At 51.7% G+C, this 57,671-nt stretch carries 49 protein-coding genes and 1 pseudogene (2 of these 50 running past the window's edge); 21 read left to right on the forward strand and 29 right to left on the reverse strand.

All coding sequences use genetic code 11. The features are described from left to right. Both IEV89_RS12655 and IEV89_RS12660 read right to left on the reverse strand, forming a co-directional pair. Positions 1-936: the 5' portion of a glycosyltransferase family protein gene (locus IEV89_RS12655; RefSeq protein WP_188473877.1), read on the reverse strand. It extends 285 nt beyond the left edge of the window; the window shows 936 of its 1,221 coding nt (coding positions 1-936); it begins with the start codon at positions 934-936; its stop codon lies off the left edge, out of view. Between the two features lie 85 nt (positions 937-1,021). Continuing rightward, positions 1,022-1,822, reverse strand: coding sequence for a mannosyl-3-phosphoglycerate phosphatase-related protein (locus IEV89_RS12660; RefSeq protein ID WP_188473878.1), 801 nt, complete (start codon positions 1,820-1,822; stop codon positions 1,022-1,024). Between the two features lie 343 nt (positions 1,823-2,165). On the opposite strand from IEV89_RS12660, the gene apbE reads away from it, so the two are divergent. Beyond that, positions 2,166-3,230, forward strand: coding sequence for an FAD:protein FMN transferase ApbE (gene apbE, locus IEV89_RS12665; RefSeq protein WP_188473879.1), 1,065 nt, complete (start codon positions 2,166-2,168; stop codon positions 3,228-3,230). Between the two features lie 65 nt (positions 3,231-3,295). On the opposite strand, the gene glgX is transcribed toward apbE, so the two are convergent. After that, positions 3,296-5,581, reverse strand: a complete 2,286-nt coding sequence (glgX, locus tag IEV89_RS12670; RefSeq protein ID WP_188473880.1) for a glycogen debranching protein GlgX — start codon at positions 5,579-5,581, stop codon at positions 3,296-3,298. Between the two features lie 221 nt (positions 5,582-5,802). Here glgX and IEV89_RS12675 point away from each other — a divergent pair, with 221 nt between their 5' ends. Then, positions 5,803-6,747 carry a 2-hydroxyacid dehydrogenase gene (locus IEV89_RS12675; protein ID WP_188473881.1) on the forward strand — a complete coding sequence of 315 codons (945 nt, stop codon included), beginning with the start codon at positions 5,803-5,805 and terminating at the stop codon, positions 6,745-6,747. A 149-nt stretch (positions 6,748-6,896) separates the two neighbouring features. Then, complete coding sequence (cbl, locus tag IEV89_RS12680; RefSeq protein WP_188473882.1) at positions 6,897-7,856, forward strand: HTH-type transcriptional regulator Cbl; 960 nt, start codon at positions 6,897-6,899, stop codon at positions 7,854-7,856. 87 nt (positions 7,857-7,943) lie between these two features. On the opposite strand, the gene IEV89_RS12685 is transcribed toward cbl, so the two are convergent. Both IEV89_RS12685 and IEV89_RS12690 read right to left on the reverse strand, forming a co-directional pair. After that, on the reverse strand, positions 7,944-8,234 hold the full coding sequence (locus IEV89_RS12685; RefSeq protein WP_188473883.1) for a DUF1161 domain-containing protein: 291 nt from the start codon (positions 8,232-8,234) through the stop codon (positions 7,944-7,946). Positions 8,235-8,344: 110 nt separating this feature from the next. Continuing rightward, entirely contained in the window at positions 8,345-8,713 is a 369-nt protein-coding gene (locus tag IEV89_RS12690) for a DUF1283 family protein (protein ID WP_188473884.1), read from the reverse strand. Between the two features lie 128 nt (positions 8,714-8,841). Between IEV89_RS12690 and IEV89_RS12695 the strand changes: the two genes are divergently transcribed. Beyond that, entirely contained in the window at positions 8,842-9,168 is a 327-nt protein-coding gene (locus tag IEV89_RS12695; RefSeq protein ID WP_188473885.1) for a YnfA family protein, read from the forward strand. Positions 9,169-9,361: 193 nt separating this feature from the next. Here the strand turns inward: IEV89_RS12695 and ydfG are convergent, their stop codons facing one another. From ydfG to IEV89_RS12725, 6 genes and pseudogenes are all read right to left on the reverse strand, one after another. After that, positions 9,362-10,111, reverse strand: coding sequence for a bifunctional NADP-dependent 3-hydroxy acid dehydrogenase/3-hydroxypropionate dehydrogenase YdfG (ydfG, locus tag IEV89_RS12700; protein WP_188473886.1), 750 nt, complete (start codon positions 10,109-10,111; stop codon positions 9,362-9,364). A gap of 106 nt (positions 10,112-10,217) precedes the next feature. Continuing rightward, entirely contained in the window at positions 10,218-11,273 is a 1,056-nt protein-coding gene (locus IEV89_RS12705) for an aldo/keto reductase (RefSeq protein ID WP_188473887.1), read from the reverse strand. A 144-nt stretch (positions 11,274-11,417) separates the two neighbouring features. Beyond that, positions 11,418-12,278: a pirin family protein gene (locus tag IEV89_RS12710; protein WP_188473888.1), complete on the reverse strand. Its 861-nt coding sequence runs from the start codon at positions 12,276-12,278 to the stop codon at positions 11,418-11,420. Positions 12,279-12,426: 148 nt separating this feature from the next. Beyond that, positions 12,427-12,654: a hypothetical protein gene (locus IEV89_RS12715; protein ID WP_188473889.1), complete on the reverse strand. Its 228-nt coding sequence runs from the start codon at positions 12,652-12,654 to the stop codon at positions 12,427-12,429. Positions 12,655-13,668: 1,014 nt separating this feature from the next. Continuing rightward, on the reverse strand, positions 13,669-13,848 hold the full coding sequence (locus tag IEV89_RS12720; protein ID WP_188473890.1) for a hypothetical protein: 180 nt from the start codon (positions 13,846-13,848) through the stop codon (positions 13,669-13,671). A 161-nt stretch (positions 13,849-14,009) separates the two neighbouring features. Further along, positions 14,010-14,225 (reverse strand): annotated as a pseudogene (locus IEV89_RS12725) (LysR family transcriptional regulator); the annotation flags it as partial. A gap of 197 nt (positions 14,226-14,422) precedes the next feature. Between IEV89_RS12725 and yqfB the strand changes: the two are divergent. Beyond that, complete coding sequence (gene yqfB / locus IEV89_RS12730) at positions 14,423-14,728, forward strand: N(4)-acetylcytidine aminohydrolase (RefSeq protein WP_188473892.1); 306 nt, start codon at positions 14,423-14,425, stop codon at positions 14,726-14,728. A 78-nt stretch (positions 14,729-14,806) separates the two neighbouring features. Here the strand turns inward: yqfB and IEV89_RS12735 are convergent, their stop codons facing one another. From IEV89_RS12735 to bcsR, 6 genes are read right to left on the reverse strand one after another with little or no spacing between them, the layout of a single operon-like run. After that, positions 14,807-15,394: a DNA-3-methyladenine glycosylase I gene (locus IEV89_RS12735; RefSeq protein WP_188473893.1), complete on the reverse strand. Its 588-nt coding sequence runs from the start codon at positions 15,392-15,394 to the stop codon at positions 14,807-14,809. A gap of 13 nt (positions 15,395-15,407) precedes the next feature. Further along, positions 15,408-18,713, reverse strand: coding sequence for a cellulose synthase subunit BcsC-related outer membrane protein (locus IEV89_RS12740; protein ID WP_188473894.1), 3,306 nt, complete (start codon positions 18,711-18,713; stop codon positions 15,408-15,410). A gap of 4 nt (positions 18,714-18,717) precedes the next feature. Beyond that, positions 18,718-21,039: a cellulose biosynthesis cyclic di-GMP-binding regulatory protein BcsB gene (gene bcsB, locus IEV89_RS12745; RefSeq protein WP_188473895.1), complete on the reverse strand. Its 2,322-nt coding sequence runs from the start codon at positions 21,037-21,039 to the stop codon at positions 18,718-18,720. Further along, a complete protein-coding gene (gene bcsA / locus IEV89_RS12750; protein ID WP_188473896.1) occupies positions 21,039-23,645 on the reverse strand; it encodes a UDP-forming cellulose synthase catalytic subunit in 2,607 nt (868 codons plus the stop codon). The genes bcsB and bcsA overlap by 1 nt, the downstream gene beginning before the upstream one ends. Continuing rightward, positions 23,642-24,358, reverse strand: coding sequence for a cellulose biosynthesis protein BcsQ (gene bcsQ / locus IEV89_RS12755; protein WP_188473897.1), 717 nt, complete (start codon positions 24,356-24,358; stop codon positions 23,642-23,644). Before bcsQ ends, bcsA begins: the two co-directional genes overlap by 4 nt. 4 nt (positions 24,359-24,362) lie before the next feature. Then, positions 24,363-24,551: a cellulose biosynthesis protein BcsR gene (bcsR, locus tag IEV89_RS12760; RefSeq protein ID WP_188473998.1), complete on the reverse strand. Its 189-nt coding sequence runs from the start codon at positions 24,549-24,551 to the stop codon at positions 24,363-24,365. Positions 24,552-24,823: 272 nt separating this feature from the next. Between bcsR and bcsE the strand changes: the two genes are divergently transcribed. From bcsE to bcsG, 3 genes are read left to right on the forward strand one after another with little or no spacing between them, the layout of a single operon-like run. Continuing rightward, positions 24,824-26,482 carry a cellulose biosynthesis protein BcsE gene (gene bcsE / locus IEV89_RS12765; RefSeq protein WP_188473898.1) on the forward strand — a complete coding sequence of 553 codons (1,659 nt, stop codon included), beginning with the start codon at positions 24,824-24,826 and terminating at the stop codon, positions 26,480-26,482. Continuing rightward, positions 26,479-26,721: a cellulose biosynthesis protein BcsF gene (gene bcsF, locus IEV89_RS12770; protein ID WP_188473899.1), complete on the forward strand. Its 243-nt coding sequence runs from the start codon at positions 26,479-26,481 to the stop codon at positions 26,719-26,721. The genes bcsE and bcsF overlap by 4 nt, the downstream gene beginning before the upstream one ends. Then, positions 26,718-28,364, forward strand: coding sequence for a cellulose biosynthesis protein BcsG (gene bcsG, locus IEV89_RS12775; protein ID WP_188473900.1), 1,647 nt, complete (start codon positions 26,718-26,720; stop codon positions 28,362-28,364). Before bcsF ends, bcsG begins: the two co-directional genes overlap by 4 nt. A gap of 81 nt (positions 28,365-28,445) precedes the next feature. Here the strand turns inward: bcsG and IEV89_RS12780 are convergent, their stop codons facing one another. The 4 genes from IEV89_RS12780 to IEV89_RS12795 all read right to left on the reverse strand — a co-directional run bounded on the left by IEV89_RS12780 (position 28,446) and on the right by IEV89_RS12795 (position 33,464). Further along, entirely contained in the window at positions 28,446-28,931 is a 486-nt protein-coding gene (locus tag IEV89_RS12780) for a YjjA family protein (protein WP_188473901.1), read from the reverse strand. 122 nt (positions 28,932-29,053) lie between these two features. Further along, complete coding sequence (locus tag IEV89_RS12785; RefSeq protein WP_188473902.1) at positions 29,054-29,965, reverse strand: LysR family transcriptional regulator; 912 nt, start codon at positions 29,963-29,965, stop codon at positions 29,054-29,056. A 238-nt stretch (positions 29,966-30,203) separates the two neighbouring features. After that, the gene (locus IEV89_RS12790; RefSeq protein ID WP_188473903.1) at positions 30,204-31,373 is read right to left on the reverse strand and encodes a serine hydrolase; all 1,170 of its coding nucleotides are present in this window, start codon (positions 31,371-31,373) and stop codon (positions 30,204-30,206) included. A 255-nt stretch (positions 31,374-31,628) separates the two neighbouring features. Beyond that, positions 31,629-33,464: a methyl-accepting chemotaxis protein gene (locus IEV89_RS12795; protein ID WP_188473904.1), complete on the reverse strand. Its 1,836-nt coding sequence runs from the start codon at positions 33,462-33,464 to the stop codon at positions 31,629-31,631. A 334-nt stretch (positions 33,465-33,798) separates the two neighbouring features. On the opposite strand from IEV89_RS12795, the gene IEV89_RS12800 reads away from it, so the two are divergent. Further along, positions 33,799-36,105 (forward strand): FdhF/YdeP family oxidoreductase, encoded by a 2,307-nt coding sequence (locus IEV89_RS12800; RefSeq protein ID WP_188473905.1) that lies wholly within the window; start codon positions 33,799-33,801, stop codon positions 36,103-36,105. 144 nt (positions 36,106-36,249) lie between these two features. Beyond that, positions 36,250-38,193 (forward strand): exoribonuclease II, encoded by a 1,944-nt coding sequence (locus IEV89_RS12805; protein WP_188473906.1) that lies wholly within the window; start codon positions 36,250-36,252, stop codon positions 38,191-38,193. Between the two features lie 245 nt (positions 38,194-38,438). Here IEV89_RS12805 and IEV89_RS21910 read toward each other — a convergent pair whose 3' ends face one another. The 7 genes from IEV89_RS21910 to IEV89_RS12835 form a co-directional block, all read right to left on the reverse strand. Next, positions 38,439-38,573: a hypothetical protein gene (locus IEV89_RS21910; protein WP_268235662.1), complete on the reverse strand. Its 135-nt coding sequence runs from the start codon at positions 38,571-38,573 to the stop codon at positions 38,439-38,441. Between the two features lie 427 nt (positions 38,574-39,000). After that, positions 39,001-40,095 carry an ABC transporter ATP-binding protein gene (locus tag IEV89_RS12810; RefSeq protein ID WP_188473907.1) on the reverse strand — a complete coding sequence of 365 codons (1,095 nt, stop codon included), beginning with the start codon at positions 40,093-40,095 and terminating at the stop codon, positions 39,001-39,003. 4 nt (positions 40,096-40,099) lie between these two features. Further along, a complete protein-coding gene (locus IEV89_RS12815; RefSeq protein WP_188473908.1) occupies positions 40,100-40,942 on the reverse strand; it encodes a carbohydrate ABC transporter permease in 843 nt (280 codons plus the stop codon). Between the two features lie 9 nt (positions 40,943-40,951). Then, entirely contained in the window at positions 40,952-41,875 is a 924-nt protein-coding gene (locus IEV89_RS12820; protein WP_188473909.1) for a carbohydrate ABC transporter permease, read from the reverse strand. A gap of 63 nt (positions 41,876-41,938) precedes the next feature. Further along, on the reverse strand, positions 41,939-43,222 hold the full coding sequence (locus tag IEV89_RS12825; RefSeq protein WP_229746463.1) for an ABC transporter substrate-binding protein: 1,284 nt from the start codon (positions 43,220-43,222) through the stop codon (positions 41,939-41,941). 57 nt (positions 43,223-43,279) lie between these two features. Continuing rightward, positions 43,280-44,458 (reverse strand): aminotransferase class I/II-fold pyridoxal phosphate-dependent enzyme, encoded by a 1,179-nt coding sequence (locus IEV89_RS12830; RefSeq protein ID WP_188473910.1) that lies wholly within the window; start codon positions 44,456-44,458, stop codon positions 43,280-43,282. Next, complete coding sequence (locus IEV89_RS12835; protein WP_188473911.1) at positions 44,445-45,158, reverse strand: FadR/GntR family transcriptional regulator; 714 nt, start codon at positions 45,156-45,158, stop codon at positions 44,445-44,447. The genes IEV89_RS12830 and IEV89_RS12835 overlap by 14 nt, the downstream gene beginning before the upstream one ends. A 312-nt stretch (positions 45,159-45,470) precedes the next feature. Here IEV89_RS12835 and IEV89_RS12840 point away from each other — a divergent pair, with 312 nt between their 5' ends. From IEV89_RS12840 to IEV89_RS12865, 6 genes are all read left to right on the forward strand, one after another. Then, positions 45,471-46,679 carry an FAD-dependent oxidoreductase gene (locus tag IEV89_RS12840; RefSeq protein WP_188473912.1) on the forward strand — a complete coding sequence of 403 codons (1,209 nt, stop codon included), beginning with the start codon at positions 45,471-45,473 and terminating at the stop codon, positions 46,677-46,679. 129 nt (positions 46,680-46,808) lie between these two features. Further along, positions 46,809-47,480, forward strand: a complete 672-nt coding sequence (fetA, locus tag IEV89_RS12845) for an iron efflux ABC transporter ATP-binding subunit FetA (RefSeq protein ID WP_188473913.1) — start codon at positions 46,809-46,811, stop codon at positions 47,478-47,480. Next, a complete protein-coding gene (gene fetB, locus IEV89_RS12850; protein WP_188473914.1) occupies positions 47,467-48,234 on the forward strand; it encodes an iron efflux ABC transporter permease subunit FetB in 768 nt (255 codons plus the stop codon). Before fetA ends, fetB begins: the two co-directional genes overlap by 14 nt. Positions 48,235-48,488: 254 nt before the next feature. Beyond that, positions 48,489-49,238, forward strand: a complete 750-nt coding sequence (locus IEV89_RS12855) for an ABC transporter ATP-binding protein (RefSeq protein ID WP_188473915.1) — start codon at positions 48,489-48,491, stop codon at positions 49,236-49,238. 66 nt (positions 49,239-49,304) lie between these two features. Beyond that, on the forward strand, positions 49,305-50,237 hold the full coding sequence (locus IEV89_RS12860) for an ABC transporter substrate-binding protein (RefSeq protein ID WP_229746464.1): 933 nt from the start codon (positions 49,305-49,307) through the stop codon (positions 50,235-50,237). A 73-nt stretch (positions 50,238-50,310) separates the two neighbouring features. After that, positions 50,311-51,960 carry an ABC transporter permease gene (locus tag IEV89_RS12865; protein ID WP_188474000.1) on the forward strand — a complete coding sequence of 550 codons (1,650 nt, stop codon included), beginning with the start codon at positions 50,311-50,313 and terminating at the stop codon, positions 51,958-51,960. A 110-nt stretch (positions 51,961-52,070) separates the two neighbouring features. Here the strand turns inward: IEV89_RS12865 and IEV89_RS12870 are convergent, their stop codons facing one another. Beyond that, a complete protein-coding gene (locus IEV89_RS12870; RefSeq protein WP_188473917.1) occupies positions 52,071-53,243 on the reverse strand; it encodes an ROK family transcriptional regulator in 1,173 nt (390 codons plus the stop codon). A gap of 306 nt (positions 53,244-53,549) precedes the next feature. Between IEV89_RS12870 and IEV89_RS12875 the strand changes: the two genes are divergently transcribed. The 5 genes from IEV89_RS12875 to IEV89_RS12895 form a co-directional block, all read left to right on the forward strand. Beyond that, a complete protein-coding gene (locus IEV89_RS12875) occupies positions 53,550-54,797 on the forward strand; it encodes an extracellular solute-binding protein (protein ID WP_188473918.1) in 1,248 nt (415 codons plus the stop codon). Between the two features lie 74 nt (positions 54,798-54,871). Further along, entirely contained in the window at positions 54,872-55,774 is a 903-nt protein-coding gene (locus IEV89_RS12880) for a carbohydrate ABC transporter permease (protein ID WP_188473919.1), read from the forward strand. Next, a complete protein-coding gene (locus tag IEV89_RS12885) occupies positions 55,771-56,610 on the forward strand; it encodes a carbohydrate ABC transporter permease (RefSeq protein WP_188473920.1) in 840 nt (279 codons plus the stop codon). Before IEV89_RS12880 ends, IEV89_RS12885 begins: the two co-directional genes overlap by 4 nt. A gap of 70 nt (positions 56,611-56,680) precedes the next feature. Next, positions 56,681-57,634, forward strand: coding sequence for a carbohydrate kinase family protein (locus IEV89_RS12890; RefSeq protein ID WP_188473921.1), 954 nt, complete (start codon positions 56,681-56,683; stop codon positions 57,632-57,634). After that, on the forward strand, positions 57,635-57,671 hold the 5' portion of the coding sequence (locus IEV89_RS12895) for an ABC transporter ATP-binding protein (RefSeq protein WP_188473922.1). 1,052 nt of this gene lie beyond the right edge of the window; 37 of the gene's 1,089 nt are visible here — the first part of the coding sequence; its start codon is at positions 57,635-57,637; its stop codon lies beyond the right edge, outside the window.

A 57,671-nucleotide genomic window follows, 5' to 3' on the forward strand; every position in this document is an offset into this window, starting at 1 on the left:
GCTGGTGATCCCCACACCAAGGATAGCCATTTTACGGTACAGCGCTTTGGTGATATCAATGCTCATTCGCTGCAAACCGTTGCTGGCATCCTCTTCAGACATCGGCTGATGTTTGTGATCGTAGTTATTGGCAATATCAACCTGACAAATTCGTTTGGTGGCGGTATTACGGTGTAATTCCGATAGCACGCCAATCTCGAGCCCCCAGTCACTTGGAATGCGCAAGTCATTTAGCACATCAGTACGCATCGCGAACTCACCGGAAAGGGGGTAACGAAATGAGCGCAGATATTCGAGAAAGTCTGAATGCCCATAAACGATTTGCAAGGATTTCAGCAGTGGGAAGACCAACAGTCGGCCTACGCGCCCATTGAATTTACCTTCCGCAACGCGGGCGTAATACCCCTTACAAAAGTCGTAATGGAAGTTCGGATTCGCAACCGGATACATCAAACGGGCCAACATATCACGACTATAGGTGACAATGTCACAATCATGCAGGCCAACGACCGAAGTACGACGTGACGACAAGGTGTAACCCACGCAGAACCACACATTACGGCCTTTGCCGGGTTCCATCGGCGACAATCCTTTTTTTTGCAACTCCTGATCCAGCGCCGTCAGGCGTGGGCCATCGTTCCATAAAATACGGTGACGTTGTGGTAAACGGGAAAAGAATTCCCTGGCAAACAAAAACTGATCGCGGTCAGCGCGATCCAGACCAATCACAATTTCTTCGAGATAGGGGACTTTGCTCAGTTCATCGACAATGTTGCTCAGTGCCGGACCTTCAAGCTCTGAAAACAGCGAAGGCAGGATCAGTCCCATCGTTCGGCGACCGGAAAACACCTGAAGGTCATATTCCAACTCTTCTGTTTTACGGTTAGTTAAATTATGGAAATTAGTAATGACACCATCCTGATAAAAGTCGCTCATTTGCTACTCTCCAATTTTAGTTTTAGTAAAATTCCCGAAACCAAAGTGATACAACAACGGCTTATCCCTTAAGACAGCTTTATTTTCACTTAATCGCTATAAAATGATCCAACCCTTGTCGCCAACCTTCCGGACCATGTCGCGTAGTGCGGTAAACATTTCGATCTTCTTTGTTCAGCGGCATATCCTGATCGTGATGGCCTAAAATCACCACCGCAAAATCCACCGCTTCGAGCATCGAAATATCATTAGGACCATCGCCCAGACCGAGAGTGACCATCGCTTGGTCTCGCTGTTGTTGATACTGTTCAGCCAGCCAGCGGACCGCCTGGCCTTTACCTGCGTCCTGACCCATAACATGCCAAAACCTTCCACCACGAGTCAGCGCCAGTCCTTCTTCTCTCAACAACTTTTCCATGCGGGAAAAATCCAGAGTATTGCCGAACCACATAAGCGGTTCAGAAGCATCACGCTGCATCGCCAACCTCGCATTCGTCAGTGTCAGACCTGTCCAGTCAGCCACCTGCTGAGGCGTAACATCGCCGAATCCACGAAACTCAAAATCGTAACGTTTACGCAGGTCCACAAGGACATCGCGGATATGTTGATAGTCAGCCCCAATCAGGTGATGAGCGGGGTTGTCACCACCTGCCAGCTGAATTAGCGCGCCATTTTCAGCAATAAATGGCAGATGATTTAGCTTCAGAGTGTGTTGTAATGCTGAGACTTCCGCTGAGGTTTTACTGGTCGTTATGATCACCGGAATATTATGTTCTGCCAGTTGGTCAAGCCACCCTTGTGCGGGTGCCCAACTGTAATCATGGTGGTCAAGCAGTGAACCATCAAGGTCGGTAAAAACAATCAGAGGATCATCAAGATAAGGCATTATTTCTCCTCAATTCTATTAAGGAACCTAATATAACCAATGAGGATTATTTCCTGTTCCAGTCAATCAGTATATACGGAAAAATCAGATTCATGGGTTGCGACCCAGTGACACCACATGTTAGTCGAATGGTTTCAGCTCCCATTCTTGCAGCCAGTTGCTAGCGTCGCTGGCTTAAGCAGGATCCTGCCAGTGCACACATTTTCAGGTAAAATCGTGCGGTAATAGGAAGAAGATGCGGGTCAAGTCTTGTTGTTGGTCTGTGGTTTAAGTTATTTCAATTACTGTTCGTACACTTTTTTCCGGCTCTTTGCACACCGTTAGTTTTTTAAGCGAGTTATTCATGTCTGATTTACAACATCCCGGCTTTCGACAAGCGATACGTCTGGTCTGCGTCATTGTCGGTGTCACGCTGCTGGCATCTTGTGACAACGTCACGAAAAAAACACCAAATACGTTAGTCATTGAAGGCAAAACCATGGGGACGTTCTACCGCGTTAGCCTGGCGGGTGTCGATAACAGCCGAGAAGCCGCACTGCGTCAGCAAATCGAAGCACAACTCGCAGAGGACGACCATCAGCTTTCAACCTATAAAGACGATTCAGTTCTGTCTCGTTTCAACCAATATCAGGGCAGTGTGCCGCAACCCATCAGTGCTGGCATGGCAGACATTATCGTGACATCGTTGCGCATCGGGCAAAAAACCTCAGGCGCGATGGATATCACCGTCGGTCCACTGGTTAACCTGTGGGGGTTTGGTCCGCAGAAACAGCCTATCAAGACACCGACTGACGCCCAGATTGACGCAGCCCGTCAGCAAATAGGGTTACAGCATCTGCGAGTGATTCAGCAAGAAGACGGTCAGTATCTGCAAAAAGATCTGCCGAATATGTATGTTGACCTATCAACCGTGGGCGAAGGTTACGCGACGGACCACCTGGCGCGGCTAATTGAAGGCAACGGCATCAGCAATTATCTGGTATCGGTGGGCGGCGCAGTGGTTTCCCGGGGCTATAACGCCAAAGGAAATCCGTGGCAGGTGGCGATCCAGAAACCAACCGATAAAGAGTCCGCGGTGCAGGCTATTGTAGACTTGCAGGGCATGGGCATCAGCACATCGGGCAGTTACCGAAACTATTACGAACTGGATGGCAAACGCCTGTCACATATTATCGATCCGGCGACCGGCCACCCGATTACCCATAAGCTGGTTTCTGCCACAGTGATTGCGTCTACGGCGCTGGAAGCTGACGGCTGGGACACCGGACTGATGGTATTGGGCACGAAAAAGGCCATGGCTCTGGCCGAAAAAGAACACCTGGCAGTCTATCTGATCACCAAAAAAGGGGACAGTTTTGAGGTCCACATGACGCCGCAATTTAAAGCCTATCTACGTAAGCCTGAATAATCAGTTTGCGGCACGGTTTCAGAGTGTGGATACCTGAAACCGTGCCGAAGATTTGCAGCCATAAGTTACTGTTTCGTGCTGCTGATTAACTCGAACAAAACCACGGTGCGCGACGGGCAGATATATTCTCGACCAAAATCGAAATTATGCTCGTTAACGTCATCCGGCTGGAAGGTATCGAGGATATGTCGCCAGCTTTCGCCATGTGCCACCGAGGGTAGGCTAAACATGACTTCTTCATGTGATGCGTTGAACAGTAGCAATACGGTGCTTAGCGAACCATAGCGTAGCAGCCCGGTGGGCTGTGCACGGCCATCAAGAAGCATGGCGATACTTTTGGCGTGTGGATCAGCCCAAGCCTCTTCGCTCATCTCATCGCCGCGCGGCTGAAACCAGCTGACATCCTTTACGTTGAGTTTTTCATGTACCGCACCGGTAAGAAAACGACCACGGTGGAGAATGGGGAACCGCTTTCTCAGCGCAATCAGCCGGTAGGTAAACAGGAGCATCGATTTGCCTTTTGCTTCGATAGCCCAGTTCACCCAAGCGATGTCGGTATCCTGACAATAGGCATTGTTATTGCCGTTTTGGGAGCGCGCAAACTCATCGCCAGCCAGCAGCATCGGTGTGCCCTGAGAGAACAGCAATGTTGCCAGCAAGTTTCTCATCTGGCGCTGACGCAACTCGTTGATTGACGGGTCATCAGTCGGCCCTTCAGCCCCGTAGTTGGCTGAAATGTTGTTGTTGCTGCCGTCGTTTCCATCCTCACCGTTAGCTTCGTTATGCTTATTTTCATACGACACCAGATCATTAAGCGTGAAGCCATCGTGCGCGGTGATGAAGTTGACCGAAGCATAAGGCTTCCGCCCGCGATGGTTAAAGATGTCGGCTGAGCCGGAAAGGCGGGTGGCAAACTGCGCCAACTGACCTTCGTCTCCACGCCAGAATTTACGTGCTGAATCCCGGAAACGGTCATTCCATTCGGTCCAACCCGGAGGAAAACCGCCAACCTGATAACCGCCGGGACCGCAATCCCAGGGTTCGGCAATCAGTTTGCACTGACTGAGGATGGGGTCCTGGCGGCACGTGTCGAGGAAACCACAACCTTCGTCAAAACCATAGCTTTCACGTCCGAGAATCGTTGCCAAATCGAAGCGGAAACCGTCCACTTGCATTTCTGTGGCCCAGTAACGCAATGAATCGGTGACCATCTGCAATACCCTTGGGTGGCTGAGATTCAGCGTATTCCCCGTGCCGGTATCATTGATGTAATAGCGCTTATTGTCCGGCATCAGCCGGTAATAACTGGCGTTGTCGATCCCCTTAAACGACAGTGTCGGGCCGAGTTCATTGCCTTCTGCCGTATGGTTGTACACCACGTCGAGGATCACTTCGATCTCTGCGGCATGCAGCGTGGCAATCATCTGCTTAAACTCATTGACCGTATGAGTGGCCATATACTGCGGGTGAGGAGCGAAAAAGCTCAGGGTGTTGTAACCCCAAAAATTGTGCAGACCTTTATCCTGCAGATGGCGGTCGTCGGTAAATGCGTGGATCGGCATCAGCTCGATAGAGGTAATGCCCAGCGATTTTATGTAATCGACAATTTGCGGCGTACTCAACCCGGAGAAGGTCCCTCGCATAGGGTCAGGTACTGCCGGATGCCGCATGGTATAGCCACGCACATGGGTTTCGTAAATTAATGTCTCCTCCCACGGAATATGATTTTTGCGCGAACGCGCCCATGAGAAGGCGGGGTCGATCACCTTGCATTTTGGCAAAAATTCAGCGCTGTCACGGTTATCAATATGCAGATCTTTTTTATCACTTTGTAGGTCATAGGCGAACAGCGCATCATCCCATTTCAGTTCACCCACGATTTGCTTGGCATAAGGGTCAAGCAGTAGTTTGGCTGGGTTGAATCGATGTCCGTCATGCGGTGCATAAGGACCGTGGACGCGGTAGGCATAGAGTAGGCCCGGACGGGCATCCGGCAAATAACCGTGCCATACCTCATCGGTATATTCCGGCAGCTCAATCACGTCGTACTGCTCGCCTGCATCGTTAAATAGACACAGCTCAACTTTGGTGGCATTGGCAGAGAACAGTGCAAAATTGACACCCAGACCGTCCCAGGTGGCGCCGAGCGGAACCGGTAAGCCTTCACGGACGCGAGTTTGATGGTTGGAGTCAAAACCTTTGACAATTTCGCCATCGCTGTATGGATGGATGATCCGCACGCCCGAAGTATCCACAGCGACATCAACCTGAGCGTGGCTGAGCACGCGCTGTGCTGATTCGGGAAGGGCGGCGGTAGGTTTACTGGTTTTTTTGGGTGAAGTTTTTGCCATTCTTGTCGTCACTCCTGAACCTGAGAATCAGAATAAATTCTGAAGAATTATTGAGCCAAGAGCGTTCGTGGCTGAAATCGTGTCTGCACAAACCCATCAAGGAGTGTAGTCGGATTCATATACTTTTGCTTTGCATCGGCTTTTTCGTTACTTTTTTTTTCACCAAAAACTCCCAAGCTAGGCTATAAAATCACTTTGTCGTTATTAAATCAGGAGCCGCCATGAGAATTGCGCTGTTAAGCCACGTCGAACTCGACGCGGGCTATCCCGCACGCTATGAAGAAGCCGGATTCACCCTACATTACGCCACAACGGCGGCCAGTCGTGCCAATATTGACCCGCAATTAGCCGGGCAGATTCGCGCCGTACTGACTATCGGCAGTATCGGGTTGAATGCCGAAGAGATGGATAAACTGCCTAATCTGGAGATCATCTGTGCACAGGGCGTGGGCTTTGAACAAATCGACACCCATGCTGCGGCAATACGGGGGATTACCGTTACTCACGGGCCAGGCACAAATAACGCTGCCGTGGCCGACCACGCGCTAGCGCTGATGTTAGCAATCACGCGTCACATCCCGCAGATGGACGCCGCTGTCCGGCGCGGTGAGTGGACACGTTCGCGGTGGAATGTACCGGGGATGTCAGGCAAAAAAGTGGGCATCATCGGCCTTGGCAATATTGGCGAACAAATTGCCTTACGTTGTGCAGGAGGCTTTAACATGGGTGTGGGTTACCACAACCGAAATCCGCTGGCTGGCAGTCCCTGGCGCTATTTTAAAACTATTACTGAGCTTGCCGAATGGGCAGATTATCTGGTCGTCGCCACACCGGGCGGAAAGGGCACCGTAAAACTGGTGGATTCGGCCGTCTTGCAAGCACTGGGCGAAAGTGGATTCCTAATCAATATTGCACGGGGAAGTGTGGTGGACAGCGCGGCCCTAATTAGCCATCTGCAACATAAACAGATCGCCGGCGCGGCTCTGGATGTCGTGGACGGCGAACCTGCTGTGCCGGTCGACATGCTCGCGTTGACCAATTTGGTCCTCACTCCGCATATTGCCGGACGTTCACCCGAAGCGGTGGACAATATGATGTCCTTGGTGATCAAGAACCTAACTGCGCATTTCGCGGGTCAGCCGGTAGCCACGCCCGTTCCGGCCTGACATCGAGCCCATAAACCGCCAATTCGCGGCGTTTACCCGTTACGGGTGCTTTAGTCGGAAAAAGCATAAGTAACCTTTTTTTCGTATTTGTCCTGCGCTGCAACAGGCCCTAACAATAGGGCTTACGCAAAAAACAGAGGCAGAACACGGTGAATTTCCAACAGCTTAAAATCATTCGCGAATCGGCGAGATGCAACTACAACCTGACGGAAGTTTCCAACATGTTGTTCACTTCGCAATCGGGTGTCAGCCGGCATATTCGCGAACTGGAAGATGAGCTGGGCATGGAGATTTTTATCCGCCGTGGCAAACGGCTGTTGGGCCTGACCGAACCGGGGAAAGCGCTGCTGGTTGTCGCCGAGCGCATTCTTAATGAAGCACAAAATATCCGCCGCTTGGCCGATATTTTTTCCAAAGAAGATGCCGGAGTGCTGACCATAGCCACCACCCACACGCAGGCATGCTACAGTCTGCCCAACGTCATCAAGGCCTTCCGCGCCCTCTATCCCGGTGTACGTCTGGAATTGCAGCAAGGTTCACCACAAGAAGTGCTGGCCATGTTACTGGGCGGACAAGCTGATATTGGCATCGCCAGCGAGCAACTGATAAACGATCCTGCCGTGACAGCGTTTCCTTATTACCGTTGGCACCATGCTATTGTGGTCCCGATCGGACACTCGCTGGCCAATCAGCAGCCGGTGACGCTGCAAAAACTCAGTGAACAATCATTGGTGACCTACCGCCAGGGAATTACCGGCCGTTCGCGCATTGATGAAGCTTTCAGCCGGGCGGCATTAAACCCCGATATTGTACTCAGCGCGCAGGACTCTGACGTGATAAAAACCTATGTCGAATTAGGATTGGGCGTCGGTATTGTCGCTGATAAAGCCTATCACTCTGAGCGCGACAGCGGGTTGACACTGCTTAACGCTGAACATCTGTTCGAAACCAATACCGTCTGGCTTGGGCTCAAAAGGGCGCAACTGCAACGCAATTATGTCTGGCGTTTTATTGAACTCTGTAATCCAGGATTGTCAGTAAGTGAAATCAAAGAGAAGGTTTTTGCCCAACCGCAAGGGAGCGAGGTCGTCATTGATTATCAGATTTGAAGGATCATCTACGAGCGCTTGCCAGATGCCGTTAAAGATAAAGGCGCAGCACCTAGGCTGCGCCTTTATCACAACATCACTTGATCATTACTGGGCGGGTGCATCCTGACTGGTGCCGGTTTTGGCACTGTCATCCACACTATCAGACGTTTTGGTGTAGATAATTTTCTGTGTGTCGTTCTGGCAATGACCGACTACCTGACCACCGGCCTGATCGGCTTGATCGTTGGCAACAATATCCAATTTAAAATTAGACTCCGGTAAGCCATTCGCGACGATTTTCTGAGTGATATCGGCTTTAACGGTTTCACATGAAGCCTGAACCGCCAAAGGGGCAAGGGCCAGAATGGCCAGTCCTGCTAACAGTGTTTTTTTCATCATCCAATCCTTTTATGACTTTTTCGCAATGAGAAAGACCGCATTAAACAGTTTAGCAGTTAAGACCAGACAAAGAGATCCTGAAAGCATCTTTGTGCTGAAAAACCCGGTTACGGCGCTAACAGTTGGCGGCCCGTACGACGGTCGAGACAGCGCTCCGTATTGGGCTCCCAATACGCATTCAGGTTCTGGCTGGCCTGGCATTTGTCACGTAAATCAACGGCCTGATCGAACTTGTTGAAGCTCTTGGTGGCGCGCTGGTTAATGGCGTGGCGCAATTGCTGCGTATCATTCCACTGTTCTTTGCTCTGGCGTGCATTTTCATTATTCATTGCGTCATTACCTGAACCACTGAACACGCAGGTACCTCCCGCGCAATTAGTGGCAGCTTGTGCCGAAACCTGCCAACTTGCCGCCATGACCAGCAAGGCGACCGGTAACAACCGGCGAGTCATTCGGGTCATAAACATTGTATTCATTAGCTCTTCCTTATAGGTTTACACATCGCTCAAGCGAATACTTAAATTATACCATCGTCACCATGAACGTCACCCTTTGACATCCATGTGGTTGCTTTCTGATTGAGCTACGGGCGACAAATCTCACTATGATCAAAACATCTTTGCTTTTTTTCGTGACGGCGCTGGCGGAAATTATCGGTTGTTTCCTGCCTTTTTTATGGCTGCGAAAGGGTGCCAGCGCTTGGTTACTGTTTCCTGCGGCATTGAGTCTGGCGCTGTTTGTCTGGTTGCTGACATTACATCCCGCGGCAAGCGGGCGAGTATATGCGGGTTATGGCGGCGTATATGTGGTGACCGCGATGATGTGGCTGCACTTTGTTGATGGCGTTAAACTCAGCCACACCGACTGGCTGGGCGCAGGTGTAGTATTGGTCGGAATGCTCATCATTGTTTACGGCTGGAAAGCGAGTTAATGGTGATATTGCATTCTGACACTGAGTAAAAACGTTATACGACAATCACCGGGAACACTGTCGGGGATGAACCCCGACAGTGTTTATGAAGAAATGGCGAGGGCTTACCGAGACATCATCATGGTCTACTGATGATATTTCTGGGGAGCCCTCAGGACACAAGGCGCTTTTTTTAGCAAAGAAAGAAAGGCCATCAGGCGTCACGGTGAACCTGCAAACCCGCCAGAGACTGGCTTACTGGCATCATTTCAATACTGTTGATGTTGACGTGAGCGGGCAGCGTTGATACCCAGAATACCGATTCAGCGACGTCAGCCGCGGTCAGCGGATTGGTATTATCGTAGGTTTTACTGGCTTTATCGTCATCGCCCTTAAAACGCACATTGGAAAACTCAGTTCCCCCGCACAGACCCGGTTCGATATTAGTGACGCGAACGTGAGTACCGTGTAAATCTGAACGCAGGTTATAACTGAACTGACGCACAAAAGCTTTGGTTGCGCCATAAACGTTGCCGCCAGCATACGGCCAGTTCCCGGCCGTTGAGCCGATGTTGATGATGTGCCCAACGTTACGTTCAACCATGCCCGGCAGCACGGCACGAGTCATGTACACCAGGCCTTTCGCATTGGTGTCGATCATGTTTTCCCAATCATCCAGATCGGCTTTATCGGCTTTTTCCAGACCCAGTGCCAGACCGGCGTTGTTGACTAACACGTCAATATTGCGCCATTCAGCAGGCAGTGCGGCTATAGCTTTTTCAATAGAGGCGCGGTTGGTTACGTCGAGTTGCACCACGTACAGCGCATCTCCCAGCTCTTGTTTCAAATTCTCCAGACGCTCTTTACGGCGACCGCTGGCGACCACTTTATGACCTGACTTGACAAATCTACGCGCGATTTCAGCACCAAAGCCAGCGGTTGCGCCGGTTACAAAAATAATCATTCCAATATTCCTCAATAGTTTTCGCTTTAATATGTGAAGCTGCACTCAGTATTAACATAAAAAACTGAAAACCGGCAGTACTACACCGGTTTTCAGACTGGGTTATCTATTTCTTCAGATAGGGCGCAATAAGTGAGAGATCGGCCTTAGATAACCGGTCTGATGCGGTCCATGCCTGGTGCCAGTAGGGATAGATCAACGGTAATTGACTCACGTCGTCCAGACGCTGGATCTCATGCTGACTCAGGGTCAGATCGGCAGATTTCAGGTTATCTTTAAGCTGATCTTCGCTGCGCGCACCAACAATCACTGAGCTGACGACCGGACGCGAAATCAGCCAAGCCAGTGCGATTTGTGCCGCCGAGACGCCACGTGATTCAGCGATCTCAACCAGGACATCGACAATGTTATACAGCGCATCTTCATCACGGACCGGAGGTTCTCCCCAATCAGCGAGATGGCGGGTACCTTCGGGCTTAGCCTGATTACGACGATACTTCCCTGACAGCAAACCGCCAGCCAGCGGACTCCAGACCAGAACGCCTAACCCCTGATCGTGACTGACCGGCAGTAATTCGTACTCCGCTTCACGTGCCTGTAAGGTGTAGTGGATCTGTTGGCTGACTGGACGAATATAGTGGTTGGCCTGTGCCACACCGAGTGTTTTCATGATGTGCCAGGCGGAAAAATTAGACACGCCGATATAGCGCACTTTGCCACTGCTGACTAAATCATCCAGAGCACGAAGCGTTTCATCGATTGGCGTCTGACCGTCCCATTGGTGAAGTTGATAAAGATCGAGATAATCGGTGCCGAGGCGCTTAAGGCTGGCTTCACATGCGCGAATAATATGGTGGCGTGAGGAGCCGCGATCGTTCGGGCCTTCGCCCATTGGGAAGCGAGCCTTACTCGCCACCAACACGTCGTGGCGTTTTTCGCCCAATGCTTTGCCGAGAATCTCTTCCGACAGGCCGCCCGAGTAAACATCCGCGGTATCAAATAGATTGATCCCCGCATCGATACATAAACCAATCTGACGTTTGGCCGTTTCGGTGTCAGTCTGCCCTGTTTTGGCGAACTTCCCCTGACCTCCAAACGTCATCGTGCCCAGACTGAGAACGGACACTTTCAGGCCAGAGTGGCCTAGTTGGCGGTATTCCATTGCTTGTCTCCTTCACGAACGTTAATAAAGCACAGCGTCGACGACGCCAAGGCTTTTCATAAAAACGCTCCCGCCGCCTTAAAAGCAAGGTGAGGTGGCCGGGAGTGCCAGGTCATTTTCATCGTAGCAACAGTGTTAGCACTGTCATGATTTGAGTTTCACATCAAACTTACCCGCCTGATAATCAAGGATAGCTTGATTGATCTCCTCCACGCTGTTCATCACGAACGGACCGTGTGACACAACCGGCTCATTGATTTTATCGCCGTGACCAAACAAGAAAACTGCATCATCAACAGCGGTAATGGTCACGCTGTCGTCACTGTTATCAAGATCAATCAAATGCCAGGCATGTGCCTCTTCGCCATCAATGCTCAGACGACCTTTGACGGTATACAGGAAAACCTGACGCTCAGCGGGAGCAGGGAGAGTCACTTCAGCACCTGCACTGAGTTGACCGGTCATCATAACGATACCGGTTAAAGAAGAAATGGGCCCAGTCATACCGGACAAACTACCGGAAACCAGACTGATTGAACCATGTCCCTTGCTGAGAGGAATAGTCGGGATCTCATCAGATTGTAGGCCAACATAGTGGGGCGAGGTCATTTTCAGATAAGACGGCAAGTTAATCCACAGCTGCAAAATTTCCAGTTCTCCGCCACTGCGTTTGAATGATTCTGGTGAAAGTTCGGCATGAATCAGCCCGGAACCCGCCGTCATCCACTGCACACCGCCGGTGCCGATGATGCTCTCGTGACCGCCTGTATCACTGTGCGACAGCTCACCGCGCAGTATAAATGTGACGGTTTCAAAACCGCGATGTGGATGTGGACCAAAAGGGAGCCCGAGATTATCCGGAGCATAAACTTGTGGGCCATGATGGTTAAGAAACAGAAAAGGGTCCAGATTTTCGATCTGAGGACCTGGGACTGGGCGGCGGGTTTGCAGATCGCGGATATCATCGCGGTAGGCTTTATACTGTTGGGTTATTTTACGGGTCATCGGGAAGCTCCGAAAAAGAGGTCTGTTGATTCTCAATATAGTGATCAGACTACCTTTTCACGACGCATGTGTCACAGTGGAATGTTATCGAAATGTCATAAAATTCAGAGGAATCAAAGGGCGCAGAAGGTTACGCCCACATAAAAAATTAAATGACTTTTGAGGAAAAATCTTTTTTCACTTCACTTTCAATATAGGTGTTCAGTCCCCAGCCAGTAAGAGCCAGTTCTTTCATCTTTTCCAGATGTTCCGGGCCAGGATGGCGGATGTCGTAAAGGTATACATGATGGTCTTTGAAGCGAACTTTCATCGAATTACTTTCAATCTGGAAACCCGTAACAGCAGAGTCACCGCTTTTGTTGGCGTAATTTTCCATGTTCAATCCTTTTTTGATCAATAGACACTCTGACTATTAACCATTTTCAGCGACCGCATTTATGGTGAAGGCTCACATAATCAGCGATTGACTAGAAATGAGGGCAGGGAGTTCAAATAGATCAGCAGAGATCGTTGCCGATCTTGGCTTTGGTTTCCAGGCGCAATCCATTGTTGAATGACTGACTTCAGTCTTGTCGTCATCAAGCGCATGAGTTGCTAGCTTCGATAATAATGGTGTCACCATAACGTTTCTTAACCAAAATTCACGGGCCATTTTGCTTATCACATTAAAGAAAGTGCACAGGTAAGGTTATTCAATGAAGGAATGATTAATTCTCAATTAAATCAGTTAGATGAATAGAGGATGTCGGACTGATATAAACAGTTTAATCTCCGGCAACTGACAGTTGAGTGGACGGCGATGACAACGATGACATAAAGACAGAATCGTGCTGGACAAAAGAGGCGTGATTTGAGCATTTCTGGCGGGTAATGACACTGCCAGAAATTCAGATTTAACGTAGCGACGTCAACGAAGATCAGCATTATCGAAGAGCAAATAACAATCCTGGTCTGGAGATCCTCCTGATGTTTTCATCAGCAAAACCAGACGGGTAAGGGTAAGAACAGGTTGGATAGAGGCTATTTAAACAGCATTAATTCAATTTAACATAATATACATTATGCGCACCGAGATGGAGATAGGTAAAATCTGGGGTTTTGGCGCTGTCATTGTGTTGCTCGCAGATCTGCCGTTTTGCGACAGCATTTTAATCGCAGTCCGTAAGTGATTATGCAAAGCGGATTGCTATGCTGATACCTCACCCGTTGAAACGTAACAAAACATCTGGATGACACAGACTGGATGAATTTTGTTTAGCGGAGACGCCGGGCAAAAAATCCCAGCGCTCACTGAATCAGATCCCTGTTTAGCAGCAACTCTGCGATCAACATTTCACACAGACCTTCGCTGCTAAATTTCTGAATATCAAGAAAAGGCAGAATCTATAACTTATTTATCACGGTTAACATCATCAGATTTGATGCTTTCAGCGAGTTCTTTCTCCAGCGATGTAATGTATTTTTTAACCAGTTCGTAGTTCTGTCGTCCGTTGCCATTACTTTTCCAGGTGTCTCTTTCCCGGCGAGCCCGTTTTAAATCGAACTCGATGTTCTCAACTGTGCGTGTCATTTCTTACTACTCCTAAAGGACAAATACTTATGTTTCGCTGACGTTGTCAGGGAGACGATTATCACATCAATTTAATGAATCACGTAGTATTAACACAAGACATGCCAAACGGCACGTCCCTGCCCTTTACCACTTTGCCCACGAGTTCCTTGTAAAGCTGTTTATGCTTTCTTTTTTTCAATCAGTGAATCGTTACTCATCACCATATCGATGAAATTATCACGAATTAAATCCGCTATGCGTTCATCCCAGGCAATGCCCACTTTCCAACTGACAAAACTCCCCGTTAAGGGGATGCGGTTAATCGTAGTTGGAGCGATATGCACAATACTCTCCGGCAAGATTGCCACGCCAATACCGGCAATAACCAGCGCCAGGTACCACATTCTGACCGAGCGTCAAGGCTACGAACGAGACGCCATTACGGCGCGTTTTTCTGATGAGGATACGGGGGTGAAAAAAGCCTGACCGGGAGCAATGAGCCGTTTACACATCATCTCTTTGACTCTTACAATGAGCGGATTAAGCGGCTCAGTCTTCATCAAATAATCTGACCGCATCAACAGGGATCCCCATGAAAAACATCACCTTCTACTCCCGTTTCGAAACCGATATTCTGGCAGGCTGCAAAACCATCACCCTGCGTGAAGCCAGCGATGCACAATTTGTGGCGGGAGACCGCATACGCGTTTCGCGTTACGAAGATGACGTGTTTTTCTGCAATATTGAAGTGATCGCAGTAACGCCAGTGCAGTTCGCAGAGTTGAACCAGTATCATGCCGTTCAGGAAAATATGATGCTGGACGAGCTGAAACAGGTGATCTCGGAAATTTATCCCGGTCTTAATGAACTGTTTATGATTGAGTTCCGCCTGATTTGATCGGCTAATCCAGAGCGATGTGCAGAAAGCCGAACATGAGTCGCTATTAAAAGTGACACCGTCACAGTACTGTCAGTTTTATATCTCTGCAGCGACCTGAATACGGCGAAAACAGTCAGGATGATGAGTATTTATTAGCCCGGTAGCTTCCATCCAGGCATAGACAATTGTCGGGCCGACGAAGGTAAAACCGCGCTTTTTCAGGTCCTTTGAAATGCGTTCGGACAGCGCATCTTTGGTCGGCACCGGACCGACGTGCTGAATAGGTTTCCCTCCCACCTGCGACCAGATCCACTGACCAAACTCTTCACCCGCCTGTTGCATGGCAAGATACGCACGGGCATTTTTCACTACCGCATTAATCTTAGCGCGCGAGCGAATAATGTCTGCGTTGCCAACCAGTCTTTCGATATCCTCTTCGGTGAACTGCGCCACTTTCTGGGGATCGAAACCACAAAATGCCAGCCGGAAGGCTTCGCGTTTTTTCAAAATAATGCGCCATGAAAGCCCGGCCTGAAAACCGTCCAGCATCAGTTTCTCCCACAATGCCCGGCTGTCATGTACTGGCTTGCCCCACTCGGTGTCGTGGTAATGCAGCATCATCGGGTCGGAAAAACCCCATTGGCAGCGGGGCCGGGTATCCTGTGACAATATTTCATCGGACATGCGCTTTTCCCATTTACTTGAAGTCGCCGTAAGGCACCAACGGCTGTGGTGGCATATCCAGATCCCCTTGCCAGCCTGCCATTGAGTAGCGGGCATACAACAGAAAATGGCTCGGGGTGTAATCTTTTGCTTGCTGGATGTCGATACTTGCGCCGAGGGTCCAGTGCGATGTCAACCGCCGCTCAACCAGCGCCTGAGCAGTATAGCCGAAGCCAGAACTGCTGCTACCTTGAATGACCCGGTCTTTGTCCTGCAGCGTATCAGGGATCAGATTCTGTAAAGGATACTGTTTTTGATCCCGGGTCGTGGACGCCGACCATGAAACCGACCCGCCGATTTGCCATGACCAGTTATCCGTCCGCTGGCGATAATTTACGGGCACCGCCAGCGAGAAATATTGCTGCGGACTGTAATAACCGCCCTGTCCCAGTGTGTAACCACTGAGATCTTTCTGGTAGTGCCACACCATTGAGTTCAGGCCGATGGTGGCGCGGCGATCATCCTCGTTGATCATCTTGTAATAATAACCGCCCATCAAACGCTCGCGGCTATTGTCAGCCACGTTCTTACCAGTAAGTTGATGCGCGCTGATATCCCCCCACAGGCCATTGGCTTTACCCTGATCGTAGCTGAAACCAAGACTCACGCCTGTCGCACGAACACCGCCCCATGTCATGCCGGTGTTCGGATCTTTCGCCCCAGCGAAAGAGAGTAATGAGCTGGAAATGGGCCGCCGCGATACCGTTGCCGTCCAGCCGATATCGTGCCAGTCGCTGCTGTATGCCAGACCGCCGACCCAGTCGACCACTGGGAAACCCAGCGGTGTGGAGCCGAGATCGCCTTCCCATTGATTGTCTTTATACCCTGCACCGAAACTCACGCCGTCAGCATGTTGATCCTGATATCGGTTACAGACGATATCGCCACAGGTTCCGAACGATGAGCTGTAATTGCCATTGTCGTTGTTAAAGGTGCCGTTATTCATACGCACAACGTCAGAACGCAAGAAAGCGCGCCCCTGAAACCAAGGCATATCGGCCTGCAACATGGTGGTATTGGTTTGGAGATCGGATTTTCCCGGCGTGCCGCTGTTACTTGCCACGTCCTGATCGAGAGTGAAATTGATATTTTGCTGACGGTATAAGTCATGAGCATCAGAGCGGATACTGCGCTTGAGCCAGTCATCAGTGGGGTTGATGCGAGTCAGTCCGGTGTAGCTGTCGTTATCTGTTGGCATTTCAGCGGTGATTCCGCTGGCGACCATCGCCTGCTGGTCATCTTCACGAGCAACCTCTGGATGACCGGTTTGTTGCTCCAGACGGCCGGCATCGCGGTAAATCAGTGCTTTATCCTGACCGGCCGGTAACCCGGCGGCCTCTGTGGTGAGGGGGCGTAATAAATCGGCAGCTTTTGCCGTTTCGCCGACATCGTACCACGCCATTGCCACACGGCGTTGTTGGTTGAGGCTCAGTCCGCTGGCCGGAAGTTTCGCGGTTTGTAGCTGTACTCTGGCCACGTCGATGTCGCCATCTGCAGTCAGTTGGTCAACATTATTGAGCGTTTTATCAAGCATAATACGCTGCGCCATCTCGCGCATACTGTTGTTCCATTGTGCCTGCGGCAGGGTATGTAAATGGTTAAGCGCAGCGTCATCACGGTCCGTGCCGGAAAGATAAAGCGAATAGGCATAGACCTGTTGCGGATCAGCCGGACGTCTTGCAGCCAGCTGTTCAAATACCCTGTCAGCGTCACCCTGCCGGCCTATTTCTGTCAGCGCATTGGCGTAATGATAGATTGTCCACACGTCATCAGGATTGCGGTGCAATATTTTTTCATAGCTCTGTACAGCCTGAGACCACTGACGGTTGGCAGCAAAGCGCGCTGCACTGGCAGCCAGTAAATCGTTCTGAATGCCCTGTTGCTTATCGCTGAGCTTGGCGCGTTGGGCTGCCGGTAACGTGTTCAGATAATCGAGGGCTTTTTGCGGCGATTGGCGTTGATAAATATTGGCCAACCCGCGCTGGGCACTGCTGTTATCGCGTTCAAGATTAAGCGCCCGGCGGTAAGCCTGTTCGGCCTGAGCATCATTATGCCGAATCACCGCGATATCGCCGAGGCCAACTTGTGCCCACGGATCACCCGGGTTAATACGTTGCGCCCGCTGGTAATGAACACCTGCCTGATTGAGTTCGCCGGCTTTTAGGGCTTTATCGCCCAGATCGATTTCCAGCCAATAGCGATTGGACCGGATCAAGCTGGTCCATTTACTATTGTTATAACCATCCTGCTCGGCAATTTTGGCCTGTTCAAAGAGGCTGAGTGCCCGCACGCGGTTGCCTGCGCGGGAATAGGCTAAGCCCATAGCGCCAAGCACTTCGGCATCGTTGGGATACTCTTCCAGCGCTTTCTTGAGCGGAGCAATGGCTCCGGTTGATCCTCCACGGGCAATCTGCGCCAGCCCGGTCATACGGGCCTGATAATGGGGATCAGCCAACATCATCTGTTGGCGCTGTAATTCCTGCTGTGCGGCGATCGCCGCTGCCCCGGAATCAAACACGCCCATAAAACGTTGCAGATCTGCCACGCTTTGGTTGCTTACCGGCTGTGATTTAATTTGTGCCAGCCACATGTCTGCCGCCGGGCCACGCCCTTCATTGGTGTTTGCTACCTGTTTTAACAGTGTGATGGCCTGTTCTGAACGACCCTGTTCAAAGGACATCTTAGCCAGTTCCAGCCTCAGGCTGACATCGCCAGGATATTGAGTGTTGAGCGCCCACAGCTGTGCCTGCGCCTGCTCTTTCTGCCCTGGGATCCGGCCAACCAATAGCCAATATTCCATCGCCAGGTCCAGCGTCGGCGGCTGTCCGGCAAATAGCGCATCATACTGCGTGCGGGCCTCTGACAGACGCCCTGCCATTGCCAATAAGCGCGCCTGTTGTAGTTGTTGCTGAACTTCCGGCTTGGCCATTTTCAGGCTGAGTTGCGCCTGATGATAGATATCTGAATTCGGCGCAGCCTGATGGATTTTCTCCAACTGCTGTTCTGCCAGCACCTGATTACCTTCACGCAGTGCCAGCCGCAGGCGGGCAGACAAAACCTGAGGGTTCTCAGGCGCAATCAGTTCCAGGCGGTAGAGCGACTGGCGCACCAGGTCGTCTTGATGGCTGGCTTCGCCAACGCGAACCTGCTCCAGCAACCACTGCTCCGGTGCTACCTCGGTCGCATAACCCGTCGCAGGCAAAACGATTAGCCCGAAGGTCAGTGTCCACAGACTCAATTTGAGCGGCAAGATGCGCGGTGAAAACGAAAAGTTAACCATCTGATTAATCCTGATCATCAGAAGATAAACGGCGGCGGCTCAGCGCACGTAACCCGCTCCACAGCAAAATAGCCATCAGTACCACGGCGAACATTGCCATAAAGGCCAGCAGCACCGGATGGGTCGCCAGTGCGTTCCATATACGCTCCCACCATGGTAAATGACCGACGTAATAGACCTCGCCGACTTTCAAGCTGTTCACGCCAGAATCGCGGAAAATAGCGACTGAACCAAATACCTGCGCTCTCTGCTTGCTGTCCTGCAGACCTTTATTCAGCATGTCGAAACCTTGCGGGCTGTTGGCCAGCAACGCCACGATACTCCGCTGCTCGTAATAAGGTGATTGCAGTCCGACAACGGCGGAAATCGGTCCCTGTGCGGTGATTTGCGTATCGGTATCGGCAATGGCATCTCTGGCTGGAGCGTTACTTTCCGGCAGCGCAACCTGGCGTGACGGGATGTTGACCGCACTCCTTGTTGCGTCAATGAGCAGACTGGCCTTTTTCTCATCTTTCATGCTGCTATCACGCAAATCGGCAGGCAGTGCGCCAATCATTAGCAGATCGGCGTCAGTGGTTTTGGCCTTCGACCAGTCATCACTTAACGACATGCCTACTGCCGGATAACCTGTCAGCGCACCAATGTTGCCGAGCGTATCGAGCAGGGTTGTTAACTCAACCGCCTGCGGCTGAGTTTTCACCAGCACCAACGTTTGCGACAAATCGGCCAAGCGGCTGAACGGGAACCCGGCGTTGGCGAAAGCCCGCAGATCCGGCATGGCAATAAAGTGGCGGTAGCCAGAGAAGTCAATGGTCGAACTATCATCAATCACCACATGATTCGGCACGGTCGTATAAGTTTCACAGCGCCCTTCAGTACCGCTCGCCAACAGTGACGTGTAATCAAAATCGAATCGCATCTGGTTAACCGCACCGAGTTTGAGCGCAGGGATCATCAGATCTTTATGACCATCCAGCAGCCCTTGCAGCAGAGATAAATGCAGCAGTTGCGAATCCTGATCGTGGCCCGGGATTAGCGTGAAATCTTGTACAAATTGGTTATTCAGGCTAATGCTCATTCTCGAAGTATTTTTAAGCTGCGGCGAGGTATAGCGGTACTTCAGCCGCATGTCGATCCCGTTACTGTTAATGAGGAACAGGTCAGGCGGCAGATTCATGTTTAGAGTGATCGGATTCGGTTGTATCCCTTCGGCCTGCAATTGTTCAGCATACTGTTTGAGTTCACCGAAGTGCATCGGCCGGTCGGTGCGCACCCAGTTTGGCGCGTCGTAAGGCTGACGTGGGTTTAACTGTTCAACGTGATCGATATTGATCGTTTGGCCACGGAACAGAATATTGCCCTGTGCGATACCTTTGACGGCGGTCAGTAAATCTTTATCGTCCCGGCCCAGGATCAGCAGCATTTTGACATAGGGATTGTCCGGTCGGCTGACCATTTCCACCGTTGGCCCTTTGACCGGCGGCATCTCTTTGAGAAAGTCAGGACGCTTATCATTAGTGGCAAATACCACCGCGTGGCTGTCCGGCAGTTGGTTATAAAGCACCGGGAAATTCTGTCCGCGCCACTGAGCTTTGGCCCCAAACCACGATGCCAGGATGGCAGCCGCTTGCTGCTGACGGGCGTCCGGCGAAGCAGCAAATACCATCGGCAATGACAGCGGTCGCGTATCCCGCGCATCAAAGAACGGTACCGGGAAGTGCGATAACTCGTTGCTCAGCGGTAACTTCTGATACTGCAGCGACAGCGAACTGCCCTTGCCTATTGCCAGCCACAACGTGCTGTTAGCCGGATTTTCACAAATATTCTGATAATGACCAATGAACTCCAGCCGGATCCGATTGAAATCAGTGATATAGCGCGGATCGATAGGCATCTGTAGGTGGTTCTGCTTGCCAAGTTGATCCTTATCGATGACCTCCACACCCATCAACTGGTCATTGAGATAAACCTTGAGGTGTGACTGCACAGGAATCAACGACGGAGACGGCGTGAATTCGAGGTTTAGCCTGGCCTGTGTCACCACTTCATCACCGCGCACGCCAAATTCAATCTGGCCGTTCGGCTGGAACCCGCGCAGTGTCATTGCACCCGGCGCGGGTGCAATGTCCTGAAACGCTAACGTCACATCACGGACCGGCGCGCCGGGAATGATCATTGGCGCCTGTGCCGGCGGAACAACCGGCAGCGCAGGTTGCATCACAACATTACTGACAGGGGCGAGAGTGGCCGGTGCCTCAGCACTGAAAACCGGTGCTGTGATACCCAATGCTGCAGCGATCAAAGTAACCCATGGGAGTATTTTCATTATTTCATCATCATCAAGGTTGATTCTTTTGGTTGAACCGGCAGTGGTGGATTACGCGGAAGAAATGATATCACCCAGCGGCTGAGCGTATTGGTGCGGGCGAGAATAGTTCGGTAACGATGTGGCGCAATATCGAGCATACGTAAATACCCACGCAGCCCCAACCCCAAGACTTCGCGCAAACTTTCCAGCGGTTTATCTTCTGGGAAGCTGTCCTTACGCACCACCCAGCTGTCGGCACGGGCAAACGTACATTGGATAAAATCGATCTGCTGCTGAGTGTTCATTTGTTGCAACTGAATACCGACATGATGTCCAAACACTCGACTCACGCTGCAAGGAAATGCATATTCCTGTTGTCCGCGATGTAACAACAACATCACACTTTCGCCTGGCTGGAACAGCGCAGCGTTTTCGGTTTTGATCCCGGCACCACTATCTGAAAAATCCTGCAGGGTACAGGCATAAACATGCCCTTCTGTCCGCGCCAGGGCTGCAGGCATAGAAACCTCAACCCGGTGAGCCTGACGAACTTGTTTAGATTCAAAGGCCACGGCAATCGCACCGCCGAGAATAATCATGTTGTAAATCACCCAGGCCAAACTGATCAGCACGGTGTAATACTCATCGGCATGGCCATAAACCAGACGCCAGATGCCGACGACAAAACCAACTAAATTTAACAGCATCAGAATTTGATAAGGGCGGGAGATCTTCCAATCAACGAAATCATGGTGGTTTTTCCCCCCTTTGGCGGTGACATTGAAAGTTCCGGCATGAGGGTTAAACAACGCCACGGTGGTCGGCCGCGCGATATACCATGCCAACACGGTTTCGTAGATCTCGCTCCAGAACGAATGCCGATATTTTCCCTGAACTCTTGAAGTGGCAAGGCTGGCATGGATCATATGCGGAAGCACATACAGTGCGATGGCCAGCGCCGGAGCATAGATGATGTATGCATGTAGCAAGAGGAAGGCTAACGGTGCCGTAAGGAAAATTAAGCGTGGAATACCGGCCAGGAAATGCAGCATCGCATTGGCATAACACAATCGCTGGGCCAGTTTTAATCCTTTGCCAAACAGGGGATTATCGAGGCGGAAAATTTGTATCATGCCACGCGCCCAGCGGATGCGTTGGTTGACGTGTGCCGACAGGCTTTCCGTCGCCAGCCCGGCCGCCTGTGGAATACGAATATAGGCCGACGTATATCCGTGCCTATGCATACGCAGTGACGTATGGGCATCTTCAGTGACGGTTTCTACGGCAATGCCGCCTATTTCATAAAGTACGGACCGGCGTAAGACGGCGCAGGAACCGCAGAAGAAGCTGGCATCCCACAGGTCGTTACCGTCCTGCACCAGTCCATAAAACAGCTCGCCCTCGTTGGGGGTTCGACGCATACGGCCTAGGTTGCGTTCGAAAGGATCGGCGGAGAAAAAATGGTGTGGCGTCTGCAACATGCCGAGTTTTTTATCTTTAAAGAACCAGCCCACGGTCAACTGCAGAAAGGAACGGGTCGGTACGTGGTCGCAGTCGAAAATCGCGACTAACTCACTCTGACACTGTGTCAACGCATTATTGATATTGCCCGCTTTAGCGTTTTCATTCGTCGCACGCGCAATATACTTCACGCCAATTTCACGAGCAAACGCGGCGAACTCAGGCCGATTGCCGTCATCCAGCAGCCAGATAGTCAGTTTTTCTTTTGGCCAGTCAAGGCCCAGAGCAGCATACAGCGTCGGCTTCACCACGCTCAGCGCTTCATTGTATGTGGGTACCAGCAGATCAACGGTGGGCCAGATGGAAATGTCCTCCGGCATCGGTACAGGTTTCCGGTTCAGCGGCCAAATGGTTTGGAAATATCCCAACACCAACACGGTCCATGAATAAGTTTCAGCCGCCAGAAGTAATAATCCGCAGATCAGACTAACGGGGTCGTCCCAGTTAAGGGTCGAGGTATAGCGCCACCACAAATAACGGCAAGAGATGGTTAGCGACAAGACAATCAACATTAACGCCGGAAAGCGTCCCGGGATACGGCGCACCAACATGGCAATGCTCCACAACAGCATCACGAAAATGAATTGCGCCAGATAACCGAAGGGTTGAGAAATACAGAACATCGCCATCACAACCGCAACCGTCCCGCCAAGGATCATCATCAAGCGCTTGGCAATACCCGTTACTCTCCCCCTCGGCACTTTTTCCTTCAGCGGACCTGGCGGAAAACGCAGGGGAATGGCATTCAGCCAGTCATGCACTTTCTTACGAAGGCGCTGCGGCCAGTCTCTGACAACAGTACGTTCACTTACTCCCCCATTGGGAATAATCAATAGTAACCACAGGGTTTGTAACAGATAGCGTAATGGGTCGAGAGGTCGGGGGTGCATTGTCGAAAGATGTGGATACCAGCGGAATCGTTCTGCCCGGATCCGCTGCCAGACTGGAGATTCAAAACGCAGCAACAGCCATCCCATCGTTGCGCAAAATACCATCAATACCGCAGTAAAAAAGGACGTGCCGTTTTGCCGGTACAAGCGATAACGGTTTTGCAACACCGTCGCCACCGGCGGCATCAAAAATGCGCGTAACAGGCCGCTCATTGACTGGCATCCCGTAAATTAATCAGACACCAGTTAGCCAACGCGGTGACATCCTGAGCGCTTTTGCTTTGTGGGTGAAGTTGACCGACCGGTTGCTTACCGGCCAGGGATTCTGCCATCGCTTCATCGCGATGAAGAATAAATGGCAACAGTCGCGGCAAGCTCTGTTGCCATAGCAACAGCGTATCCTGCTGTAACTGGCTACCAGGCATGAATTGATTTACCAGATAATGACTATTAGCGGGTAAGGGTTGTTGATGCAAACGGACATGGGACTGTGCATCGGCCTGAAGTAGCATCAGAGTGTGGTCCGCGATCGAAAAAGCCTGTGCTGCACGTAAAGGATCCCCTGTGGGGACATCCAGCAGGATCCAGTCGTAAATGGCAGTGTTGCAGATTTTGGTCAAATTGCTTGGCCAGTCGCAGTTAACTTGTCCTTCATCTCCCATCGACAACTGGCCGAAAGGCAAAAAATCGAGACGAGAATCATAAGACATGGCTCCATGCTGCCAGCCTAACCCCGCACGCTCAGACGTGGCCCAACCGCGCGCAGCATCGTAAGGCATCGCGAAATGCAAACGCAGAAGATTAGCGGCAGAAAAGTCAATCGCCAGCACTTTTTCGCCCAATTGGGACAATGCCCAGGCTAATGCAGCCGTGACTGAGGTCGTGCCGGTTCCACCACGTATCCCTTGCAAAGCAATGACTGACATCAGATCAGACCTCTTTAGCAGATTTTGGCGTATAGAGGTGTGCTAATTCAGCCAACAAGGGCCAACGTTGCAGGATTTGTGGGATTTTCTGTTGAGTCGCAATGTCAATATAATGTAATTCCGGTAACGAAAAAATGTGACTTAATACTAATAAATCATCATTCCGTCCTTCATTGACATCATCACTAACTATTTTATTCGCTGTATACTGTTCTCGCCCCAATTACGCGTACCTCATTTGCAAGGAAAAATACCGGCTATATATCTCAATATAGCTAAAAATTTTTCGACTGATTTTTAATCAAAATTATTATTTACAGCGCTGGCTGGTTATTTAATCTGGCGATGTTAGAATTTATTATACTCACCTTTTTGAATTGTGTAACAAACAGATATTCAATAAAATCACCTGAGATTTTCTTCAGACAGATCTACCAGACAGACTTAATTCAGGCAAACCCAAAGATGACACTTTCCTTTCCTTTTGGCATGAAAAAATTTTGGAATGATTCAGCTGAAATACAAACATCAGGTCTGTACTGGGTCAACACTGCCAATCAGAGTGATGCGTATGATCTGGGTGGGCAAGTGCTGGCAGCCCAGGCCGAAGATATTGTCACCACATTTATTCTCCCTAAGGATAACCCTATTTGTGGCGGCGCTACACAGACCCTGACTCAGGATCATATCCTTATTTCCAGGCTGTTAGCCAAATCTTCTGCATGCTCTTATTACCAACTCGCCAGCGGTAAACGTGCTTTTAGAGCGTTACCTGATGATTTAAACCGCATTGGCAACACCCAGAATCAATTGATAATTTTATTATTTCCGGCAACATCCTGGCAAAGCTTCAGCGGCAACGAATTTGAGATATGGTTAAAAGCAATGTCAGCATTTGCCCAGCATCGAAACTGTGCACTGCTTATTCTCTGCTACGGCCTTACCAACAGCGCTCTCAAAGCCCAGCTTAATTCTCACCACCGCCTGATATATGGACTTTCGAACCTTCAAACCGACATAGTTCCTGCCCAGTTTGTCATTTCCTGGTGGCATAACAATTTTGGCGTTGAAGCCAATAACTCCTATTCATTACAAAAATATGCTCAGGGTTGGGGAATAATGCCCCTAACCTCCACATCTAACAGTGGTAGTAATACACTCAATGACGACCAGTGGTTGTATTTTGCGCAGCGTGACGTATTGGAAGGCGCACCGCCATTGTCAGAGAACTGGCAGTTGTTTGATGATAACGCCGTTTTGACAGAGCGAGGCATGCATGCGCGGGCCGCCACTCTCATTTTCTCCCTGCGCACTAATGACGAAGTGGAAACCCTGGCACGGCAGATTCACTCCCTGCGCATTCAGCGTGGTAATAGGCTGAAAATTGCCGTCCGAGAGATGAGTGCCTCATTGCGTTACATTGACCAGCGTCTTTTGCAGGCCTGTGGCGCAAACCTGGTGGTTCCCCATGCGGCAAGATTATCCAGCTTTCTCACCTTGCTCGATGATATCCAACAGCTGAGTTTTACCCGTTATGTTGCTGAAGACATTGATAAACTGCTGGAAGGCAGACTGCCAACGCATCATAAAGGCTTCCTGCCTCTACCGACCTTTTGTGAAGTGATGCAATCTATTTGGAGTCACACGACGTTGACCACAGAAGCGCGTGGGTTACTGATCTCTCTGCGTCCGGTGTCAGGCATTTTGCCGCAGCAGGCGATTTCATTGTGCCACCTCCGCCGTGATGGTGATGTGATCACTCTGACCGAACATCATTTGTATCTCTTCCTGTCAAACTGCCAGGTCAGTGATGTGGATAACGTATTGAATTCCCTGTTCAGCCTACCCGCCAATGATATTTTTGCCAGCCGCACGCTCTGGCACCAGGATAGCGACATTCAGTCAGAAGTTCGCCGTTTGGCAGCGAAAAAAACCTTACCGGCACAAGTCCTGCAGCCACAGCCTGTCAGTGCCTCGCCCAGCGTGTCGCCGCATCGTACCTCGGTTCATCTGCCCGAACCGCTGATCCTGACACTCAGTGATACTCCGGTCAGCCGTTCCATGGCAGAGACGACACGCCATATCAATGAACCCTCTCATGATGGGCAGGAGTCGCCGCTATGAATATTAATGATATTGTTGAAATTTTTATTTTAGCAGCGGTGATATTCATCCCTTTCGGCATGATGCTGCGCCGTCGTTTGCCGATATGGAAAAGGGATTTTTCAGCGCGCTATCTCTCTCCGCGCTATCTCACCCCGATGACAGCTAAACATCTGAAGACATCTTCCACGCATACCGCGGAAAACAGTACATCGACAAGCCGACTTTCTTCGAACGGGAAAACTAACACACGATCATGAATGACCTTAAATCCGTTTCACCGCAATTGCGGATCTGGCAATCCTGGCGTGGTTTAGGTGCCTGGAACTACTACTTCTTACTGAAATTTGTCTTGCTCTGGCAGGGGTATCTCAATTTTGATGCGCTGAATAACTTGGTGTTTGCGGCGTGCCTGCTTTTTCCCCTGCCGTCACTGCGTTTGCACCGCTGGCGTTTGTGGCTGGCGCTACCGTTTGGGCTGGCACTTTTCTATCACGATACATGGCTGCCGGGCTGGCGTTCAATCGTGAGCCAGGGTGCTGAGGTCACCGGTTTCAGTGCTGATTACCTGCTGGAACTGGCTGACCGCTTTATTAACTGGCAGTGGGTTGGCGCGGCGTTCGTCCTGCTGGTCGGTTACCTGTTTATTTCGCAGTGGATTCGTATCACTACGCTGACCGTTGCCGTGCTGTTGTGGCTTAATTTTAGCCTGTTGGTGCTGCCAGGACTGTCTCCGGCACCGGTTGCAGCTAACGCGACTACACCGGCACCAGCGACAGTGACCAAAGCCGCCGAAGCGCTGCCGAACAAGGTCAGTGGTCCGCCAACGAATGAAAATCTTAACGCTTATTTACAGCAATTTTATCAGCGTGAACATGCCCGCCAAACAAAGTTCCCGGCAGCGTTACCGGCGGATGCCCAGCCGTTCGACCTGTTGGTGATCAACATCTGCTCATTGGCATGGGCCGATCTGGACGCGGTGAATCTATCGAACTCGCCCATATGGTCGCGTTTTGACATGATATTCAGCAACTTCAACTCCGCGACAGCCTACAGCGGACCGGCATCAATTCGCTTGCTACGTGCCAGCTGTGGTCAGTCGTCTCATCACGATCTGTATCAAGCCGCAGGTCAACAATGTTACCTGTTCGATGATCTGGCTAAGCTTGGGTTTAGTTCACAACTGGCCATGGATCACACGGGCGAATTCGGTAATTACATTGGTGATTTACGGGATGATGCTGACATGAAGTCTCCGATCATGTCGCAAGTGGGCCTTGGCCATGAACTGACCTCATTTGACGGATCACCCGTATTTAATGATGGTGAATTGTTCAGTCGCTGGCTCGCCAATCAGCAAAAAGCCGGGACCGCGCGCACCGCGACCTTCTTCAACCTTATTCCGTTGCATGATGGCAACCGTTACATTGGCAGTAATAAAGGCGCGAATTACCGTACCCGTGCGCAAACCTTGCTTAATCAACTGAACACGTTTATGGATCAGTTGGAGAAGTCAGGCCGCAAAGTGATGCTGGTTGTGGTACCGGAACATGGTGCGGCGCTCGTGGGTGACAAGATGCAGATCTCCGGTCTGCGGGATATTCCAAGTCCAGGTATCACTCATATTCCTGTTGGCGTGAAGTTCTTCGGCATGCAAGCCCCGCATCCTTCGTCTCCGCTGAAAATCGATCAACCAAGCAGCTATTTAGCCATTTCAGAACTGGTGGCACGTTCGGTTGATGGCAAACTCTTCACCGCCCCGACCGTGGACTGGAAGATGCTCAGTGCAAATCTTCCGCAAACCCCGCTGGTGTCGGAGAATGAGGGCTCGGTGGTGATGGAGTATCAGGGGAAAATTTACATTCGTCTGAACGGCGGGTCGTGGGTGCCTTACCCGCAATAGAAATAAAAAGGACCCAGGAGCGACGCCTGGGTCCTTTTTATACTGACCCTGACATGGCCCAAATAGGCCACGTAGTGAGGGTTAAATTAAAGATTTCGCCTGTTTCAGTACCACGTCGCAGGCTTTTTGCTTCACTTTCTCTTTCACCTGGGTCAGGCTGCCGCCCAGATTATTCAAATCAACCGTGTTGCCTTTGCCCGTTTGCAGTAATCCCCCTAAACCGTTTTGATAATCCTGACTTTGCGCGCCGGATGCGCTCTGGATGCCTAATTTACTCAGGAGTTTATCTTTCACGCTTTCAGTGCTGGACTGAGACAACACGTTATTTTTCACACAATACTGCAATATACCGGCCGCATTGGTGGCACTTTTGGCCGTCAACGCGTTATCACCCCCGTTGAGCAGAGAAGTCAGTGACATGGTGGAATTATTGCTATTGTCAGCATTGTTCAACTCCTGATTAGCCGCCGCTTGCAATGAGCTCAACAGATTGCTGGCCTGCGCAGTGCTGGCGAATAAACAAACGCTTGCCGCGATAGCTAATGCTGCTGTTTTTAATGCTTTCATGTATTGCTCCATTAATTTCACAATCAGATCTGGCCTGATAAAAAGGCCCATAAAGTTTGGTGTCTTTTGACCCTTTCATCAATAGGACAACGCCGCTGAATAGTTTGAATGAAGCATTATTTTTACTTAATAGACGCCTGTTGCGCTATCCACAATGCCGCGGCATTAAAGAAGTGCTGGGCCAGCGGTGTTGCCCGTTCCGTTTGTGACACCACCATCGCGGCGTGCCGTTTCATCGGTGGGATATCCAACATGCAGCGCTTCAGCGCCGGATGCATTTCATCAATCAGATGACCGCGAGGCACGAGTGCGCAGCCCAGCCCGACAAAAACGCCCTGCATCAATTGAAAAATCGACGTCGTTTCCAACGTGGGGTGTAATTCAAGTCCCGCCTGGCGAAAATGACTGTCCAGATAGCGGCGAAAGTAACGACTCGGCTCAGACAGACAGAGCGGCAAGTTTGCCGCCTCTTCAGCACTGAGAGGTTTCGCTTGGTTAAGCTGAGGGAAATGGTCAGGGTGATAAACCACATCCACGCCGCCGTCATTGATGGGGACCACCTGAAAGCGCAGTTCATTCAGTGTCGAGAATTCAAAAAAACCAATGCCTATATCAACGGCATGGCTACTTAATGCCTCAATCAGCTGATCAGCGCTGACCTCCATTACGCGGTAGTCCAGCCCCGGATGTTCATCCGTGACCGCCTTAATTAGTCGGGCCAGTGAAATGCTGCACTGCGGCATGATACCAATACGCAGCGTACCGCTCAGTCCCTGCTTAAGGGATTCAACCTCCAGCTTCAGTCCTTCATACACCGCAACGATTTCCCGTGCCCAGCCCAGGACCCGCAGCCCTTCTGCGGTGAAGCCTTCGAAGTTATTACCACGGTTAATGAGGTTGAGATCTAACTCTTTCTCCAGATTTTTTAGACGCATTGACAGCGTCGGCTGGCTGACAAAGCTCGCCTCCGCCGCCCGACCAAAATGCCGCTCACGCTCGAGGTTACAGAGGTAGATCAGTTGCTTAATATCCATAGTGATGCGGCGGCGCCTGGCATAAGAATAATAGTCATGATTATAGAGGAGTGAGCGGCCCTAATGCGCTTTAAACTTCAAATTCAAGGTCGTGGGCTGCCGCCCAAACCGGCCCAAGAGGAGGCATAAACGTGCCCTCCTCTTGGAACCCCTGCGTTTTTCTATGAGACACCAACAGCTTCGCTGTTGGCAGAAAACTAGCAGGCTTGGGCCTCAGCCCCAAAAAGCATTCTAATGGTTATATTTTCAACTTCACGTAATCAACCAGACGACTGAACACGCCACCTTTAGCAACATCTTCGAGAGCGACCAGCGGGATAGTCTTGATGGTTTTGCCATTATCGACAATATTGATGGAGCCAAGCTCCTGGCCTTTTTTCAGCGGTGCGTCAATCTGCGGGTTCGTCAGTACATATTGCGCTTTCAGTTTGTCAGCATCAGATTGCGGTACGCTGATGAACACGTCGCTCAGTGACCCTACTTTTACCTGCGGACGATCGCCAAACCATACTTTTTCATCGGAAACGCTCTGCCCGGCTTTGAAAATCTTTTTACTGGTGTATTCACGGAAGCCCCAGGTCAGCAATTTTCGCGCCTGTTCCTCGCGCCCTTTTGAGCTTTTACCCCCCATAACAACAGCGATCAAGCGGCGGTCGCCTTCGGTTGCGGAAGCAATAATGTTAAAGCCAGCGCTTTCTGTATGGCCAGTTTTCAGGCCATCCACCTGGAGATCTTTGTCCCACAGAAGACCGTTACGGTTTTGCTGAGTGATATTGTCATAGGTCAGCGATTTCTCGCTATACATCCGATATTCCTCCGGCTCCCCGCCAATGATTGCTCGTGAGAGTTTAGCCAGATCATAAGACGTGGTGTATTGTCCCGGCGCATCCAGGCCGTGAACTGTTTCAAAATGGGTGTTGGTCAAACCCATGGTGGTCACGTAGTGGTTCATCAGACCGACAAAGGCGTCCTGACTTCCCGCGACGTAATTCGCCATCGCCACGCAGGCATCATTGCCTGACGTAATAATGATGCCGCGAATAAGATCCCGAACGGAGACACGGTCACCGGGTTTGAGGAACATCAACGAAGAACCTTCCAGACTTTTATTACCGGCAACCCACGCTTCTTGTGGCACGGTAACTATGTCGTTCATGGTGATTTTGTGTTTATCCAGGGCGCGGTCAATGACATAACCAGTCATAAGTTTAGTCAGGCTGGCTGGGTTACGACGCTCATCCGGGTTACCGGCCGCCAGAACATCACCACTGGCGTAATCCATCAATACGAATGAGGCCGCATCAATACTCGGTGGAACGACGGGGAAATCCAGAGGTGCAACAGCCCTTGCTGCGCCGGCTGACAACATCAGTACGCCGGTTAATACAGTTAATACACTACGTTTCACGAGTTGTTCCTTTAAAACGCCAAGATGGTCCGAAAGTCGCTCAAAAAATAAACAACAAAAGGCCACCGGCAAACACGGCTGAAAATAATTGCCGCATGGTGCACCAATAAGGCGTTGAACAAAACCCCGTTTATTTTGCCAGTCATTTCATAGTGAAACGGTTTTGTTACAACTCGGAGGAATTTCACGCAACATGCCGTTTTTGGTAGCAAAAAAGTTCACTGGTAACGCACGACCAGTGAACCCGATAGTCTTTTAGATAGACTCAGTGACAAAACGCGACACTGACGAGGTCAAATGCTGTGCCTGATCGCGTAGTGCATTCGCCGCCGCCGAAGACTCCTCTACCAGTGCGGCGTTCTGTTGCGTCACGCTGTCCATTTCAGTGATGGCTGCGCCGACCTGCGAAATACCCCGGTTCTGTTCGTCAGAAGCCTGAGCAATTTCATTGAGGATCTCAGTCACATTACCAATCGACGTGACAATGTCACTCATTGTGCTACCCGCTTGTTTAACCAGAGCCGAACCTGTACGAATACGCTCGACAGATTCATTGATCAACCCTTCTATCTCGGTCGCGGCAAGCGCACTGCGCTGCGCCAAATTGCGCACTTCGCTGGCGACCACGGCGAATCCGCGGCCCTGCTCACCGGCCCGTGCCGCTTCAACCGCTGCATTGAGCGCCAGAATATTGGTCTGGAACGCAATACTGTTGATTACCGTAGTAATATCCGCGATTTTTCCCGAGCTGGCGGTGATTTCATTCATGGTTTCCACCACCTGACTCACCAGTTCTCCCCCTTTATTGGCGGTATCTGAGGTGACACTGGCCAGTTGGCTGGTGTTATGAATATTATCGACGTTCTGCTTCACTGTGGCGGTAAGTTGCTCCATGCTGGCTGCCGTCTGTTCCAGTGCCGCCGCCTGTTCTTCGGTACGTGCAGACAAATCGTTATTGCCCGCGGCAATTTCTGCTGAAGCCTGACTGACCTGTGTCACACCACTACGGATTTCACCAATAATACGCCGCAGGTCATCATTCATATCCCCCACGGCATGCATCAGTTCGCCCAATTCGTCACGACGGGACGTGCGCAGATTGGCGCTCAAATCGCCACTGGCAATCTGTTGGGCCACCCGTAACGTGACTGATAATGGTTTGATTATCTGATGAGTGATCGCCCATGCCACAACGATACTGAGAATGATCGCCGCCACCAGGATCGCGCACATCCAGAAAATAGCCCGAGAAATATCGTCGTGCGTTGCCTGCAGTTGTTGCTCAAACAGCTGGTCACTCAACCCGGTCAATTCGCCACCGGCCACGCCCAGTAACCGTGTAGCGTCCTGCTCTGCCAGATAGGACTGGTAGTATCCCATGGCACTCTGCTGCTTGCCTGCCAGCGAGGCTGCTATCCCGGAAAGCGTGCTGGCGTCACTGGCGTTTACTTCAAGTTTTACGGAGTCAATGAGTTGAATCGATTCAGCTATAAAGTCAGTTAACACTTGCTGGGCATCAGCGCTATTTTCCATTTCCAGAAGGCGGACCCGGATGGCAATGCCACTGATATGCTTAATGATTTCCTGCAGCGTAGCAGACACGGATACCGTGGCCGGATCCTGCGTATAAGCTTGCGCCAGACGTTGAATGGTCGAAATCTCATCACTTATCACCAGGTTGCCAATAATGCGCTGCCGCTGCTGAGTTTCACTGACCGTTTCTGACCTTTTATCGCGATAAATCTTGAGTAAGACATTTAACCTGTCCAGATTGCTTTTCTGTTCCGGCCGCCATGCATAGTGTTGTAGCGATGCCAGTTGACCTTCAATCTTTTGCAATAGACGTTCGTTATCAGCGATAAACTTTTCATCATGGGTTTTAATATATTTCAGTCTTGCATCTTTGGCTTTTGCGAACAGATCGTTCACAATTTTTAATTGGCTCACTTTCTCTGCACGGCCCGAAATATCATTAAGATTTTTAATACCACAGAACGCCACTGCTACGGTGAGTAACAACGTCAATCCAAAACCCATCCCCAATTTTTTGCCAACTTTAACATTTTCAAAACAAGCTACTAACCTTCTCATTTTTGCAGGTTCCCATTATTTTGTTTAAGTTTTCTAATGTTTCGCAAAGCAAGGTCGTTATCGGCAGGATGAGAATTTACTTCAATTGGCATAGCGTTTTGATAGGACACTTGCCTTTGAATTACGCAAAAAAGGAATATTACGCAAAAAAGGAATAAGCCGTTGGCATCAGGGCTGAGTGATTAGTTTTATCTATCGCGTGATTGTGGCGTTTGATTAGACGCACTTGTTATTTTCGAACTAGACTTGTGACATAAAATTAACAATCAACTTAACAATTCATCCAAGTCGATTGCATTTCGTTCAAATATAAGACACCTGCGAAGCGTATAAAATGAAATTCAAAACCGAGATTAAACCTTACACGGCGGCAGCGGGCGGCTGGGGCTCACTAGAAGCGACCACTCGTTACGTCTTTGACAGCAAAAAAGTCCTCTCCAACTTGCGCAACCTCATGCGTGTTAATAAAGGCAGAGGTTTTGACTGCCCAGGTTGTGCATGGGGTGATGATAACCACAGCACCTTTAGCTTCTGTGAGAACGGCGCTAAAGCCGTCAGTTGGGAAGCTACGCGTAAAGCGGTAGAAGTGGATTTTTTTGCCCAAAACAGCGTCAGTAAACTGCGCGAACAAAGCGACTACTTCCTCGAATATCAGGGCCGCTTGACCCATCCACTGCGTTACAACCGGGCGACTGACCATTACGAACCGATTGACTGGGACGCGGCTTACGCATTGATTGCCAGCCATCTCAAAGGGTTAAAAAGTCCTGATGAAGCGGACTTCTATACCTCAGGCCGCGCCAGTAACGAAGCCTCCTACCTTTATCAGGTATTTGGCCGCATGTTTGGCACTAACAATTTCCCCGACTGTTCCAATATGTGCCATGAAGCCAGTGGTGTCGGTCTTAAGCAGAGCATCGGTGTGGGTAAAGGGACGATTCGTCTGGATGATTTCGAGAAAGCCGACGCCATTTTTGTTTTCGGCCAAAATCCTGGGACCAACCACCCACGAATGTTGCATAGTCTGCGCCACGCCGCCGATCGCGGTGCGAAGGTGGTCAGTTTCAACACCTTGCGCGAACGGGGTCTGGAGCGTTTTGCCGATCCACAAAAACCACTGGAAGTGGTGACCACCAAATCCGGCCGCATCAGTGCTGCCTATTACCAGCCGAACCTGGGTGGTGATATGGCCGCAGTGCGCGGTATGGTTAAAGTTTTACTGGAAGCTGATCGCGATCGCGTGGCATCGGGCCAGAGCACCATTTTTGATGCAGAATTCATCGCACAGAACACGGCAGGTGTGGAAGAGTATCTGGCGGTTGTCGATGCAACATCCTGGGAAAAAATCACCGAGCAATCCGGTCTCTCCGAGGCGGAGATCCGCGAAGCTGCGTCGATTTATGTCCAGGCTGAACGTGTGATTTGCACCTGGGCGATGGGCATTACCCAGCATAAACATTCCGTGCCAACGGTCCGTGAAATTACGAATCTGCAACTGCTGTTTGGTCAACTGGGTAAACCGGGTGCCGGTTTGTGTCCGGTTCGTGGTCACAGTAATGTGCAGGGTAACCGCACGATGGGCATCGACGAAAAAGCGCCAAAAGCGCTGCTTGATGCGATGGAGAAACACTTCAACTTCACACCGCCGCGCAATCCTGGTCATAACACCGTGGAGGCGCTGGAAGCGATGTTGACAGGTGACGCAAAAGTGCTGATCTGCCTTGGTGGTAACCTGGCGGCGGCGGCACCAGATACCCTGCGAACCCATCGCGCCCTGAGCAATCTCGACCTGTCGGTACAAATCAGTACCAAACTTAACCGCAGCCATTTAACACCAGGACGTGAAGCGTTAATTCTGCCGACGCTGGGCCGTACCGAACTTGATATGCAAGCCACCGGCTCGCAGTTCATTACCGTCGAAGACTCCTTCAGTATGGTGCATGCATCAGAGGGCGTGGGTATTCCGCTCTCACCTGAACAGCGCTCTGAAACGGCGATTGTCTGCGGTATCGCCAATGCTGTGCTGGGTGACAAATTCCTCGACTGGATGGCGTTGGCCGATGACTACAACTTGATCCGTGATCACATCGAAGCCACCATCCCAGGCTTTAGCGATTTTAATGCGCGCTGTGATATCAAGGGCGGTTTCTATTTGGGCAATGCGGCGGCGGAGTTGAATTTCAATACGCCTACCGCGAAAGCCAATTTCAGCGCGGCGGTGCTGCCGGATCAACTGATTCCGCAAGGCAATCAGGCGGCACCCTTCACTTTGCAAACCCTGCGTTCACATGACCAATACAACACCACTATTTACGGCCTTGATGATCGTTACCGTGGCGTCTACGGGCAACGCGAGGTGCTGTTTATCCATCCCCTGGATCTGGCTGAACTGGGTATGCAGGATGGCGAACTGGTGGAAATTGAAACACTGTGGACCGACGGCGTGGAGCGTAAAGTCACGGGCTTCAAACTGGTCAGCTACGATATTCCGCGCGGTAATCTGGCGGCGTACTATCCGGAAACTAATCCGCTGGTGCCGATGTCCAGTTTCGGTGATCAGACCCATACACCAACGTCCAAAGCCATTCCGGTTGCGATTCGTCGCTGCCAACCCAAAGTCGACCTGCAACGTATCGCCTGACAGGTTATGCGAGCTGTCATGAAAAAGTCCCTTTTCACTTCATGGATATGAGGTGAAAAGGGAGATGCTGCTTGCCCGCTGGGGCCATTTCGCGTAAAACTGTCTGCCGCTAATCGAGCCATTCTAACCCCACCCCTGGACGATATGTTTCAAGATAACCCGCTGCTCGCGCAGCTAAAACAGCAACTTCACTCTCAGACTCCACGCCTTGAAGGCGTTGTTAAAGGAACTGAGAAAGGCTTTGGCTTTCTTGAAGTAGACGGCCAAAAAAGTTACTTCATCCCGCCGCCGTACATGAAAAAAGTCATGCACGGCGACCGCATAATTGCCTCTTTGCAGACCGAAAAGGAACGCGAAGTGGTTCAGCCTGAAACATTGGTTGAGCCATTCCTGACCCGTTTTGTTGGTCGCGTCACCAAGAAAGATGATCGCCTTTCCATCATTCCTGATCATCCTTTATTGCGGGATTCCATTCAGTGTCGCGTCACCCGCAACATCAATCACGAAGTGAGCGATGGCGACTGGTGTGTGGCTGAAATGCGTCGCCATCCGCTGAAAGAAGGCGATAACAGCTTCCAGGCTGAGATCACCGAGTGGATCACCACCGGTGTCGACGATCTCGCACCATGGTGGGTTACGCTGGCTCGCCACAATCTTGAGCGCGAAGCGCCAAAGTCTGAAATTGCTGAGATTCTCGATCAGGGTCTGACCCGCGAAGACCTGACTGCCCTGCCGTTTGTGACCATCGACAGCGGCAGTACTCTGGATATGGATGACGCGTTGTATGTGAAAGATAACGGCGACGGTACTCTGCAACTGAACATCGCGATTGCCGATCCTACTGCCTATGTGTCTGAAGGCAGTGAGCTCGACAACATTGCCAAGAAGCGAGCTTTCACCAACTATCTGCCGGGCTTTAACATCCCGATGCTGCCGCGTGAACTCTCTGACGACATTTGCTCACTGTGGCCAGATGTTCAGCGCCCTGTCCTGGCGTGCAGCGTAACGCTGTCAGCTGACGGTGCACTGGGCAGCGATATCCGTTTCTTCGCCGCCAACATCGAATCCAAAGCCAAACTGGCTTACAACGACGTCTCCGACTGGATCGAACAGGACGAGAAAAGCGTATGGCAGCCGCAAAGTGGCGTCATCGCCGATCAAATCCGTTTGCTAAAACGTCTGTGTGACCTGCGCAGCGCATGGCGCACCGAGCACGCGCTGGTGTTTAAAGACCGTCCTGACTTCCGCTTCGTACTGGGTGAGAAAGGTAACGTGCTGGAAATCGTTGCCGAGCATCGCCGTATCGCTAACCGTATTGTGGAAGAGTCCATGATCGCTGCAAACGTGTGTGCGGCTATCGCCCTGCGCGACAGCCTCGGTTTCGGCGTATACAACGTGCATAACGGTTTCGATCCGCTGCTGGTAGAAAATGCCGTGGCGGTATTGCAGGCCAACGACGTGGAAGCCAATGGCGAAACGCTACTGACCTTGCCAGGTTTCTGCGCACTGCGCCGTAAGCTTGACGCGATGCCAACACAGTTCCTCGACAGCCGTATTCGTCGTTTCCAGACGTTTGCTGAAATCAGCACTACGCCGGGGCCGCACTTTGGTTTAGGTCTGGAAGCTTACGCAACCTGGACGTCACCAATCCGTAAATACGGCGACATGGTGAATCACCGCCTACTGAAAGCGATGATTCTGCAACAGCACGCTGAGAAGCCTCAGGATGAGATGACTGTCCAACTGGCTGAACGCCGTCGCGCCAACCGTATGGCCGAACGCGATGTGGGTGACTGGCTGTATGCCCGTTATCTTGAAGATAAAGTCGGTACTGATACCAAATTCAGCGCTGAAATTATTGACGTCACTCGCGGCGGGCTGCGCGTGCGCTTGCAGGATATCGGCGCTGTCGCCTTTATCCCGGCGCCGTTCCTGCACAGTGTGCGCGACGAACTGGTTTGCAGCTTCGACACCGGTAGCGTGCTGATTAAAGGCGAAGTCGCCTACCGTCAGAGCGATATCATCGATGTGCAGATTGCAGAAGTGCGGATGGAAAATCGTAATGTGATCGCCAAACCCGTGGTTTAGTTTTCACTGGCGTGAAATGCCTTCGCTAACGCGATAAAAACCGGTCAGGTAAATTACCTTGACCGGTTTTTTTTAATTTCAAATTTAAGGTTAAGGTCAAGACCGTGGGCTCGCCGCCCACACGGGCCCAAAGGAGGTTTAAACGAACCTCCTTTGGAATCCTGCGTTTTTTTAACTGCGCGCTATCGCTGAGTCGGGATGGCCGTGTTTCAGGTATCTCAGTGACAGCCGCAAAATGTCGCCGCTTAGGCGGTCCCTTCGCGGCGGGTTTCGAGCCTCAGGTCTCGAACCTCTTGCTCAGCGCCATTTTTGAATGCGGCCTTGGGATTGTTCAAAACCAGCACCGCGTCATTTTTAAATGCAGCCTCGCCATTTTTCAAAACCAATACCTCGCCATTTTTGAATATGGCCGAAGCTTTGTTAAATTCAAAACTGGATTAGGTGTCATCTTTTGACTTACATAGCGACTAAGGCGCAGTCAAAAATGGCACCGGATGAGTGGTTCGAGACCTGAGGCTCGAAGCCCGAAATACGGGGACGGCGCAGCCGTGACATTTTGCGCCGTGAACGGAAGTGGCTGAAACACGTGCCCTGCCAGCAGCGAAGCTGTCGGTGTCTCAGAGAAAAACGCAGGAGTTCCAAGAGGAGGCGCGTTTACGCCTCCTTTTGGGCCGGTTTGGGCGGCAGCCCAAGGTCTACGGTGTGGGCCGACGCCCACGACCTTGAAGTTGAAGTTGAAGTTGAATTAAAAAGTTTCCCTCAGCTTTCTAAAGCTGAGAAGCGCGTCTGGGCCCGCCGCCCAGAAAATCACTCATTTATTTTTAAAAGCCTCTGCTGACTACCTGCATCAAACAACTGCATTCGGCTTGTATCAATATTGACCCATAACCGGCTGCCTGGGCAACTTGCCGATCTCACCATGCTGTATACGCTGACGGGCTCGCCGGCAATGGTTCCGTGGATAAGCTCGCTCAGACCGGTGGGTTCAATCAGCGTAACGTCCAACGGTAGCGCACCGGTCTCACTGTCGACAGTGAGGACAATCGCCTCAGGACGCACGCCATAGATGACGGGTTTACCACTTTGCAGTCCGCTGATGTTCGGATCAACCGGCAACGATAAGTCTGGGCTGATGCGAACAACCGGCCCGCGGTCGCCCAGTTCCAGCGTACCGTTGATGAAGTTCATTGATGGCGAACCGATAAAACTGGCGACGAACTTGTTGGCAGGCGTGTCATACAGCTCCAGTGGCGTACCCACCTGTTGAACCAGCCCGTGGTTAAGTACCACAATGCGGTCAGCCAGCGTCATGGCTTCGACCTGATCGTGAGTCACATACACAATAGTGTTACGCATTCTCTGATGCAGGCTTTTGATCTCAATCCGCATCTGTCCGCGCAGTTGGGCGTCAAGATTAGACAGGGGTTCATCAAAGAGGAAAACCTGCGGTTCGCGCACGATCGCCCTGCCCATCGCGACGCGCTGACGCTGCCCACCCGAAAGCTCTTTTGGACGGCGGTGCAACAGTGCCGTCAGGCCGAGGATGTCGGCAGCTTTATTGACAGCGGCGTCGATTTCAGCTTTCGGGCGCTTTTGTACTTCAAGGCTGAAACCCATGTTGCGCGCCACCGTCATGTGCGGATACAACGCGTAGCTCTGAAACACCATGGAGATATCACGATCTTTGGGCGCCACCTGATTCATCAGCCGCGTACCAATGTGAATGTTCCCCGCGGTCGCCAGTTCCAGCCCGGCGATAGTCCGTAACAACGTGGACTTTCCGCAGCCGGATGGCCCGACCAACACCACAAATTCACCGTCTTGAATGGTCAGGTTGATGTGCCGCAGCACTTCGACGTTGTCATAACGTTTTTGGAGATCGGAAATCGTAATCTGAGCCATAAAATTATCCTTTTACCGCACCGGCCGTCAGCCCCTGAACCAGGTAACGCTGAATGAACGCAAAGAACAGACAGGCAGGGATCAGCGCCAGCACCGCTGCCGCCATCATGTCGCCCCAGGAAACTGCAAACTTTGATACAAAACTGAGTAATCCTACCGGGAACGTCATCACCTCGTTTTTGTTGATTAACATCAGCGAGAACAACAGTTCACTCCACGCGGCGGTAAAGACAAATCCCAACGTGGCGGCCATGCCCGGCAAGGTCAGCGGGATGATCACTTTACGCAGCGCCATAAAACGGCTGCACCCTTCGAGCATCGCTGACTCTTCTAAATCCTTCGGAATGCTGTCGAAAAATGACTGCATCAGAAAGGTCGCGAAGGGTACGTTGAAGGCGGTATAAATCAGGATCAGCCCCGGCAAGCTGTTGGTCAGCCCGAGCGGTGCCATCACTTTGTAAATCGGTGCAATGATCATCACCAGCGGGAACATCTGCGTGAACAGCAACAACGCGGCCATCACTGTTTTGCCTTTGAAGCTGAAACGGGAAAACGCAAAGCCGGCTCCAGCGGCAATGACCGTGGTCAGAAATGCCGTGCCGAACGACACAATCAGGCTGTTGAAGAAGTACAGAGGAAACTGGCTTTCGGTAAACACGCGCTGAAAATGGATCAGCGTCATCTCGCCCGGCCACATCTGCACGCCTTCGCTGTAGAGCAGCTTATCCGGCGTGATCGAGATTTTGATCAGCCAGTAAATCGGGAATAGCGCGAACAGCAGATAGAACAGGATCCCCAACCGGTGTCCGCCTTTGCGCAGCCATGCGCTGAGTGTTAATCCGTTCATAGGTTTCTCCTATTTCAATAATTGATGGCGGATGCGCAGCAACACCAGCGCGTAAAACGTCATCAGCACCAACAGGAATACCGCCATCGCAGAGGCATAGCCAAAGTCCAGCTTGCGGTAGGCTGTGGTGAAAATAAAACTCGACAGAATCGACGTCGAATTTGCCGGGCCGCCGTCAGTCATCACCACGATCAGGTCGGCGAAATTGGCGATCCAGATGGTGCGCAGCATCACCGTAATGGCGATCATTGGAGCCAGAAATGGCAAGGTGACTTTGCAGAATTGCTGCCAGCCGGACGCACCATCCATCTCCGCCGCTTCATACAAGTCTCTGGGAATCGACTGCAACGCCGCCAGTAAGGTAATCGCGAAGAATGGAATACCGAACCAGACGTTTACCACTACCGGTCCGTACAGTGCCAACTGTGGGTCAGCGAGAATGTTGTACGGCTCGGAAATGATGTGCAGATCGGTCAGCCAGTATGGCAGCACGCCGATCACCGGATTGAGCAACCATGCCCAGGTTAGGCCGGAGAGAAACGCCGGTACCGCCCATGGTAGAAAGACCAGCGCCTGCACCCAGCCGCGCCCGGCAAATTCGCGATTCAACAGCAACGCCAACCCCAGTCCCAGCACGAACTGCAACACCAGCGAGGTCAGCGTCCAGTTGACGGTGTGCCCCAGCGCAGCGTAAAAATGCCGGTCGGCGAACATGGTACGAAAATTGTCCAGCCCCACCCAACCGGCGTCGAGTGGATTGAGCAACTGAATGTTTTGGAATGCATAGGAAATGCCGATCGCCATCGGAACAAAAATAAACAGGCCGATCAGCACCAGCGTTGGGCTGAGATAAACCCAGGGTTCCAGCAGCGCCCGTAAACGGGGAAAGCGCGGCGCGGCAGCGGTGTCTGGTGGTGAAACTTCCAACATCATGACGCGTCTCCATTGATTGAGAATGGGAAACACCGGCAAAGCCAATGCCGGCGTTTTTGAAGATTATTTTTGTGTTGCCAACCACGCTTTCTGTTCTTTGGTCAGATACTTCGCCCACTCTTTCACCATGCTTTCGGTGTCGTTCTGGCCAAGCAACGTTTCCTGCGAGCTGTCTTTCACAATCACCGAGTTGAAATAACCCCAGCCTTTGAGATGCGTTGGCATGGTCAGCGGGATGTAATCCGGGCTGTTAAGCTCGGTGAACCAGCCTGCAAACTGCGGTGCGTGATAGTAAGCGTCCTGCTCCGCGCCTTTATAAATTGGCAAGGTGCCGACAAATTTCGACCACGTCAGGTTGTTTTCTTTGTTACTGAGGAAGGAAATAAGATCCCAGCTTTGATCCTGATTTTTGCCCTGCCTGAACATCGACCAACCGGTGTAACCAATGGTTGGATAAGCTTTGCCGTTTGGCCCAAGAGGCATCGGCGCGACCGAGAAATCGTTCGGATTCATGCTTTTTTTGATGGCGATTAACGCATCCGGATCCTGATCCAACATCGCACATTTACCGGAATAGAAACTGGAGACTATTTCGTTAAAGCCCCAATTCACGCTGTCTTTCGGCGCGTAACCTTTCTGGTACATATCCACCAGGAACTGCGCACCTTTGATGGCGCCTGGTTGAGTCAGTGTGCTATTGCCCTCTTTATCGAAGAAGTCCGGTGAACCATTCATGGCCGCCATAAACATCATCCACGCATTGGTGCCACCGACACCGCCACGCATGCAGTAACCGCTAATGCCGTTGCCGAGCGCACTGATTTTCTTCGCGTCTGCCATAAAATCATCCATGGTTTTTGGTGGCTCGGTCAGGCCGGCCTGCTGGAAGAGTTTCTTGTTCCAGAACATCGCCCGCAGATAAAAACCGTAAGGGATCATCGTAGCGGTACCGCCGGAAGAGCGCGCCATGGCCAGCGTTTTATCGGTAAGGTCAGGCGTGCCAGCCCAGCTTTTCAGGCGAGGTTCGAGATCTGCCAACATCCCGTTACTGGCGTACAGTCCTTGCCAGGTATCAGGCATTTCCACGACGTCAGGGTATTGTCCGCTCTGGATCATGGTGCCGAGCTTTTCAAACGCCTGTCCCCACGGCAGCGACACGACGTCGATCTCGACATCAGGGTGCTGCGCTTTGTAGGCGGTTAACATTTTTTGCAGCATTTCGGTACGCGCCGGGCTGGTGATCACTTCCACCAGTGTCAGTTTGGTGGTGGCAAAACTGGTACAGGAAAACAGGCTGGCGCTAAGCGCCAGTAGGCTGAGCAAATGACGTTTCGGGTGTCGCATCATCGTGGTTCTCCACAGAGCAAAGGGTCGGATCACAGGAACAGTCTTTGAGACACATCTTCAGGAACAGGCGCTTTCGATGGCATTTTTCAGGTCGCGCCACAAATCTTCGGTATCTTCCAGCCCGATGGAAATCCGGATCACCCGTGGTGACACGCCGAAATCAATCGCCGAATTGAATTCGCCCACCTGATTAAGTACGGAAATAGCTGGCATCACCAGGCTTTCAAACCCACCCCAACTGACGCCCATACGGAACAGTTTCAGTGCATTGCAGAAAGTCGGAATATCGATACCCTCGCTGAGTTCGAAGGAGAACAGGCCGCTGTAACCAGTCAGCGTCGAAGTTGGCAGCGGATCTAAACCGGGATGATTAACCTGCGTAATGCGTGAATAGCCTTGCAGACGATGCGCCAGTTCGAGGGCGCTTTCCTGATGCTGACGCATCCGCAGCGGCAAGGTGCGTAGGCCACGTAGCAACAGCCAGGCTTCATTAGCCGAGAGTTTTCCGCCTAAAAATGGGCTGATATGACGGTTGATAGCGTTGATATGCTCCGTACTAGACACCACCAGTCCGGCCACCACATCACTGTGACCACTGATGTACTTTGATGCGGAATGGATCACCAGATCGATGCCCGCGGCCAGCGGTTTCTGGAAAATTGGCGATGCCCAGCTGTTGTCGATCATCGTCACCACGCCGTATTTTTTCGCCAGTTCGGCAATCGCCCGCAGATTCTGTTCCCCCATCACCCAGCTGTTCGGGCTTTCGAGATACAGCAGCTTCGCGCCCTGCATCGCGTCTTCTAAAACCGCCAGCGAACTGCCGTCGACGAACTGGGATTCGATCTGAAAACGGGTGCAGAACCCGCGCAGAAAACGGTAGGTGTCGGGGTAAACGTGATTCACACACACCACTTTGTCGCCGGGACCGGCTACGCTGAGAATCGCGTTGCTGATTGCTGCCATGCCGCTGCCGAATGCCAGACAGGCTTCCCCGCCTTCCAGTTGCGCGACCTTTTTCTGTAACTCCACCACCGTAGGGTTATCGACGCGGGAATAGAGCGCGTGGTCGCTGTCGCCGCGAAAACGGGCGATCATGCTGTCATAATCGGTGAAACTGAAAAGTGACGACTGGTAAATCGGCGGCGAGATCGCCCCGCGATCGTGGCGTGCGTCATGAACCAAACGTGTACTTTCCGACAACTCTTCGTGCTGGCTTTTATCATCTTGCTGCATTGATCACTTCCTTCATGTCGCGTTCAGTTATGTCCAGGATGTCGTTGCTCAACCTGCGTGCGGTTTCCGGTTCGCGGTGCGCAATGGCTTCAAATAACGTGCGGTGCAGCGGGAATGAATCGCTGAACAACGCCTGTTCCGGCGGCGATTCAAAAAAGGCGTGTAGCAGGTCGTAGATGCCGCCGACCATCTGCAACAGCAGCGGATTGTGCGCGGCGGTGTAAATCGCAGCGTGAAACTGCCAGTCCTCTGCCCCGGCGGAACCCACGCTCAGATGGACTTTTTCCATCACGTCCAGCTTGTGTTCGATGAACAGCAAATCGCTTTCTGTCGCCCGTACGGCGGCCAGCGCCGAGGCTTCGCATTCGATAATTCGACGCACCTCCAGCGCGTGCAGCATGGTGGCGGAATCGTTTTTGAAGCGCAGCGACAGAAAGCTGTCGTTAGCCGTAACTTCCGATTGCAGGAACGTCCCGCTGCCCTTTTTGCGCAAGATAATCCCCAGCGCTTCCCAGCGTTTCAGCGCCTCACGTACGGTGTTGCGGCTCACCGCCAGCCCCTCGGCCAGCACGCGCTCTGGCGGTAGTTTCTCGCCCACGCGGGTGCCGGACTGCGCCACGTAGCGAGTCAGCGCATCGAGTATCAGTATGTCGCTCTGCTGTGGCGCGATCGGGTGTAATAAATTCAGTTCGCCGTGCATCTGCGTCTCCACCCATCTGCCAAAATTGGCCCAACAACTCAACCTATGGACCACTTTGCAATTTGTCTGCCAGTTTTACGCTTAAGTTTTAACCACATGATTTCATGCATAATTGACTATTTTGCATTCAAAAACGAACGCGACGGGAAAGACCGCCGTGGTGCAATGTGTCAACGGAATGGCCAGAAAACGTGCAGCCGTTGTTCCTGCACTGCGTAAGCGCCGATGGAAATGAGAGGTCAGGTCGATTGACGCGTGGCGGCGCAAATGATAATTGTTATCATGTAAATTCATTCTGTCAGGCAGGTTGTTATGTCACCGAATACTGAGTCCACCGCCGCATCATGCTGTATTGTCGGCGGCGGTCCCGCAGGTTTGATGCTGGGATATTTACTGGCGCGTAAGGGTATTGACGTGACAGTGCTGGAAAAACACCCGGATTTCTTACGCGATTTTCGCGGCGACACCATTCACCCTTCGACGCTGGAGATCATCTGGCAGCTCGGCTTTCTCGATGAGTTTCTGCAACTGCCGCATCAGCGCGCGGAAAAGCTCTACGGTGAAATCAACGGCAAAGAAACCACGCTGGCGGATTTCAGCCATCTGCCGACGCAGTGCAAGTTCATCGCCTTTATGCCGCAGTGGGATTTTCTGAACTTCATCGCCCGGAAAGCCGCGCTGCTGCCGAATTTTCGCCTGATCCACCATGCGCAGGTGCTGTCCTTGATAGAAGTTCAGGGCCAGGTCACCGGCGTGATGGCCGAGGTCGATGGCGACGCACAGCCCTTCCATGCGGATCTGGTCGTCGGTTGCGACGGGCGCAATTCGATTGTGCGTGAACAGGCAGGCATGGAAATCCGCCGCTTCGGCGCACCGCGAGACGTACTGTGGCTGAAAATCAACCAACGTCCGGACGACCCCAAATGGTCGATGGGGCATCGCGGGCCGAAGAAAAACTTCATCATGATCGACCGTGGCGATTACTGGCAGTGTGGCTACTCTATTGCGAAAGACAGCCTCGACACCCTGAAAGCGCAAGGCATCCCGTCCTTCCTCGATCTGCTGGCCGAGGTATCGCCGTTTGAGCGTCAGCGTTTGCAGGAAGACATTACCCACTGGGACGACGTGCGTCTGCTGGTGATCCGCATCGACCGTCTGAAGGAATGGGCGAAGCCGGGTTTATTGTGCATTGGCGATGCCGCCCACGCGATGTCACCGATTGGCGGCGTGGGCGTGAATCTGGCGATTCAGGACGCCGTGGCCACCGCGAATATTATCACGGCCCCGCTGCTGAGCGGCACACTCAGCCTACCGCATCTCAAAAGAGTCCAGCGTCGCCGCTGGTTTCCAACCTGGGCGACCCAGTCGTTGCAAATTATGATCAGTAAAGCCGGGCAGAAGAAACGCAGCAAACCGCCAGGCAGCATGGAGTTGTGGCTACGGAATAGAAAATTTATCCCCTTTTTGTTTGGCCGGTTGATCGGCATTGGGTTTTATCGGGAAATGCCAAAGAAGGGGTAGCTTTTGGAAAAAACGGGGGCAACTGTTTTCAGACTCAGCAGGTTTGGACTACCCACCAACACGATTTTCATCCACATGAACCGAGGTGGTATCATCCCCGCATTATTGAATTAATCTCGGATACCCCCAATGTCGTCATCAGCTCCGTTACTGCAATTACGGGACATCAGCTTTTCACTCAATAACCGGACGTTGTTAGAACCGGTCTCATTTAATCTCAATCCTGGCGAGTTCACTCTGCTGACCGGCCCTTCGGGCAGCGGTAAGAGCACATTGCTGAAAATCATTGCATCGCTGCAAACGCCAACCGGAGGAACGCTGCACTTTAAAGGCGAGGATATTACCGGGCTAAAACCGGAAATCTACCGCCAGCAGGTTTCGTATTGTTTCCAGACGCCGACGCTGTTTGGCGAAACTGTGCAGGATAATCTGGCCTTGCCCTATGACATTCGCGGCGAGAAAAGCGATGTCAGCACAATGAAACAGTGGCTGACTAAGGTTCATCTGCCTGAAGACATGCTACAAAAGAAAATCCTGGAATTATCCGGTGGGGAAAAACAGCGTGTCTCATTATTACGCAATCTGCAATTTTTGCCCGACGTCCTATTGTTGGATGAGATCACCAGCGCACTGGATGAAGAAAATAAGCAGAATATCAACCGGATTATTGCCGATTTAGTGCGCGACCATTCGCTGGCCGTGCTGTGGGTCAGCCATGATCAGAACGAAATTCGCCATGCGCAACACGTGATTACTCTGAATCATCACACCGAAGAGAAAACCCCTCATGAACCAGCATAATATTACCAATGAATCCCTGGCGCTGGCCCTCATTCTGGTGGTTGTCGCCCTGCTGGTCAGTAAAAAAGAGAAGTTAGGTCTGGAGAAAGACATCATCTGGAGCGTGGCCCGCGCGATTGTCCAATTGGTGATTGTCGGCTATGTGCTGAAATACATTTTTGATATCAACAACGGCGTGTTGACGGTACTGATGGTGTTATTCATCTGCGTTAACGCGGCGCTTAATGCCAAAAAACGCAGCCGCAATATTGATAACGGTTTTGTGATTTCGTTTGTCGCCATCGCGACAGGCACCACGCTGACGCTGGCCGTTCTGCTACTAAGCCGTTCGATTGAATTTTTACCGATGCAGGTGATCCCAATTTCAGGCATGATCGCGGGCAATGCGATGGTCGCGGTCGGCCTGTGTTACAGCAACCTGAACCAGCGTTTTATGGATAACCAGCAAAAGATCCTTGAGATGCTCAGTTTAGGCGCATCAACCAAAATGGCGTCCGGGTCAATTATTCGTGACAGTATCCGTGCAGCGATGATCCCAACCGTCGATGCAGCCAAAACCGTCGGACTCGTCAGCCTGCCAGGCATGATGTCGGGGCTTATTTTCGCCGGTATTGATCCGGTGAAAGCGATTAAATATCAAATTATGGTGACTTTTATGCTGTTGGCCACGGCCAGTCTATCGACGATCATTGCGGGCTATCTCTCCTACCGACGCTTTTACAATGCGCGTGTGCAACTTCGAATACTGAAATAGCAAAGCGGACAAGGACCCGGCTTACCCAATTGTTACGGTGTCACTATGCGATTGTTGGCTTTTTCAGTTAAGTTATGAGTCTAACGTTCACTGGAGAAGAGTAATGATTGTAAGAACATGGCATGGACGCCTGCTCTTGAATGTGAGTTAAATCATTTCCGATAAAAGCAAATCGTCACCCGCCTGACATAAATTCGTCATCTGTGCCTCTTAAGCTTCTGCGTAACAATAAATCCCAAAGAGGATAGTTCCCCATGTCAATGCAATACTCTGTGGTTGCGGATGCGCACAACTGCGCGCCTGCTTTGCCGGCTATCACGGTCCATCAGGTAAGCCAGTTTTTCGGGGCCAACCAAGTACTCAATCATGTCAATATTGAAGTGCCAAAAGGCACTATCGTCGCACTACTCGGTCCTTCCGGATGTGGCAAAAGCACCCTGCTGAAATTGCTGTCGGGTCTTTTACATCCGTCATCCGGGGAAATCCATTTTGGTGAGATGTGCGTGGCAGCTGGCAAATTCAGCCTGCCACCGGAAAAGCGATCGCTGGGCATGGCCTTTCAAGACTATGCACTGTGGCCACATATGAACGTCTACCAGAACGTCGCCTTCCCTCTGCAAATGTGTGGTGTGCGTGGCGTTGTTCAGCGTGAAAAAGTGATGGCAACGCTGGAACGGGTCAGCCTGGCAGATTTCTCATTGCGTCGCCCTGGCGAGTTGTCCGGCGGGCAGCAACAGCGCGTGGCACTTGCGCGGGCAATTGTAGCTGAGCCGCAAATTCTTCTGTTTGATGAGCCGCTTTCCAACCTCGATCGTGACTTGCGTGAAAGCCTATGTGAAGAGATGGCAACACTGCTGCGCCAGCTTGGCACCACCGCGGTTTACGTCACCCACGACCCGAACGAAGCCCAAACGCTGGCGCACTGTATCGCCCGGATGGAACATGGCCGTATCGCACGTGTAGATCAGATTGAATCTTCCTGTATTGCTCCCTTTGTTGCTTAACCTCTGATGGAAAAATCACTGATGAATCTCACTCCAACTTCATTCAAAACAGGTTTAATCACGGTAATGACTCTTTCTTTCGCAATGGCCGCAGGCAGTGCAAATGCGCTGACCCTTTACACTGCGGGTCCCGGATCGTTGGCAAAAAAACTGGCGGCAGGTTATGAGAAACAAACCGGTGTCAAAGTAAACGTATTCCAGGCCACTACAGGCAAAGTGATGGCGCGACTGGATGCAGAACAGGCCAATCCGCATGCTGACATTTTAATTTCCGCATCGTGGGATACTGCGGAAGATCTGCAGAAACGTCAGTGGCTGCTGGCTTACCAAAGTCCAAATGCCGCACAGGTTCCTGATCAATTCAAAACCCCATATTATGTTGCACAAGGCATTTCTGCGCTGGCTATCATCTGGAACACCAAAAGCGGCACACCGGAGCCTAAAGACTGGGCAGATTTAGCCAAACCAGAATTCAAAGACAAAGTCACCACGCCAGATCCTGCGTTGTCGGGGGCCTCGCTGGATTTGTTGATCGGCTTACAGAACGCCAAGCATGAACAGGCCTGGAAGTTGTTCGACGATCTAAAAGCCAACGGCATGGTGATTGCTGGCCCTAATGCACAGGCGCTGACGCCGGTGCTACAAGGTGCAAAAGCCGCGGTCTTCGGCGCAGTGGATTATGTCTCTTACAGCAGTGTGCAGGACGGCGAAGCAATCAAAGTCATCTTCCCCGAGACCGGAACGGTGATCGCGCCGCGCCCGATGATGATCCTTAAATCGAGCAAAGAACCGAAAGAAGCTAAAGCCTTTATCGATTACGCCTTGTCAGACGAAGGTCAAAAGTTGGTCGCTGATTCCTGGCTAATGCCAGCCCGTACTGACATCGATGCAAAACGCCCGTTGTTTAAAACTCTGAAAATTTTACCAGAAAATGCACAACCCTCGGCTTCGCGCAAAGAGGTGCTGGACCGCTTCGCCAGCCTGTTTGGCCAACGCTAAGTCCATAATATTCAGGGCTGAATAGTCAGCCCTGACGTCATACATTCCCGCAACAGCAGCTAACATCCTTATGATGAGTAAGAATTTTTTTCTTCCTGCCCTCACCTGCGCGGCACTATTGCTCTTAGTCGCGCTGCCGGTGACATTTGTTATCTTGCAGGCGATTTTCCCGCATCTCGACAGCGGTCTGTTTAACGACGCCTTCAGTGCTTTCAGCCGTTTATTCAAGGATGCCCAACTGCGCGAAATGGTGAGCGCTACGCTGAAAGTGGGTATTGGTGTCGCAGTATGTAGCGGCATTATTGGTATTCCGCTCGGTGCGCTGCGTGGGCTATTCGTACTGCCAGGCGCCGTACTGTGGGATTTACTTTTCCTCATTCCCTTCATGGTGCCGCCTTACATTGCCGCCCTTTCATGGATGTTGGCCTTGCAAACCAATGGCTATGTCGAACAACTGTCCTCGCTGCATCTGAATGATTTCTTATTTTCCCTGCCCGGTATCGTGGCGGTGATGACGCTGAATGTATTTCCGGTGGTGTATTTCGCGGTATCACGCAGCATGGCTGCTAGCGGTAGTCGTCTGGCGGATGTGGCACGGATCCATGGTGCAGGTCCGTGGCGGGCATTTGTGCGCGTAACTTTACCTCTGGCGCTACCGTCAATGGCTTCAAGCCTGCTACTGGCGTTTACACTGTCGATCGAAGAATACGGCGTACCGGGCGCACTGGGCACCCGAAGTGGCGTCAATCTCCTGACCACGGGCATCGAGCAACGTCTTGCCGACTGGCCGGTGGATATGCCTGGCGCATCGGTGCTGTCGTTGGTTTTAGTCGCGCTGGCACTCTGCGCCTATTGTGTTCAACGAGCGGTGCTCGGCGGTCGTAATGTCGAAACCTTGACCGGCAAACCGGCGGACAGGGTCGCCAAACCGCTGGGAGGCGGCAAATGGCCAGCCATAGTGTTGTTTACGTTAGTCGCATTGGTCAGCGTCGCCCTGCCGTTGATGTCGATGACCCTTACTGCGTTTTCCGGCACGTTGTCCGGCGGGATCGCATGGCAAAACCTGACGCTGCGGCATTATGCGGCACTGTTCGACATTGATGGCGACGCGCTTTCGGCACTCAGCACGAGCCTCAGTCTGGCGCTGGGAACCGCACTTATCGCAGGCGCAGTCGGTTTGCTGTCATCGTGGCTGGTTGTCGTCCGGCAGGTACGCGGGGCGGTTGCCATCGATGCATTATCATTGCTGCCCGCCGCACTGCCGGGCATCGTGGTAGGCGTCGGATTGATTCTGGCGTGGAACCGGTTTTTTTGGCCGATAACACCTTATAATACCTGGGCTATTTTACTGCTGGCCTATTGTTGCCTATTGTTGCCATACCCGGTGCGCTACGTCAGCGCCGCCATGAGTCAGATTGGCAGTAATCTCGACGCCGCAGCACGAGTGCACGGTGCCAGTGCTGCTCAGGCATTGTGGCGAATTCTACTGCCGCTGGTTTTCCCCAGCCTGCTGGCCGCTATGATGATGGTATTTGCAGTAGCCTCTCGGGAATTGGTGACATCTCTGTTGCTGGCACCTGCGGGTGTACAAACCGTCTCAGTGTTTGTATGGCGACAGTTCGAGCAAGGCTCCGTGGGGGATGGCATGGCGATGGCATCTATAGCGGTGTTGATCAGCTTATCGCTGATGTTAGCGGCGGTGCGGCTACAGACACGCAATTGACGGCCAGTCTAATCACCGCTTAACGCATTCAATTCAGTTTCAAAACCTTGGGCTGCCAGTCGCAGCCTTAAGCTTGACGTTGGTTTTTAAAAAACGCCCAAAAGTCGTTTCTACTTCAGCAGCACCTCATATTGCGGGTTAAATTCATCGAAAATCGGCAGTGCCGCCGCGCCTAGTGCCGCGGTGTTGCTGCCGGACATGCCCATTCGCAGACGCATGCCTTGTGGATAACGGCTGCGCACCGAACTATAAAGTGGTGTCAGCCGTTTGATCAGCTTTTCGACCAGCAATGGCGGCATCATGCCGCCGATGATCACGCATTCGGCGTCGAACACACACTCCATAATATTAATCGCCTGACAGGCCGGTTCGATCGCAGTGTCTAGCCAGCGATCAAAGGTTTCCTCATCCACCTGCAGTAAATCTTCCGGCGTTGCACGGGCGGGGTCCAGCCCGCAGGCTTCATAGACCGCCTGAAGTGAGAGATAGCGCTCGAGGCAACCCCGGTTACCGCAGTAACACTCGCGGCCACCGGGTTGCACCACCATGTGACCGATCTCGCCCGCATTATGTGCGTGGCCGGTATAAATTCGCCCGTCAGTGAATATACCGGCACCGAGACCCGTGCCGATATAGAGATAAACAAACGAGGTAAGTTGCTTGGCGATACCATGAAATCGCTCGCCGATGGCGGCCACGGTGGCGTCGTTTTCAAGCCGTACCGGCCAGCCGGTTGCCGCACTCAGGCGGGCTTCGACATCGATATTATCCCAGCCATGCAAGGTCGTCGGCCCTTGGGAAGAGATCCCTTCAACACCGAACGGTCCCGGCATGACGATGCCGATACCCAGCATTTTTCGCCAGTCAATCTTCACCTGTTGGCGCATTTCTTGCATTATTTTCTCAATCATCGACAGCGTCGGTTCCGGCTGCGGTTTTTGCACCGCCACCAGATGACGAAAACGCACGTTCCCGGTGAGATCAACCAACACAATCAGCAACGATTGATGATCAAGATGGATGCCTACCGAGTAGGCACTATTCGGGTTGAGCGTGAGTGGCGTTGCCGGTTGTCCACGACCGCCCGCCCTGCGCGGCAGATGTGATGAGAGGATCCCAGCAGCTTCGAGTTCGGTGGCAATGTTAGAAACTGTTTGCGGCGTCAACGACGTCAAACGAGCGATTTCGGCGCGGGTCAGTTCACTGTTAAGGCGAATGGCTTCGATCACCACGCGGCGATTGTGAGCGCGGGCGTGTTCAAGGTTAGTACCAGAAGTTGTCATAACTGCCTATGCACCAAAGGAAAGCTTGCAAGCAGTATGCTGTTAGATATTTGAGCAATCAAATTGATTTTATAATCACGATGGGCTGGCTGAATGTGTCCAGAATGACGGCGCTATCACAGCAATGAATGTTATGACCGTGTTAATAGTATTAGACAGAAATGATTCAATACATAGGTTCTTCCTGGAATACCTCCTGTAGCACGGCAAGGATGCTGCTCCATCCGGCGCCATCGGATGGAGTTTTTTAACGCTTATTAAAGCAATCAAATTGATTTAATTATCCTAATGACCGGAGATGAATACATGACTATGCGATTAACCCCTGCAGCCACTTTGTGCGCCCTCTCGGCTCTGGCTTTTAGCTACAGCGTCAATGCGGCCGAGACAACTCTCAGCGCATTGTTTATGACACAGGCGGCATACAGTGAAGCTGACATTCGTGCAATGACGGCGGATTTCACCAAGCAACATCCTGACATCAAAGTGAATCTGGAGTTCGTTCCTTACGAAGCCCTACACGATAAAATCATTGCTGCACGCGGCGCCGGTGCCAACGGGTATGACATCGTGCTGTTCGACGCCATTTGGCCAGCGGAATTCAACAAATATGGGTTGTTGCAGGATGTCACCTCGCGTATCAGTGCGGATGAAAGTAAAAAAATATTCGACGGTGCAATCTCTACCGTGACGTATAAAGATAAACGCTGGGGTATGCCGTGGATCCTTGATACCAAATATCTGTATTACAACAAAGCCATGCTGGCAAAAGCCGGGATCACTACCCCGCCGGCGACCTGGGCTGACGTCGAGAAACAGTCTGAGATCCTCAAAGCAAAAGGCATCGTCAAATTCCCGCTGGTCTGGAGTTGGTCACAATCAGAAGCGTTGCTGTGTGACTACACCACGCTGGTTTCTGCGTTCAAAGGCAGTTTCTATCAGAATGGTAAGCTGAATTTCACCAACTCTGGTGCCATGAAAGCGGTCGATTTTATGAAGGAGACGCTGGATAAAGGGCTGACCAATCCGAATTCGCGTGAATATCTGGAAGAGGACGTTCGCAAGTCATTCTCCAATGGTGACGCTGCCTTCGCGCTGAATTGGACGTATATGTACAACATGGCGAATGATCCAAAACAGAGCAAGGTTGCTGGTCAGGTGGGCGTCGTGCCGGCTCCGGGTTCGGTGGCAGGCCAGGCATCAGGCGTCAATGGCTCAATGGGTCTGGGTATCGCTAAGGCCAGTACTCATCCGGATCAGGCGTGGCAGTACATCACCTATATGACCTCGCAGCCAGTGCAAGACAAATACGCCAAGCTGAGCCTGCCAATCTGGAAGTCCTCTTATGATGAACCTGCGGTGCAACAAGGTCAGGAAGCGCTGATTGCCGCGGCAAAAACGTCACTCAATGTGATGCTTTCACGCCCGGTAACGCCAGATTACTCACGTTTATCGAACATTCTGCAACAAAATCTGCAAGGTGTGCTGCAAGGTAAAGTCACCGCAAAAGACGGTATGACCACGGCCACCGAAGCCGCCGATCGCTTACGTTGAGTTTCATTTGAAGACAAACACCACGCCCTGAGTATTTCGGTATGAAGGGCGAACCCACACCACGGAAAATGAACATGCTGACTTTGTTTCAACGTGAACGTAGACAAGCCTGGTTGCTCCTTGCGCCCATGTTGTTAATGATGTTTCTGCTGACGGCCTGGCCGCTGGCTCGCACTCTATGGCTCAGTTTTACCGATGCAGGACTTATCGGTGACGGCACAGCGCCAAACTGGGTGGGCAGCGACAATTTTGTTTATGCCCTGACGGATCCTGACTTCCGCGCCGCACTTTGGCGCACACTGTACTTCACGATTGTTTCGGTGATTTTCGAGGGGATTATCGGCGTGCTGGTTGCGCTGCTGCTCAATCAGCCATTCTGGGGCCGCAGTGCGCTGCGCGTGCTGGTCATTTTGCCTTGGGCGCTGCCGACAATCGTCAATGCCACGATGTGGCGACTCAATTTCAACCCAGATTATGGCAGCATCAACGCCCTGCTGACCCAGCTTGGCGTGCTGGACCACTACCGCAGTTGGCTGGGGGATCCGTCATCGGCGCTAAATGCGGTGATGTTTGCAGACATCTGGAAGAACTATCCGTTAATCACCCTGCTGACACTGGCCGCATTGCAGACCATTCAGGAAGACTTATTTGAGGCTGCCCGGCTGGACGGTGCCTCACCCTGGCGGCGTTTTTGCAAAATCACCTTTCCGGCGATTGCGGCTCCTCTGGCCGTGGCGCTGGTTCTGCGGACCATCGACGCCTTCAAGATTTTCGACATTATTTATGTCATGACCCGTGGTGGGCCGCTCGACAGCACAAAAACGGCCAGTTTCTTTGTTTATCAGGAATCTTTTAGCTATTTGCGGGCGGGCAGCGGTGCGGCTTACGCCATTCTAATGACCCTCATTTGCGCGGTATTAATCATGATTTATCTCCTTATGCTGCTGCGTCAGCGTCATTCAGGGAGCGTGAAATGAAACCCAAAATTCGCCTGATTCTGCGTTATACCTTCGCCCTGCTTTTAGCCCTGTCGATTCTGGGACCGCTGCTGTGGATGTTCCTGATGAGCGTCAGTTCGGCGGAAGACCTGACCCGAATTCCCCTGGAGTGGCTACCCCGTCATTGGGACTTCAGCCGCTATGCGAGTCTGCTGACCTTACAGGCCGGTAAGCCTGGCGCGCTATTCCTTCATGCCTTGGGTAACAGCCTACTGGTTGCCTGTGGCGCGACGATGATCTCGCTGCTGCTGGCTATCCCCGCGGCGTACAGTTTTTCCCGCTACCCAGGCCGTAACGGCTGGCTGTTCGGCAGTCTGGCCATTTATATGGTGCCTCCGGTGGCGTTCGTGCTACCGCTCTATTTTATTTTGCAAAAGCTGAGTCTGCTTAATACTCACCTCGGTCTGGTGCTGGTCTATTGTTCGATGATCTTACCCTTCCTGACGTGGATGCTGAAAAACCAGTTTGATGCCTTGCCAGTCGATATCGAACAGGCAGCGCGTCTTGATGGACTGCGTTACTGGCAGGTTTTACTGCGCATTACCTTGCCGCTGGCAAAACCTGCATTGGGTGCTTCAGCCATGTTCGGCTGGTTATTAGCATGGGATGAATTCTTCTACGCCCTGCTGTTTACCAACAACATCGATGCCCAGACCTTACCGGTAACCATTGCCGGTTTTACCGCCGGGCGTGCCACTGATGATGGTCTGATCGCCGCAGTCGGTATTCTGGCCGCCATTCCGCCATTGTTTATTGCCCTATGGTTGCAGAAGACGCTCGTCAGTGGCTTAACCAGCGGCGGCAGCAAAGGCTAAGCGCTCTGGGTATTTATCAAAAGATCACTGGATTATAAAAAGCGCAAAAATTTATGGAAAAATCAAAGAAATGAATAAACCTGAAACACAAGCCACGCTTTACGTGGTGGGCAATCTGAACGTTGATTTGATCATGAGCACGCTACATCAGTGGCCGAAAAAAGGTACCGAAGCGATGCTCGAAAGCAGCGCGTTGCGACCGGGTGGTTCAGCAGGTAACTGCGCATTGGCACTGGCGGCGCTGGGTACGCCACACAGGCTGGTGGTTAATCAGGGTAATGACCAGTTCACTGAATGGCTGGCGAGTCTATTCCCGGAAAGTGCGCCGCACTGGCCGACCGTTAACTGCGAAACCTCACTGACTTTTGGCGTAACGCATCCCGATCACGAACGCACCTTTTTTAGCAATCAAGGGCACATCGTCCGGCTCAATCTCGACGACGTGCTGCGACAACTGCCTACACAGGCCACGGCAGGTGATTGGGTGCTGCTTTGCGGTACCTTCCTCTGTACCCGCCTGTTCCAGCAATATGACTCACTGCTTAAAACGCTGAAACAGCGCGGATATCAGGTGGCGGTAGACAGCGGCTGGCCGCCGCAAGACTGGAGTGATGCACTGCGTCATCAGATTGAGCCGTGGCTCGGTTATTGCGATGCACTGCTGTTGAATGAAGTCGAAACGCTCGGCATGGCTAACGGGCAAACCCTGGATGTCAGTGCAACCTATTTATTGAAATGTATGGCCCGCAACGCTTTTGTGGTGGCGAAATGCGGTTCTGATGGCGCGCGGTTGTGGTCAGCAGGCCACCAATGGCACCAGACCGCTGACGCGGTGGCCGTCGTTGACACTATCGGTGCCGGTGACAGTTTCAATGCCGGTTTTCTTTCAGCGCTGGTGTACGGTTTGGACCATCGGCGGGCATTGCAATGGGGTGTCCGCGTAGCAGGTGCAGCAATCAGCAGTAGTCCCCGTCAGTATCCTGACTGGCAGGCATTGGTTTCACTTGGCGCGGAGGATCAATAAATGGCATTAGTTGAATTAGTAAAAGTCGCCAAAAATT

The sequence above is a fragment of the Hafnia psychrotolerans genome, assembly GCF_014639435.1.
In the GTDB taxonomy this organism is placed as follows: Bacteria; Pseudomonadota; Gammaproteobacteria; order Enterobacterales; family Enterobacteriaceae; genus Ewingella; species Ewingella psychrotolerans.

Bases quoted from the DNA above. Each gene is read 5' to 3' on its own strand.
- IEV89_RS12660 (WP_188473878.1), bottom strand. From the start codon at position 1,822: ATGCCTTATCTTGATGATCCTCTGATTGTTTTTACCGACCTTGATGGT.
- apbE (WP_188473879.1), top strand. From the start codon at position 2,166: ATGTCTGATTTACAACATCCCGGCTTTCGACAAGCGATACGTCTGGTC.
- glgX (WP_188473880.1), bottom strand. From the start codon at position 5,581: ATGGCAAAAACTTCACCCAAAAAAACCAGTAAACCTACCGCCGCCCTT.
- IEV89_RS12675 (WP_188473881.1), top strand. From the start codon at position 5,803: ATGAGAATTGCGCTGTTAAGCCACGTCGAACTCGACGCGGGCTATCCC.
- IEV89_RS12685 (WP_188473883.1), bottom strand. From the start codon at position 8,234: ATGAAAAAAACACTGTTAGCAGGACTGGCCATTCTGGCCCTTGCCCCT.
- IEV89_RS12690 (WP_188473884.1), bottom strand. From the start codon at position 8,713: ATGAATACAATGTTTATGACCCGAATGACTCGCCGGTTGTTACCGGTC.
- IEV89_RS12695 (WP_188473885.1), top strand. From the start codon at position 8,842: ATGATCAAAACATCTTTGCTTTTTTTCGTGACGGCGCTGGCGGAAATT.
- ydfG (WP_188473886.1), bottom strand. From the start codon at position 10,111: ATGATTATTTTTGTAACCGGCGCAACCGCTGGCTTTGGTGCTGAAATC.
- IEV89_RS12705 (WP_188473887.1), bottom strand. From the start codon at position 11,273: ATGGAATACCGCCAACTAGGCCACTCTGGCCTGAAAGTGTCCGTTCTC.
- IEV89_RS12710 (WP_188473888.1), bottom strand. From the start codon at position 12,278: ATGACCCGTAAAATAACCCAACAGTATAAAGCCTACCGCGATGATATC.
- IEV89_RS12715 (WP_188473889.1), bottom strand. From the start codon at position 12,654: ATGGAAAATTACGCCAACAAAAGCGGTGACTCTGCTGTTACGGGTTTC.
- IEV89_RS12720 (WP_188473890.1), bottom strand. From the start codon at position 13,848: ATGACACGCACAGTTGAGAACATCGAGTTCGATTTAAAACGGGCTCGC.
- yqfB (WP_188473892.1), top strand. From the start codon at position 14,423: ATGAAAAACATCACCTTCTACTCCCGTTTCGAAACCGATATTCTGGCA.
- IEV89_RS12735 (WP_188473893.1), bottom strand. From the start codon at position 15,394: ATGTCCGATGAAATATTGTCACAGGATACCCGGCCCCGCTGCCAATGG.
- IEV89_RS12740 (WP_188473894.1), bottom strand. From the start codon at position 18,713: ATGGTTAACTTTTCGTTTTCACCGCGCATCTTGCCGCTCAAATTGAGT.
- bcsB (WP_188473895.1), bottom strand. From the start codon at position 21,039: ATGAAAATACTCCCATGGGTTACTTTGATCGCTGCAGCATTGGGTATC.
- bcsA (WP_188473896.1), bottom strand. From the start codon at position 23,645: ATGAGCGGCCTGTTACGCGCATTTTTGATGCCGCCGGTGGCGACGGTG.
- bcsQ (WP_188473897.1), bottom strand. From the start codon at position 24,358: ATGTCAGTCATTGCTTTGCAAGGGATACGTGGTGGAACCGGCACGACC.
- bcsE (WP_188473898.1), top strand. From the start codon at position 24,824: ATGACACTTTCCTTTCCTTTTGGCATGAAAAAATTTTGGAATGATTCA.
- bcsF (WP_188473899.1), top strand. From the start codon at position 26,479: ATGAATATTAATGATATTGTTGAAATTTTTATTTTAGCAGCGGTGATA.
- bcsG (WP_188473900.1), top strand. From the start codon at position 26,718: ATGAATGACCTTAAATCCGTTTCACCGCAATTGCGGATCTGGCAATCC.
- IEV89_RS12780 (WP_188473901.1), bottom strand. From the start codon at position 28,931: ATGAAAGCATTAAAAACAGCAGCATTAGCTATCGCGGCAAGCGTTTGT.
- IEV89_RS12785 (WP_188473902.1), bottom strand. From the start codon at position 29,965: ATGGATATTAAGCAACTGATCTACCTCTGTAACCTCGAGCGTGAGCGG.
- IEV89_RS12795 (WP_188473904.1), bottom strand. From the start codon at position 33,464: ATGAGAAGGTTAGTAGCTTGTTTTGAAAATGTTAAAGTTGGCAAAAAA.
- IEV89_RS12800 (WP_188473905.1), top strand. From the start codon at position 33,799: ATGAAATTCAAAACCGAGATTAAACCTTACACGGCGGCAGCGGGCGGC.
- IEV89_RS12805 (WP_188473906.1), top strand. From the start codon at position 36,250: ATGTTTCAAGATAACCCGCTGCTCGCGCAGCTAAAACAGCAACTTCAC.
- IEV89_RS12810 (WP_188473907.1), bottom strand. From the start codon at position 40,095: ATGGCTCAGATTACGATTTCCGATCTCCAAAAACGTTATGACAACGTC.
- IEV89_RS12815 (WP_188473908.1), bottom strand. From the start codon at position 40,942: ATGAACGGATTAACACTCAGCGCATGGCTGCGCAAAGGCGGACACCGG.
- IEV89_RS12820 (WP_188473909.1), bottom strand. From the start codon at position 41,875: ATGATGTTGGAAGTTTCACCACCAGACACCGCTGCCGCGCCGCGCTTT.
- IEV89_RS12825 (WP_229746463.1), bottom strand. From the start codon at position 43,222: ATGATGCGACACCCGAAACGTCATTTGCTCAGCCTACTGGCGCTTAGC.
- IEV89_RS12830 (WP_188473910.1), bottom strand. From the start codon at position 44,458: ATGCAGCAAGATGATAAAAGCCAGCACGAAGAGTTGTCGGAAAGTACA.
- IEV89_RS12835 (WP_188473911.1), bottom strand. From the start codon at position 45,158: ATGCACGGCGAACTGAATTTATTACACCCGATCGCGCCACAGCAGAGC.
- IEV89_RS12840 (WP_188473912.1), top strand. From the start codon at position 45,471: ATGTCACCGAATACTGAGTCCACCGCCGCATCATGCTGTATTGTCGGC.
- fetA (WP_188473913.1), top strand. From the start codon at position 46,809: ATGTCGTCATCAGCTCCGTTACTGCAATTACGGGACATCAGCTTTTCA.
- fetB (WP_188473914.1), top strand. From the start codon at position 47,467: ATGAACCAGCATAATATTACCAATGAATCCCTGGCGCTGGCCCTCATT.
- IEV89_RS12855 (WP_188473915.1), top strand. From the start codon at position 48,489: ATGTCAATGCAATACTCTGTGGTTGCGGATGCGCACAACTGCGCGCCT.
- IEV89_RS12860 (WP_229746464.1), top strand. From the start codon at position 49,305: ATGACTCTTTCTTTCGCAATGGCCGCAGGCAGTGCAAATGCGCTGACC.
- IEV89_RS12865 (WP_188474000.1), top strand. From the start codon at position 50,311: ATGAGTAAGAATTTTTTTCTTCCTGCCCTCACCTGCGCGGCACTATTG.
- IEV89_RS12870 (WP_188473917.1), bottom strand. From the start codon at position 53,243: ATGACAACTTCTGGTACTAACCTTGAACACGCCCGCGCTCACAATCGC.
- IEV89_RS12875 (WP_188473918.1), top strand. From the start codon at position 53,550: ATGACTATGCGATTAACCCCTGCAGCCACTTTGTGCGCCCTCTCGGCT.
- IEV89_RS12880 (WP_188473919.1), top strand. From the start codon at position 54,872: ATGCTGACTTTGTTTCAACGTGAACGTAGACAAGCCTGGTTGCTCCTT.
- IEV89_RS12885 (WP_188473920.1), top strand. From the start codon at position 55,771: ATGAAACCCAAAATTCGCCTGATTCTGCGTTATACCTTCGCCCTGCTT.
- IEV89_RS12890 (WP_188473921.1), top strand. From the start codon at position 56,681: ATGAATAAACCTGAAACACAAGCCACGCTTTACGTGGTGGGCAATCTG.